Raw genomic sequence first — 57,671 nt, forward strand, 5'->3', positions numbered from 1 at the left:
TTCCGGCGCGACCGGCGTAACTGGCGCTACGGGGCCGACTGGGCCAACCGGGCCTTCCGGCGCGACCGGCGTAACTGGCGCTACGGGGCCGACTGGACCAACTGGACCTTCCGGCGCCACAGGTGCCACGGGTGCGACCGGACCTACCGGAACAACTGTCACAGCTAATAACATGAGCACCCTTAATACGACTGGATCCACCATTGCCGTTGTACTGGCTGGTACACCGGTTCCCCTTCCCAACGAACAGGTTTTAAATACCTTTACTGCCAATGCCGCAAATACTACCTTTACCGTACCCGCAACAGGAAACTACCTTATATCCTATTCAGTTAAAACCACAGCCTCCCTATTGCTCTCTTCACGGATTCTGCGTAATGGTACAGCCCTGCCGGGAAGTACTGTTGCACCAGCAGTTGCTGTAAGCGGCTTTGCAAACTCACAGGTTGCAAACCTGAATGCAGGGGATACCTTACAGCTACAATTATTCGGACTTTTGGGTGCAGCTGTTTTACAGGGCGGTACGGGTGCAAGCCTTGTCGTTGTCCAATTGTCATAGTATGGAAAACAAAAGCAACGGTCGCAAGTGAAAAATCATTCCTTCGCTTTTTATGATAGTTTCAAATTCCAATAAAATATAAAGGTAACTGAGGAACCGAAAAGATTTTTTCTTTTTCGTTTCTGAATGGAAGACGCCGTCCTTGTCCTCTACTTGGGCGGCGTTTGTCCTGGAATGATTGTTGCCAGATTTCCTACATATCCCTTTCAAAAAGAGCCAAACTGAACCAGGTTCTTTGAAACGTCAAAGTCCCATCAAACTTTGAATTGATCATTATAATAATTCTTATGGAATTTTCCGAGCTCACGATAAGCAATTGTAAGCATCTAGTACCCTTTCAATTTGTGTGTTATGTTGTCTTGGCAAATGACAGAGAAACGCCAAAAGAGCAGTTGCAACACCTCCTTGCACTTTTCAACAGTATCCAAAAAAACAAAAAGCCTAGCAGATGCTAGGCTTTCGATCGATCTATTTCAAGGCAAAGCGTGAAATAGGAAGAAATCAAATTTTATTGGTAATTGAGAGGAAATAGGATCTTGATCAATGCACGTTCTGCAGCTCGGCGGCAATCGGCTCCAAAATAAAGCCTGCGCCCCGCTCCATCAAACAGCTCAAAGGACTTTTCCTGATTGACAACCCGAAAATGCAATTGCTCCATGGCCTCACGAAGGGCCAACTCCCATTCCATACGATCGCTAATAGAGTTCTCGGAGATTTCATCCGCGAGCCAATCGAACTCAATCGGCTCAAATCCATCCCGCAGAAAAGCATTCCACACTGCGATTCTCTGCGCAAAGCTCAGAGATAACAGGCAATCGCTGTGGGTGGCATCCGGGTCTGCTCCTACATAACAGAATAGTCCTCGAGCATTTGGATCTAAAATCAGATCTTGGGCTCTCAGGAAGTCGACATCCGTCCAAGCCATTGCTGCAATATCCGTATGCCAATTCATCGCTGTCAAAAGATGGCACAAACTTTTTGTTGTCTCTTCCTCTGGGCACTCAATTTGGAAACAAAGTGTCACTAGGCTATCTGTACTTCTTCCCGAAATACTCTGTTGTATAAATTGAACAGAACCATCCTCCACTTCGGTCGATAGCCGAACCGTTTCCTGATTTTTAGCCGTTCCAAAGACACAGACTGGCCAAGCTCGATGAATTGCGGCCATATTCAAACCAAATGACTCCCAAAAATCCTCGATGTAAAATACAACGTTTTGATAAAGCACATAGATGGTTTTTCCTTGCAGGGAACCGTGGACCACAGGAACCTCTCCCAGCCAACTATTCACACTGCTGAACAAGGAGAGAAGTTCCTGACCCGGTGTATTTCCTTGGGGAACTCTTGGAAGCGATATTTGTATACGGGATGCCTCTTGATATGGGTGCAGCAAGATCAATCACCTCAACCGTCTCAATTATTCCGCATCCACAGTCAACAGTCCCATGGCCTGGGCAATGTCGAGATTTACCTTCAAAACATTCACGGTGTTCTCTCCAAAGATGCCCAATACCTTTCCACTTGTGTGGTTTGCGATGATTTCACGAATCTGCTCTTCACTTAAGCCGGAGGCTTCAACAATTCTCGGAATCTGAATCTCGGCTGATTCCGGCGAGATATGCGGGTCCAAGCCAGAACCAGAAGCCGTTAGAAGATCGGTCGGAATGTCTTCGCGCTTCACATCCGGATTCTTTTCCAAGAATGTTGCGATGTCTGCCTCCACTCTTTCTGCCAAAGCCGGATTGGAAGGAGCATAGTTGTTTGAACCAGAACCAATTCCGGGGAACTCTGTTCCATCATTATAGTATTGATTCCCATCTTCGTCCTCTACATACACATTGTAGTGATATGCCGAAGGACGGCTCCACAAATAATAATCCTGGGTAAACTCTTGCCCAACATTTTCAGCGCCAACTGCCTGACCATTGACTGTGATCATGCTACCGCCCGCCTGATGTGGGAAGAATACCGAAGAAAGACCGGACAGAACCACCGGGAACAAAAATCCGCAAAGCAGTAACAGGACGATCGTCACAAGAACAGCCTGCTTGGTACCGTGTAGAAAATCTTTTACAGAGTCTTTCATATCGTAACGTCCTCCTTACAGTCCAATGAGGGTAAGCAGCGGATGGATGAGCATATCGATAATCTTGATGCCAATGAACGGAGTAATCACACCGCCTACGCCGTAGATCATCATATTTCTTGCCAACAGCTTTCCAGATGACATCGGGCGGTATTTGACACCCTTCATGGCAAGAGGAATGAGGCAAGGAATAATGATTGCGTTAAAAATCAAAGCCGACAAAATTGCACTGTAGGGTGTTGCCAGATCCATGATATTCAGGACATTCATTTGCGGGATGGCAAGCATGAACATTGCCGGGATAATTGCAAAATATTTTGCAATGTCGTTTGCAATAGAGAAGGTCGTCAGGCTACCGCGGGTAATCAAGAGCTGCTTGCCAATTTCGACAACCTCGAGGATCTTCGTCGGGTCAGAGTCCAAATCGACCATGTTTGCCGCTTCCTTTGCAGCAGTTGTACCACTGTTCATTGCCAGGCCCACATTTGCCTGTGCCAGAGCCGGGGCATCGTTCGTACCGTCACCGGTCATAGCCACAATCTTGCCCTCTGCCTGTTCCTTCTTAATCACATCGATCTTATCTTCTGGCTTGCACTCTGCAATAAAACCATCTACGCCAGCCTCTTTTGCAATGGTGGCTGCTGTCAATGGGTTATCGCCCGTACACATAATGGTCTTAATACCAATGGCACGCAGGCGTTCAAAACGCTCTACCATACCGGGCTTTACAGTATCCTTGAGGTAGATCACGCCCAGGATACGATCATTTTCACACACCGTCAAAGGCGTACCGCCCAAACTGGAAATCTTGTTGACCTGCTCATGAAGATCTGCCGGGATTTTGCCCCCTTGGGCTTTTACATACTCTTCAATCGCTTCTGCCGCACCTTTGCGGATCTTTGTTCCATTCGGAAGATCCACACCGCTCATACGGGTCTGTGCCGTAAATTCGATGAAATTAGAGCCCTCTGTCTCTGTACTGTTGTCCCCCATCCGGCGGGCAAGTTCCAGAGTCGATTTTCCTTCCGGCGTTGTGTCATGCAAGCTGGTCAAAGCTGCACAACGAACCAGATCGCTGCGGTTGGCGCCGCCCACCGGGAAGAAGTCAGCAGCCAGACGGTTGCCATAGGTGATCGTACCAGTCTTATCCAGAATCATCGTGTCTACGTCGCCGCAGGCTTCAACTGCCTTACCGGACATAGCGATGACGTTGAAACGAGTCACACGGTCCATACCAGCGATGCCAATGGCGGACAGCAGACCGCCGATGGTGGTCGGAATCAAGCAAACAGCCAAGGCAATCAGTGTAGAGGTCTGCAACTGTACCCCGGAGTAGATGCCGATCGGATACAACGTGACAATTACGATCATGAAAATAATGGTCAGGGAAACCAACAAGGTATTCAATGCAATCTCGTTCGGCGTTTTCTTACGAGAAGCGCCTTCTACAAGTGCAATCATACGATCCAGGAAGCTGTTGCCTGGTTCCGAAGTGATGCGGATTTTCAGCCAGTCTGAAACAATGGTCGTACCACCTGTAACCGAGCAGAAGTCGCCGCCGGATTCACGTACCACAGGAGCGGATTCGCCAGTAATTGCAGACTCATCTACAGAAGCAATTCCCTCGATGACCTCGCCATCGCCGGGGATAATTTCTCCTGCGGAGACCATAACGATATCGCCCTTTTTCAGTTCATTGGAAAGAACGATCTGTTCCGAACCGTCCTCTTTTAACAGGCGAGCCTGTGTTTCTTTCTGGGTTTTCTTCAAGCTAGCTGCCTGCGCCTTACCACGGCCTTCCGCCACAGACTCTGCAAAGTTTGCAAACAGAACCGTGATGAAGAGAATGATTGAAACAATGATATTATAAGTACGCAGATTACTTGCCGCCTGATCGCCAAACAGGCTCGGAAAAATGGAAAGGATCAATGTAATAAAGAAGCCGACTTCTACGACGAACATCACAGGATTCTTCATCATATAGCGCGGATTCAGTTTTACAAAGGAACCAATCACAGCCTGACGCACAATTTCGGGTGTAATCAGCTTTTGATTATGTTTTTTACTCATTTCAGTAGTTCCTCCTTACGCCCAGAGGGTGAGATGTTCCGCAATCGGGCCGAGAGCCAGTACCGGGAAGAAGGTCAATGCAGCGAAAATGTAAACCACCGCAACAAGGATCACAGCAAACGAAAGAGTATCGGTGTGTAATGTACCGACCGATTCATTGACAAAACGCTTCTTCATCAGAGAACCGGCAATCGCCAACTGAATCACAATGGACAGATAACGGCCAAAGAACATGGCAAGTCCAGCGGTGATATTCCAGAATGCAGTGTTATCTGCCAAGCCTTCAAAACCGGAACCATTGTTTGCCGCAGAGGATGCGTATTCATACAGCACCTGAGACAAACCGTGGAAGCTAGGATTGGTAAGCCCCTCCAAGCCGGCAGGTGTTCCAACGGCAATTGCAGAGAACATGAGGATTAGGAACGGGTGGATGATGATGCACAGTGCTGTGAGCTTCATCTCACGCCCTTCGATCTTTTTACCGAGGTATTCTGGTGTACGTCCAATCATCAAGCCGCAGATAAACACAGCGAGGATGGCGTACATAATCATATTCATCAGGCCGACGCCTTTGCCGCCAAACACGACGTTCAACATCATGTGGAGCAGAGGGATCATACCACCCAACGGAGTCAAGGTATCATGCATGTTGTTGACTGTACCAGTTGTAAAGGAAGTCGTTGTTGTCGTAAACATTGCAGATTGTGCAATACCAAACCGAACTTCCTTACCTTCCATGCTACCCATGGACTGGCTTAAGCCGACATCCGCAAGCGCCGGGTTTCCCTGTGTTTCTGCCCAGAAGCAAACACTCAAACCAATCAGGAAGATAATGCCCATCGCAGCAAAGATGGTTCTTCCTTCGCGGCCATACATCCATACGGTAAAGCTCTTGCGGGACTTTCCTTTTTGAGCTTCCAAAGCCTCTCCATTTTCCTGTGCCAGCACACGCTTGCGGTCTCTGACCATCTTGCCAAAGGTGATAACGCATGCGCCCGGCAACAACATCATGGAGTAAAGTTCGATCAAGTTGGAGATGATCGTCGGGTTCTCAATTGGGGTGGTCGAGTTTGCACCGATGAATCCACCACCATTTGTACCAAGGTGTTTAATGATTTCCAGAGCGGCAACCGGTCCCATTGCGATGACCTGCTTCGCTCCTTCAATGGTATCTACCACTACATTGCCGCTGAAGTTCTGCGGAACACCCTGCCAGACCAACAGAAGGCCGCCAACAATTGAAAACGGAAGCAACACACGGGTGGTAATGCGAACAAGGTCCACAAAGAAATTGCCGACATTGTCCTTGGTCTTTCCTGCAAGGCCGCGGATAAACGCGATACAAGCAGCATAACCGGTTGCAGCCGAAACGAACATCATAAATGTGATGACCAACATCTGAGAGAGATAGGAAAGCCCCGACTCACCCGAATAGTGTTGGAGGTTGGTGTTCGTCATAAAGCTGATGATCGTATTGAACGAAAGGGTTTCTTCCATGTTCCCGATTCCATTCGGGTTGAAAAAGCCAATGCTCTGAATTCGTAAGATAATATACCCAATCAGAACCATCACTGCGTTCGTCCCGAGCAGAGCGATCGCATAGACTTTCCAATTCATGCCTTTTTGCGGATTGATTCCGCTGACCTTGTAGATTGCACCGTCAATGCGGTTAAATACAGGATCAGCAAATGTATGTTTTCCGGCCGCAATGTGGTAAACATAAATACCCACCGGAATGACGATTATCAAATAAATGAGAATCGTCAATGCGAGCTGCAGCATAATGATGTCCTCCTGTAAGCTTTAGAATTTTTCCGGGTGTACCAATGCATAGACCAGATAGACACCCATTAGCAACACAATAGCTCCAAGTATTATCATAATACTTCCTCCTTCATTCGAGCGTATCTACCTGTTTATGACACCAATGGATTAATAGGCCGACTAGTCCAAAGCTAACAGCTAGTATCGCCAACATTGCTAAATCAAGCATTCTCAATTTCCCCCTTTTTTCATCTCTTTTACGGACTTCATTTTAGCAGATTTCCTGTGAATATGCTCTTAACGTTTTGTATTTGATGTTAAGAATCCATTAAGAAAATGAAAACATGTACATAAAAAATCTTCTGTTTGGAGAAACAGAAGATCTTTTTTACTATTGCCGGATCATTCGATACCCGACGCCGATATGAGTCTGAATATATTTCGGAGCCGAAGGGTTCTTTTCGACCTTTTTGCGAAGCGTCGCCATGAACACCCGCAGAGACGGAACATCTGACGCCAATGTATTCCCCCAAACTTCTTGAAGGATATAATTGTGCGTAAGCACCTTGCCAGTGTTATGCGCCAACAGGCACAACAATTTGTATTCAATGGGAGTCAAATGAATTTCTGCATCGTTCATATAGACACAGCCCGCAGTAAAATCAATTTTCAGGTCTCCATTGATATACACACTATTTTCCTCTTCGGTTTTTGTCCGTTCTGCATGGCTACGGCGCAGCGCGGCCCGAAGCCGCGCAAGGAATTCGTCAATGCTAAATGGCTTTGTGAGGTAGTCATCCGCCCCAGCATCCAGGGCCTCCACCTTGTCCTGATCCTCTGTGCGTGCACTCACCACAATAATCGGAATACTGCTCCAACTGCGAATCTTCTCTATGATGCTCACACCATCCATATCTGGAAGCCCCAAGTCTAAAATTACTACATCCGGTTTGTAGGAGAGTACCTCCATCAGTGCCCCAGACCCATTCTGTGCAGTATGGTACTGGTACTCCTGCGTTTCTAATGTGGTACGTATCAAATTATTGATTGCAGGATCATCCTCAACCACCAAAATTTTCGGTTTATACATTGTGCATCTCCACCTCTTCCAAGGGTAATGTAAAGGTAAACACTGCGCCATGCGGCATATTGTCTCGAACAGAAATCGTTCCCCCATGCGCAGTGACAATTGAACGGCATAAATTCAGGCCCAATCCCAGGCCACGCCGGCTGTCCGATTTTCCCTGGCTTGCCGTGTAGAACATATCAAACAGATGAACCTTTGCTTTATCTGAGATACCCGGCCCATCGTCCGAAATGCTAACGGCCACCATGGATTCCTGCTTTTCTGCCCGCAGCACAATGTGCGAGCCAACCGGCGTATATTTGATCGCATTGTTTACGATATTGATAATCACCTGTATTATGAGACGTACATCCATCTTAGCCATAAGCAGATCGTCGGGAAGCTCCACTGAAATCTGATGATCTTTTGCTTGACGGTCGAGGTGAGAGAGCGCTTCTCGGAAAACATCATCCAAAAGTTCAGCGTTCATTTGCAGATGCATGGTACCATTTTCAATGCGGGTGATCGAGAGCAAGTTCTCCGTAAGATTCACTAACCACATGGAATCGTCGTAAATGGAGCGGTAAAGCTCCTGTTTTTTCTCTTCCTCCAGGACGATGCTTTTTTCCATGAGAACACCGGCATTTCCACTGATGCTGGTCAAAGGAGTTCGCAGATCATGCGAAATTGCCCGGAGTAAATTCGAGCGCAAACGTTCCTGCTGTGTTTCCATCTCGATGGTCTGCTTTTCCTCTCGGAAACGTCTGCGCTCCAAGATTAACCCACATTCGTTCAAAATGGCGATAATAAGATTCTTTTCAAACATTTCTAACGTTGGATAATACTTGGAAGGAATCCCTACCACGCCCATGACGCCTTGAATACCACGAACTGCCAGATAGAGGTTTTGCGCTTGCGACAGGGTTGAGGTCGTCGCGCCAGCACGTTTATTGTTCTTAACTACCCAATCGGCAACCGCGCGTTCCTCCGCAGTCATAGAAGTCATAAGCTCCTTTGCTTGTTCAATCGGCGTCACTTCAAATTGCAGTGCATCTTCCCCTTTGTTCAGCGCGTATAAAATAGGGCGTTCCAACAGGATACTTAACTGTTGTGCTGCCAATTTGATAATCTCCTGCTCATCCTTCCCCTGCTGCAACTTTTGGCTACAACTCATCAGTAGTTCGGTATAATACGCTTTTTGTGCGGACTGCCTAGCCTGCTTTTTGACACGAGTGGCCAAGGTGCTAGAAATGACGCTGGCAATTAGCATAATAAGAAATGTGATCGGATAATCCGGGTCTGTCGCTTGTAAGGTAAAGCGCGGTATTGTAAAAAAGTAGTTGAACGCAACCACACTCAGCAAAGAGGCCAATGCTCCATAAAAATGCCCGCGTGTCCAGATCGCAGTGATAAGGACGCCCAATAGGTAAATAATAATGATGTTGGCATCCCGTAAACCTGCAGCAAAAAACGCAAAACTGATTCCTGTAGCCAATACGACAACCATCAGGGTTTTTAAAAGATCCTTCCAACTGAACCAAGGTTCCGTACTGCGATGAAAAGACAATTTTCGTTTATAGATCGACTGGGTATCCGGAATAATATAAATATCGATGTTGCCACCTGCCAAATTTGTTAGCTTGTCGGCCAGGCTGCTTCCACGAAGTAAAAAGGCGCGGGGACGGCTGGTGCGCCCTAAAACAATTTTGGTAACACCGCTTACTTTGGCATATTCTGCTATTTGAACCGCCGGATCGTCTCCGTAAACGGTTGCAATTTGCGCTCCCATCTGTTCTGCAAGACGAAGATTGTCACGCAACCGTTTCAAGTTGTCGCCCTTTAGTTCCTTTGTTTCTGGAGTCTCTACAAATAATGCAGTAAAACCACTGTGAAATGCCTCAGCCATACGAGCAGCAGTTCGAATCACCTTTGCATTCGAAGGAGCACTGGAAAGGCAGATCAAAATATGTTCTCCTGCTCTTGCTGCTGCTTCATTGCCCGTCTTTTGGGCTGTTCGATTCAAACGATCCGCCGTGCGGCGAAGGGCAATTTCGCGCAACGCCGTCAAATTTTCTTCAGTAAAAAAATTATTGAGTGCGCGCTGCGCCTGCCCTTCCCGATAGACCTTTCCTGCCTGCAAGCGAACGATCAAATCGGCTGGTTCGATGTCCACCAATTTGACTTGATCGGCCGAATCAAAAATACGGTCTGGGATACGCTCTGCCACAGCAATTCCCGTAATAGAAGCAACCAGGTCATTTAGGGACTCCAAATGCTGAACATTGACGGTTGTATAAACGTCAATCCCCGCCCGCAAAAGTTCCTCCACGTCCTGATAACGCTTGGCATGCCGGCATCCTGCTGCGTTACTATGAGCTAACTCATCGACTAAAATCAACTGAGGCTTCCGCACCAGAGCGGCATCCAAATCGAATTCTTTTAAAGCAACGCCCTTATAAACGATCTCTTTACATGGGATCTGCTCTAAGCCATCCAACAAAGCCAGCGTATCCGGCCTTATGTGGCGCTCTACATATCCCACCACTACATCCTTTCCCTCTTTTTTTGCCTTGCGTGCTTCTTTTAACATCGCATAGGTCTTTCCTACGCCGGCCGCATAGCCAAAAAAGATTTTCAATCTTCCACGCTTCTTCCGATCCTCTTGCGCGTGAATTGTACGTAAAAACTGTTGTGGATTCCGGCGTTGTTCTTCCATTTACATCACCTTATTTCAGATCCTAATGTTCCATATTACGATCTTATCATAGCACACATCGCCTTTTCATGGCGTAAAGAACGGCGTATGGACATTAAGGTTCTATTAAGATGGAAAAAGCAGCCTCCTCTCTACGACGGCTATTTCCCTGTTTGCTGCAAAAAAGCCACTCGCAAAATGCGAGTGGCTTTTACATAATTAAAAATGGTTATTAAGATTTATATTTTAACGATAATCGTCCGTCTCTTTCTATGAGAAAGTGGGATCTAAAATCGTATTTGGCATAAATATACGGAGCAACAGGAGCAACCGGCCCAACCGGTACAGCGGCAACTATTAATGTTGGCTCCGTAACTACCGGCAATTTCAGAACAAATGTTTCAGTAACCAACTCTGTAACCCTCGAAAATGCTGTATTTGATTTTGTAATCCCACGTGGAGAATCTGGAATGCGTGGGACTCCGGACGTCCTCGCCACTGTCGATAACACCAACCAAACTACTACAGCTGGGAGTGCCTTTACGTTCAATGCGACTCCACTTGTCACCGGCAATGCCATTACGCGTACAGCAGGTTCTACAGATGTGGGGGCAATCAACCCGGTATCTATCAAGCGTCATTCCATTCCACAGTTTCTTGCCAACGCAGGGGATTCATTCCAGCGTCTGTTGCAGTCCATTTGTTCCAAGGAGGCGCGCCGGTTGCAGGCGCGATTGCCAGCCACACCTTTACTACCTCCAGAGAGGTCTCCACGATTTCCTTCAATGTACCATCCCGGGTGACGAATGCTCCAACAACCATACAGATGGTTCCTGAGAATGCCGGCTTCACTTTTACTGACAGCGCCTTAACAGTTGTTCGTTTGGGTGACACACCGTAACCGCAAGAACCCCAACAGGGTGCCTCTCATGATAATACTTGTCTGTCATCTCCCAGAAATTACCATTGCAGAGCGGTCTATAAGACGGTTATAATGAGAGTGCCCTTTCTCTTTGCGGGCATAGCCGTTCCAGCTAAACCAGCTGGGGCGGCTACTTTTTTGTCCTTTATTTCGCAATCGATGGAAAAAAACAGAACAACAATTGCGATATTTCTCCATTTATTCACAGTTCGTCCATGATTCTTAACGTAGGTTTCGCACTTCATTCAAACGCCGTACACAATCAACCCGTATACTATAGACATTGAAAAAAGCTGTTACAGTCTATGGAAAAGGACGGAATACCGGCCCATAGACTCGGCAGACCAATTGCTATTCCTCTTCTGAAATCCGTCATATGCGCGACAGGTGACTGGAATTTCTCAGAGGTTTCTATATAGTAGGATTCAAAACCATTTTACTTCATGCCCTCCTTTCTTTTAAGCGCGGCCGATTGGCCGCGCTTTTTCTGCTTTATTCACGTATTACGATTGTTGATTCTCCTGCGGACAAGTAAGCGGGAAAGCGCCTGGGCATTAAATGGAAGCAACGGGTATAAATACCCCCTGCCCGATATCGTTTTGCTACAAATCAAAATGAGCAGCATCAAAAGTAAACCTGCAATATATCCCCAAATGTTGAACAGCGCAGTCAATACCAAAATCACTACGCGAAACAGCTTAAAGGCATACCCCAGTTCAAAGCTCGGTTGGGTAAAGTTTGCAATTGCAACAAATGCCATAAAGAGTACAACCTCTGGCACAAACCACTTGGCCTGTACTGCAAAATCTCCCAATATGAGCGCCCCCACAACGCTGAAAGAATTGCTCAACACACTGGGGGTATTCAGTGACGCCAGTTTTAACCCGTCAATAATGAATTCAATCAACAACAGTTGTGCGAGAATCGGCACCTGATTGGGCTCCTCAATTTGAATAAATTCCAACCAAGATGGAATCCACTGTGGATTTATCATCAATAAATACCACGTCGGTGTCAGAATTAAAGTCAATAGGAATACCAACATCCGTACCGTTCGTAAATACGTCCCGATTAATGGCGGAAAATAATAGTCGTTGGTATCCTGTACAAAGTCAAAAATCGAGGTTGGCAGAATCATTACCGAGGGAGAATTATCTACCAGAATTGCAATACTTCCCTCCAATACACTTGCTGCCACTGCATCGGGACGTTCCGAATAGCGGACCTTTGGAAATGGATTATACCATTTCGGCTTGATTAAGCATTCTGCCAAACTCTCCTGGTTCATTGTCAACGCATGGATTCGAACCTTCTCCAGCTTCTTACGCACCACATCCAGCATTTTCGGTTCGACAGCGCTTGCCATGTAGCAAACAACAATATCAGTTTTTGATTTTGCGCCAAGCTGCAAAATCTCCATTGTCAGATCTGGGTCTCGGATCCGGCGGCGAATCAGAGCGGTATTATGGACCAACGTCTCTACAAAACCATCCCGAGAGCCCCGTAAAACGCGGTCGTCGTCGGGTTCGCTCACCCCTCTCGTTGGATACGTTCGAGCGTCAATCATCATCGCCCGGTCAAACCCCTGTACCAAAAGGCAAATTGTCCCGGAGAGTACTCCTGTTGCTATTTTGTCGCATTGATCTTCACAATCAACCTCTACATACGGGATAAACGTATCCGCGAAATCCTGTGTTGTTTGAATATCCTTTAAATCCTCTGGTTTCAAGGACATAAGATATTCCATCAATTTTTCTAGAATATCATCTTTGGCAAAGCCATCGATAAAATAGAGCACAGCTTTTTTATCTGCTATACGAATTTCTCTTCCAATCAGGTCAAAGCTCTCCGACAGCCGGAGCCGGTCATCCAGAACGGCCCGATTCTCCTCATAGATAGAGGAAAGAGTCTCCTTTTTCAATTATCCCGCCTCCCGATTTTTTGATCGGTATAGTATGCGGAAAAAGGAAAAATTTATGTATCATTCCTACGATGTGGCCATTTTTTCCCCACAAATTCCACTATAAATTATCCATATAATTCATACTGCTATCTTTTCAACTTTTATTGACAATATTCTTGAAAACACGTATACTGATTTTAACGAATCGAAAAAGGAGTGTTGCTATATGTCGTCCAATCCGCTTTTGTTGCTGGATAACAATACCATGATGACGGTTGTCAACCACGGTACGTTTAAATGTACCGATGTTACCTTTGACGAAGCTAAGGCAATCATTGAATTGCATCCGCAGGAAGATATTGTAAAATGCTTCTCAAATTTAGATATTGAAGAGATTATCTTTGATTATTTAGGAATCAAGAAGCGTGACTTTGCCTATAAACGCATTCGGGATATGCATCTTGGGCAGGAAGGCATCGTATTCAAGCTCTATGCGACGCCTTCTGAAACACAGCCCATCATTCGAACAGATAAAGGCAATGAAGCAAAAAAGATTCAGAATATTTATGTGTACTGTCAACTGATTTCAAAAGTAGAATAAACACATTCGAATGGCCCTCGGCGGACCTTGCTGGTCCTACGAGGGCATTTTCGTTCTTTGGAGAATCACTTTGCAAAGGAGTTTATTATGCAGATGCCTCATCCAATCGATCCACGCCTTTTGGCACCTTGCGGCATGAACTGCCTTATTTGTTATAAGCACTGTGGTGTACCGGCTCAAAAAGCTTGCACGGGCTGTCTAGTTTCGGACAACAAGAAACCGGCACACTGTCGTAGTTGCCGAATACGCTCATGTATCGCGCAGAAAGAGCTGCGTATATGCAGTTCCTGTCCTTCGTTTCCATGCAAATGGCTCAAGACAAAAGATAAAACTTATCAAACACATTATGGTATCAGTCTGATTGCAAATGGACGAGCTGCGGCAAGTCTCGGCTTGGAAGCCTTTCTCTTAGAGGAGGAAAAGCGCTGGATATGTCCTCAATGTGGGGGGAGCTTTTCTCTACATGATGGAGTCTGTAGCGACTGTCATCTCCCGTTCAAACCTTCTTCGTTATAAAAACCATTCCGGTTCTCGACGCTGTGCACATTTCTTTTCAAACCCTTTGCTCGCTACAGACAACATAAGATGTGGGAAACTTCTGGCGTTTTGTGGACAAGCAGTCATACACGCTGTACAGGAAATGCAAAGGGAGCGATCGGTCTTTCTCGGATTGGCGCTATCGATTGCATGTACTGGACAGATTCGTACACAAACTCCACAAGTGGTACATCTTGTTGTATTCGCCGAAGGTTTGATTGGGACACTTAAAATCTCTCGATATGGTCGATTTCCCTTGATTTGTATCGGTTTCCAAGTATCCTGGCGAGCTTTTAATCGCTCTGCACAAAGTGCTGAAAATTGGTCAATTTTTTCAAAGTCCGCTGCATCCGGCCGCCCTGCCGCAACCTTTGTAAAGATGGAATGCTGAGCAACGAATGCTGCTGCACCGATTGTGCAGAATCCCTGTTGTTCCAAAAGATCTTGCAATTCCAACAGCGCGTCATCATAGTCACGATTTCCATAAACGGCAACTGCAATCGCTGGCGTATGCGATCCCTGTAAGGATTTGATTTGTGTAAGACATGGTGTAGGAACCCGTCCTGAAAAGACTGGAATTCCGATAACCAATACGTCATCCGGCCGGATCACATCAGGCTGTCTTTCCGGCGTTCGTAAAAGATCCCAAACCTTTACGCCACTGTCATAACTTCCACTTAGGTTTGTCGCTATCCGTTCCATCACTTTCTCTGTGGTTCCAGATGGACTAAAAAATACACACCATATTTTTCCCATCATTTCTACTTCCTTTCCTAAACCTACCGGCTCTTTTTTATCTGTGTAAAACTGAAAAGCATCCATCTGTTCTTTCCTATCGCACACATATAAATCTACTTTTGCTGTAAAAATCCAAAGTACTTTCGGATTTCTCTCACTATTCTTTCCACAGGGTTCTCTCCTCTGAAAGAACGATATATGAGAAAAAACCGCCCTGTTTTGCGCAGGGCGGTTTTTATAGAGGAAGAATTTATGAAAAAGAAACTTGCAAACTTTTTAAATCCCTTACCGGATTGATTGTAGTATACGATATGAATGTGAACGTTTTCTGAAGAAAGATAGAATTTTCTGAGAAAAAGGAGTCCTGGATCTCCATTTCTATTCCTCCAGGGGAGCGATACTATCTGCGATTTTCAGTACATCGTCTTTTGCCAAGTCGGGGTCGCGGACATATAACCAAAACATAGCGTTGTCAATTTGTCCGTATAGCATTTTTGTATCTTCTTTCTGAATATACAGAGCATCACGGCCATTCAGTTCGACCGTTTCTGTATGAGAACCCTCTGTATCAATGCTCGATCCCCCGTCAAAAGATTGCGTGTATCGGATCGTTCTGCTTCCAGAGCCTTTGTATCCAATTTGCACTAAGCGCGTCTGTTCCCTCACACGCGGTCCGTCTTTTAATTCATAGCCTTCCGGTATATAGCTTGGTGCATATGCTACAAAAGGTTCATCCTCTTGCGATTCTTCAGTTGGTCCATATTGGAGTTCCGTATGTGTTGGGAACATCTGCGAAATAACCTTAAAGAACCATTCACGCGCCGCACTTACTGTCATAATCGTTGTTCCCGCAGCAATCAACAGAGCGAGGAAGAATACAGCGGCGCGCTTTGCATAACGCACAAGACTACGCATCCACGGTGCGCGGCGTTCATCACGGATCAGGTGAACAATTTTTCTGTCAAAACGCTTCGAAATCTGGTACTGATTTTGTAGTTCTTTGTCCGATGGCAAATGATCTAGCTCCTCACGTGCAAGGTCCATCAAAGCACGTTCTAAAAGCTCGTCGCTTAAACCAGTCATATAACCTCCTTTTCCTCCAGCGCCTTAGCCAGTTTTTTCTTTCCTCTTTGTAAAATCTTCTTTACATAATCAACGGAAAAACCCGTAATGCTGGAAATTTGATCGAGCGACAATTTCTGTATATGCCGCAAAGTCATAACATCTCGATATGTCTGTGGTAAAGAACGAAGCGTCTCCAAGAGCTGTTCATACGCTTCTTTCTCCTCTAACTGAACACCCGGTCTGCGATCTTCCGGTTCCTCTGTCTCGGGAACCTCTTCCCAAGGAATTGCCGCCCCCTCTCTTTTTCCTGTTCGTAATAGGTCGATACAAGTGCTTCTAATAACTATAACGATAAAATGTTTCGTTTGGGGACAATTTATTTCTCCTATTTTCGAAAAATTTTTAATAATGCGGATAAAAGCTTCTTGAACCGCATCTTCTATGGCAGATTCCTTGTGAAAATAATCCCTGGCCACATAAAACATCAGCTGTTTGTATTGATGGTACAGTTCTTCAAATTTTCGTTGGTCTTCCTCCGAATCAATTAGCAACAACAGCGTCGCAAGCATAAAATCCCCCTCCCATTGGTTCCTCTTTTCTTGCACTAATTATACCATAATCTCCTTGAAAAAAGACAAATTTCTACATTCTTCCTCTATAAAGCCCTTAAAAAGAGTATAAAAAGGCATCCGGACTCAGAAAAAGAGTCCGGATGCCTTTTAAAACAATCAGAACGAACGCCTATCCAATACTTTCTTGAGGTATTGCCCCGTGTAAGAGCTTTCAATCTTTGCGACTTCCTCCGGTGTTCCTGTGGCAACAATGGTTCCTCCATTGTCTCCTCCTTCAGGCCCCAAATCGATAATGTGATCCGCAGTCTTAATAAGATCAAGATTGTGTTCAATCACAACAACCGTATTTCCAGCATCCACCAATTTTTGCAGTACATCAATCAGTTTGTGAACATCTGCAATGTGAAGGCCGGTAGTCGGTTCGTCCAGGATATAAATCGTCCGTCCGGTGGAACGCCTGCTCAGTTCTGTTGCCAGCTTGACGCGCTGTGCTTCACCACCCGACAGCGTTGTTGCCGGTTGACCGATTTTGATGTACCCCAAGCCAACGTCTTGCAACGTTTGGAGTTTTCGTGCAATCCGAGGAAGACTGGAGAAAAATTCCAAGCCTTCTTCCACCGTCATCTCCAATACATCGTAAATACTTTTGCCCTTATACTTAATCTCCAAAGTCTCACGGTTATAACGTTTCCCTTTGCATACGTCACAGGGAACATATACATCCGGCAGAAAATGCATTTCAATCTTAATAATACCATCGCCCTGGCATGCTTCGCAACGGCCGCCTTTGACATTAAACGAAAAACGGCCGGACGTGAAGCCGCGCAGTTTGGCATCCTGCGTCGACGCATAAAGCTCCCTTATATCGGTGAATACCCCCGTATAGGTCGCCGGATTAGAGCGCGGTGTACGTCCAATCGGAGCCTGATTGATCTCTATAACCTTGTCCAGCGCCTCTATCCCCTTAATCTGCTTAAAGACACCCGGACGGCACTTCGCGCCGTTCAAATTAGAAGCCAAATACTTATATAAAATCTCATTGATTAAAGAGGACTTGCCGGACCCGGATACCCCTGTCACACAAACAAATTTTCCCAAGGGAATATCTACGGTTACATTCTTTAGGTTATTTTGAGCCGCCCCTACAATTCGCAGTTTTTTTCCATTTCCTTTCCGGCGAACCTCTGGGACCTCCACCCGTTTCTGACCGCTGAGGTATTGCCCTGTTATGGATTGAGAGCAATGTACGATTTCGGAAGGCTTTCCGCTAAAAATCACTTGNAATGCTCGATCCCCCGTCAAAAGATTGCGTGTATCGGATCGTTCTGCTTCCAGAGCCTTTGTATCCAATTTGCACTAAGCGCGTCTGTTCCCTCACACGCGGTCCGTCTTTTAATTCATAGCCTTCCGGTATATAGCTTGGTGCATATGCTACAAAAGGTTCATCCTCTTGCGATTCTTCAGTTGGTCCATATTGGAGTTCCGTATGTGTTGGGAACATCTGCGAAATAACCTTAAAGAACCATTCACGCGCTGCACTTACTGTCATAATCGTTGTTCCCGCAGCAATCAACAGAGCGAGGAAGAATACAGCGGCGCGCTTTGCATAACGCACAAGACTACGCATCCACGGTGCGCGGCGTTCATCACGGATCAGGTGAACAATTTTTCTGTCAAAACGCTTCGAAATCTGGTACTGATTTTGTAGTTCTTTGTCCGATGGCAAATGATCTAGCTCCTCACGTGCAAGGTCCATCAAAGCACGTTCTAAAAGCTCGTCGCTTAAACCAGTCATATAACCTCCTTTTCCTCCAGCGCCTTAGCCAGTTTTTTCTTTCCTCTTTGTAAAATCTTCTTTACATAATCAACGGAAAAACCCGTAATGCTGGAAATTTGATCGAGCGACAATTTCTGTATATGCCGCAAAGTCATAACATCTCGATATGTCTGTGGTAAAGAACGAAGCGTCTCCAAGAGCTGTTCATACGCTTCTTTCTCCTCTAACTGAACACCCGGTCTGCGATCTTCCGGTTCCTCTGTCTCGGGAACCTCTTCCCAAGGAATTGCCGCCCCCTCTCTTTTTCCTGTTCGTAATAGGTCGATACAAGTGCTTCTAATAACTATAACGATAAAATGTTTCGTTTGGGGACAATTTATTTCTCCTATTTTCGAAAAATTTTTAATAATGCGGATAAAAGCTTCTTGAACCGCATCTTCTATGGCAGATTCCTTGTGAAAATAATCCCTGGCCACATAAAACATCAGCTGTTTGTATTGATGGTACAGTTCTTCAAATTTTCGTTGGTCTTCCTCCGAATCAATTAGCAACAACAGCGTCGCAAGCATAAAATCCCCCTCCCATTGGTTCCTCTTTTCTTGCACTAATTATACCATAATCTCCTTGAAAAAAGACAAATTTCTACATTCTTCCTCTATAAAGCCCTTAAAAAGAGTATAAAAAGGCATCCGGACTCAGAAAAAGAGTCCGGATGCCTTTTAAAACAATCAGAACGAACGCCTATCCAATACTTTCTTGAGGTATTGCCCCGTGTAAGAGCTTTCAATCTTTGCGACTTCCTCCGGTGTTCCTGTGGCAACAATGGTTCCTCCATTGTCTCCTCCTTCAGGCCCCAAATCGATAATGTGATCCGCAGTCTTAATAAGATCAAGATTGTGTTCAATCACAACAACCGTATTTCCAGCATCCACCAATTTTTGCAGTACATCAATCAGTTTGTGAACATCTGCAATGTGAAGGCCGGTAGTCGGTTCGTCCAGGATATAAATCGTCCGTCCGGTGGAACGCCTGCTCAGTTCTGTTGCCAGCTTGACGCGCTGTGCTTCACCACCCGACAGCGTTGTTGCCGGTTGACCGATTTTGATGTACCCCAAGCCAACGTCTTGCAACGTTTGGAGTTTTCGTGCAATCCGAGGAAGACTGGAGAAAAATTCCAAGCCTTCTTCCACCGTCATCTCCAATACATCGTAAATACTTTTGCCCTTATACTTAATCTCCAAAGTCTCACGGTTATAACGTTTCCCTTTGCATACGTCACAGGGAACATATACATCCGGCAGAAAATGCATTTCAATCTTAATAATACCATCGCCCTGGCATGCTTCGCAACGGCCGCCTTTGACATTAAACGAAAAACGGCCGGACGTGAAGCCGCGCAGTTTGGCATCCTGCGTCGACGCATAAAGCTCCCTTATATCGGTGAATACCCCCGTATAGGTCGCCGGATTAGAGCGCGGTGTACGTCCAATCGGAGCCTGATTGATCTCTATAACCTTGTCCAGCGCCTCTATCCCCTTAATCTGCTTAAAGACACCCGGACGGCACTTCGCGCCGTTCAAATTAGAAGCCAAATACTTATATAAAATCTCATTGATTAAAGAGGACTTGCCGGACCCGGATACCCCTGTCACACAAACAAATTTTCCCAAGGGAATATCTACGGTTACATTCTTTAGGTTATTTTGAGCCGCCCCTACAATTCGCAGTTTTTTTCCATTTCCTTTCCGGCGAACCTCTGGGACCTCCACCCGTTTCTGACCGCTGAGGTATTGCCCTGTTATGGATTGAGAGCAATGTACGATTTCGGAAGGCTTTCCGCTAAAAATCACTTGGCCTCCATGAATGCCCGCGCCCGGCCCAATATCCACAATGTGGTCCGCAGCACGCATGGTATCCTCGTCATGCTCTACGACAATGACGGTGTTGCCAAGGTCGCGCAGATGTTTCAATGTTCCCAAAAGCTTATCGTTATCGCGCTGATGCAAGCCGATGCTCGGCTCGTCCAGGATATATAGAACCCCTGTCAGTGAAGACCCAATCTGTGTTGCCAGACGGATACGCTGGCTTTCACCGCCTGAAAGTGTCCCCGAAGAGCGGGACAACGTTAAATACTCCAATCCGACACTCTGTAAGAAACCAAGCCGGCTTTTGATTTCCTTGAGAATCGCAGCAGCAATCATACTGTCGCGCGGACTGAGCTCCAAATGATTGATGAAATCCAATGCCTGTGAAACCGACTTCTCGCAAAAATCTGCGATATTTACGCCGCCCACTGTGACCGCCAGGCTCATGGGTGAAAGCCTTTTTCCATTACATGCGTCACAGGGAATCGCGCTCATATACGCCTCTATTTCTTCTTTGATCCAGCTGCTCTGCGTCTCACGAAAACGGCGCTCCAAATTGTTGATAATCCCTTCAAACTCAGTCATGTAACTGCCGCTTCCATATTCGTTCTTCCGCTCTACTTTAATTTTTTCACCTTTTGTACCATAGAGTAAAAGATCCACGATCTCTGGCGAGAGTTCCCGGATCGGGGTATCCAAGGAAAAATGGTAGTGTTTTGCCAATGCGTGCATGTACATGGCGGCAATGGTGCTGCCTTCCATTGCCCATCCACTGCCCTTGAGCCCGCCTTGGTTGATGGACAAGTCTTTATTCGGCAAGATCAGATCCGGGTCAATCTTCATAAAGACACCCAAGCCGGTACACTTCGGACATGCGCCGTAGGGATTATTAAACGAGAACATCCGCGGCGTCAGTTCTTCAATACTGGCGCCATGTTCCGGACAAGCATAGTTTTGGCTGAAGGTATAATCTTTTTCCGGCGTACTAATTACGACAATTCCACCAGCTAAAGAGGCCGCTGTTTCAATTGAATCCGCCAAACGAGAATGGATGTCCGGTTTGATGACCAAACGGTCAACGACAATTTCAATGGTATGCTTATTGTTTTTTTTCAGCTTGATGGTTTCAGAAAGGTCATAGATCATTCCATCCACGCGCACCCGAACAAAGCCGCCTCTGCGCGCGGCTTCGAATTCCTTGACATGTTCCCCTTTACGGGCACGCACCACCGGAGCAAGCACTTGAATTTTTGTACCTTCATCCATCCGGAGAACCTGATCGACAATCTGATCGACGGTCTGTTGTTGGATCTCCCTGCCACAGATCGGGCAATGAGGCACGCCAATCCGCGCATAGAGCAACCGCAAATAATCATAGATTTCGGTGACAGTGCCCACTGTTGAACGTGGGTTCTTTGAGGTAGTCTTCTGATCGATCGAAATCGCAGGAGAAAGCCCCTCAATGTAGTCCACATCTGGTTTTTCCATCTGGCCCAAAAACTGTCTTGCATAAGAGGATAACGACTCCACATACCGCCGCTGTCCTTCTGCATAGATGGTGTCAAACGCAAGGGAGGACTTTCCGGAACCGGAAAGTCCTGTAAATACGATCAGTTCATCGCGCGGAATTGCAATATCGATGTTCTTGAGATTATGCTCCCGAGCGCCTTTGATAAAGATATTCTTTGCTATCATAGCGGTTCCTTTCCAATTGCACTATTTTCCGGACTGCAGTGCTTTGATCTTATCACGCAAATAGGCAGCATGTTCGAATTCTAATAATTTTGCTGCCGCTTTCATTTCACGGGTCAACTGCTCAATTTGCTGTTTGCGCTCCTGTGCAGACAGATGTCTACCCTTTTTAGGCTTCGGATCATCCTTATGTGTGGAAATCTCCAACACCTCGCTGACCTTCTTAACAATCGTCTTCGGCACAATTCCATGTTCTTTATTGTACTCCATCTGAATGGTTCGGCGGCGCTCTGTCTCGCGAATCGCCATTTCCATGGAGGGGGTCACGGAATCTGCATACATGATTACCTGGCCTTTCGCATTTCGTGCCGCACGGCCAATGGTCTGAATGAGAGAACGCTCGGAACGCAAAAAGCCTTCTTTGTCTGCATCCAAAATCGCTACAAGCGACACCTCCGGAATGTCAAGCCCTTCGCGCAACAGGTTGATGCCAACCAAAACATCGTATTCTCCCAGACGCAAATCTCGGATGATCTCCATTCGCTCTACTGTATCGATGTCGTGATGCATATAGCGAACACGAACCCCCGCATTTTCCAAATAAGCAGATAAGTCCTCCGCCATCTTTTTTGTCAGAGTTGTAATCAGCACACGCTCTTTGTTGGCTGTACGCAGATTGATCTCTGAAATCAGATCATCAATTTGTCCATCCGTCGGTTTCACGATGATCTCCGGGTCGACAAGGCCCGTCGGACGAATCACCTGCTCGACAATCTGTGCGGACTTTTCCTTTTCAAAATCGCCCGGTGTAGCACTAACAAAAATTGCTTGGTTCACATGGGCGTAAAACTCGTCAAAATTCAGGGGACGGTTGTCATAGGCAGAAGGTAAACGGAATCCAAAATCGATCAAGGATTGCTTCCTTGCCCGGTCTCCAGCGTACATAGAGCGCACCTGCGGCAATGTGACATGGGATTCATCCACAAAAAGAAGAAAATCTTCGGGGAAGTAATCCAACAGAGTACACGGCTGGCTTCCTGGCGCACGCCCGGACAACACACGGGAATAGTTCTCAATCCCTTTACAGAAGCCGATCTCGGAAAGCATTTCCATATCATACTGGGTACGCTCTCGGATACGCTGGGCTTCAATCAGTTTTCCATCCGCTTCAAAAAGCTTTACCCGCTGCTCCATCTCCGCTTCAATTTCTTTGATCGCGCGCTGCATTTTTTCCCGCGGCACAATGTAGTGCGACGCAGGATAGATTGCGACATGCTTAAGTTCCGCTTTAAATTCCCCCGTTAACGCGTTGATCTCACTAATCCGGTCGATTTCATCCCCAAAAAATTCCACACGAATGACCGTATCGTTCGATTGTGCTGGGAAAATCTCCACGACATCCCCCCGCACACGAAACTTGTTGCGAATGAAATTGATGTCGTTGCGCTCATATTGGATCTCCACCAACTTGCGAAGAAGGTCATCCCGGCTCTTTTGCATTCCCGGCCGAAGAGAAATCACCATTGTACGGTAATCGATTGGGTCGCCTAAGCTATAAATGCAGGATACACTGGCCACAATGATGACATCTCTGCGCTCTGAAAGAGCGGATGTTGCAGAATGACGCAACTTGTCAATCTCATCATTGATCGCCGAATCCTTTTCAATATAAGTATCCGTTGTTGCGATATACGCTTCCGGTTGATAATAGTCGTAATAGGAGACAAAATATTCAACCGCATTCTCCGGAAAAAACTCTCGGAACTCCGAACATAGCTGCGCGGCAAGCGTCTTGTTATGTGCCAGCACTAGCGTAGGCCGATTGACCCGTTCAATTACATTGGCCATTGTAAAGGTCTTCCCGGAACCGGTTACACCCAGCAGAGTCTGTTCCTTGTCCCCTTGCAGAAGTCCCTCCACCAATTGGTCAATCGCCTTCGGCTGATCGCCCGTCGGCTGATATTTCGAAACCAATTTAAAATCCATATTTCAGCTCCTATTTGGTATTGGCGCTGTGTTCTTCCGGTCCCGCGCTATCCGCAGCCCGAAGCGAAACACGCGGCTGTCTTTCGTCTGTGAAAATATGGGGCATAAGTCCGCTTTCTTTTAGGGAAGTGAAATTTCTTCCCGCCACAATAATATGGTCGATCAATAGAACATCGATATCCCGCAACGCATCAAAAATGCGCGAAGTAATACTGAGATCCTGGGGACTCGGCAGAGCGCTCCCACTCGGATGATTATGTGACAACACAGCATAGACAGCCTGATACCGTGCCGCCAGTCCAACGATCTTTTGCACATAAATGTTCGCGGTCACTGCAGTTCCTTCACTGACAATATCACAGTACAAGATTCGGTTTGAGCTGTCCAACAGCATCAAAACGACTACTTCACGGGACAAGCCTACATACTGCTTCATCAGATAACGCGCCATCTCCCGATAATCGTACATACGGGCACGGTTGGACTCCCGATCCATCTCATAACAGCGGAATGCCTGTGGCAACATCTTGAAAAATGCTGCGGCAACCGGTCCCATTCCCGGGACGTCGAGCAGTTCTTCATAAGGCGCATCCAGCACACCCGAAAAAGAGCCGAATCGCCGGATTAATTCGTGGGCTAAGGGATTGGTATCTCCCCGCGTTTTACAAGCAAAGAGCAAAAATTCAACCTTTTCATGAGGGGCAAAAGCGTCAAAGCCCGACTTGAGAAACCGTTTCCGCATCCGGTCTCGATGCCCGTCGTGGATATTCCCGGCACCTTTCTGAGATCCTCTTTTCCGCTGCTTCTCTGCTTCCATATATTGCCCTCTTTTCTGCCTCTCATTCGAACGTTCCTAGGTACTGCCCCATAAAAGCCCGTGGCTATCCATTGTAAACAGGCGCGGACCGCCGATGCAAAAAGTGCCTTTCGGATTCCTTATCGGTTATAAGCCAGTTCGTTCATCCCGCCGGCTGTGTAAGCCATTAAACTTTCCGGCTACCAGGCTTGACCGGCTCTCCGGCTCCTGCCTTACACAAGGGGCAGTCCTGCGGCTCCCAAGATTCCACTTCCATAGAAATCACCGACTTAAACGGCACTCCAAAGTCGATCTTTCCGCCGGTGCGGTCCACAATCGATCCCACACCAACGACGACACCGCCAGCCTCTTTCACCAGGTCGATCACTTCGCGCACAGAACCGCCAGTGGTCACAACGTCTTCTACAATCAGCACCTTCATCCCCGGGGTTACGACAAAACCGCGGCGCAATGTCATTTTGCCCTCTTCGTCGCGCTCCGTAAAGAAATTTTCACACTTCAGGGGACGGCTCACTTCATAAGCCATTTGGACCGCTCCCATGGCCGGACCGATCACGACCTCAACCCCATCGTTCTGATACTGCTCGGCCAATGCACCACAGAGCTCTTCACTGTATTTTGTATTACGAAAAATTTTTGCACACTGCAAATACTTATTGCTGTGGCGACCAGAAGTCAGGCGGAAATGGCCCTCCAGCAAAACACCGGCTTCTTTCAAAATCTCCAAAACTCTTTCCTGTGTAAGCATAGCAACTTCTCCTTTTCCTGATGAATAGAAATTATGTTCTTATTATATACCAAAAAACCGATTTTGGGAAGTATTTTATCCATTCCTGTTGGAAAAAAGAGAAATCACACAAATCTATTGACAAAGCTGGTTCCGTGTTATATTGTATATATAGTACATATACAATATAACATGGAAGAAGGGATTGGGTGGACATCCATATCAGCAATTCCAGCGGCATTCCCATCTACGAACAACTGGTCACACAGATCAAAAATTTAATTTTGAACGGCGTATTGCAGGATGGAGAAGCTCTTCCCTCCATGCGCCTGCTTGCAAAGGAGCTGCGTATCAGTGTAATTACAACCAAGCGTGCTTACGAAGAGCTGGAACGTGAGGGATTTCTGTACACGGTGGTAGGGAAAGGAAGTTTTGTCGCTGTTAAAAATGCGGAACTCTTCCGAGAGCAGCAGCGCCGTATTGTGGAGGATTCCCTCGGGAAAGCTGTCGAATCCGCCAAAACATATGGTATTACCTTGGAAGAGCTACAAGAATCGCTTTCGATCTTATATGGAGAGGACTGAACCGGATCTATGGAAAAAGTATGTTTAGAGATTCAAAATCTGACAAAGCGTTACGACAACAGCTCGTTTTGTCTGGACCATTTAAATCTTCAACTTCCATATGGAAGTGTCATGGGGTTAATCGGAGAAAATGGAGCTGGAAAAACAACAGCAATCAAGTTAATTCTCAATTTGATCCGCCGGGATGAGGGAAGTGTAAAGCTTTTTGGCCTGGATAACATTCGTGATGAGGAAGCCATAAAGCAACAAATTGGCGTGGTCTTTGATGAAAATCATTTTCATGAGATTTTTACTCCAACGGATATTGCAAAAATCATGCGAAATCTCTATCAGAAATGGGACGACAATCTGTTTCAGCAGTATCTCAGACAGTTCCAGCTGCCTGTAAACAAACCGGTCAAAACCTATTCCCGTGGAATGAAAGTCAAGCTGTCGATCGCTGCGGCACTGGCCCACCATCCCAAACTGCTCCTATTAGATGAGCCGACCAGCGGTCTTGACCCCATTGTGCGCGACGAAATTCTATCCATTTTTTTCGATTTCATCCAAGATGAAGAACACACCATTCTCATGTCTTCCCACATAACAGGCGATTTGGAAAAAATCGCGGACTATATCACCTTTTTACACAGGGGAACCCTGATATTTAGCGGAATTAAGGACGATCTTTTGGACCGCCATGGAATCGTAAAATGTACTTCTAAGGATCTTCAACATATTGATCCCAAGTGGATCGTCAAGCGGCGTGTAGGGCCCTTTGGTTGTGAAGCATTGGTCAACAACAAAGCAATGATTCACCGGTTATATCCGGAACTCTTGATCGACAACGCCACCCTGGAAGAAATCATGTTATTCTATGTGAAGGGAGAAGAAAAATGACTGGGTTGATCTGCAAGGACTTGGTCCTTATTAAAAGAAGTATGGGTTCAACCATTTTAATCTTAGCCTTTCTTGTGGTTCTCTTCAGCACCATGATGGGGATTGCCGCCGGCATGGCAATGATTCCCATCGTATTTGCGATGATGATCCTCAGCACCTTTATCCTAGATGACTCTGCAAAATGGGACGCCTTCGCTTTGAGCACTCCCATGGCCAAGCGGCGAATGGTGCTATCAAAGTATTGCACCTCTATGGTTTTAATCCTGATGGGGGCCACCTTCTCAGTCATTGTCGCTGGAATTGCGCTGATGTTACGGGGGAACGTTTGGTCCCTGGAGGTTACCTTTACCTTGTTGGCCTCGGTTGGAGCTGCTTGTTGTATGAATGCCTTCCTATTGCCTTTGGCATATCGATTCGGCGCGGAACGGGCCCGTGTCGTTTTAATGATTTTAATTTTTGTACCAATCTGCTTTGCAGCTCTCATGAAAGAACAATTCCCTACTGTTTCGATGAGCGACACAGAGGTCGGCCTTATCTTTGTAAATCTCTCCATCCTGGGAATCCTACTTTTCTTTCCATCCTATTTTATTTCCAAGGCAATCTACATGCGTAAAGAATTCTAAAATTATGGACTCTATTCCAGCATAAATGGTTTTAAATCGGAACAACCGGTAAGGTTACTCGTGTCAATCGTAACCTTACCGGTTGTTCGCTTTGTACCTATTTTTCCTAGCCTGTTTCTATTCAAAATTTCCCATAAGCCCTTGCTTTTTTAAAGGCCCCAAGCATACTGTCACAGAATCAATCGTCCTCAATCCCACCAAAAGTACCAAGCGCGGGACTGACGCAAGCTGTCCGCCAACATTCCGACGGTTGCATCCGGCGGTCCTTGATCTACCACATCTGGACAAAAGGCATACTGTTCTTGCGCCAACTCCATGGCCCGTTCTTTCGGAACCGGAGCTGGAACGGTAAGTTCCAAGGCATCGTGTGTAATCACTGCTGGTCTTGCTCCATACTGTTCAAACCAATATTTTGTAACTGCCATCAATTCCGGCGTATCTGGACACTCATTCCATCCACCAAAGGGAAGGTAAGCAAATACTTCCCACGGATTCTTTACCGGGATTTCAGCCAAAAGCAGCGGCAATGTCTGTTCCGCAGGATAGTCCCAATAGCCTAAAAATTCATCATTTCCCTCTCCGTTCGCCATTTCCCCGAGAATCTCTCCGCTCCAGTCCAAGTCATCGTCCTGCGCCTCTTCTTTGCGCTCCTGCAGCATGCGCTCCAGTACGGCCTTTCCATCCAACATCGAGTCTGTAAGTGCGGTCTGTCGGTACTTTGCCACCTCTTCCTTATCAAAAACATCGTCTGCTCCATCACAATCCCCCTCAGAATTTAGGAGCAAACACTCCCACAGGGTGTCATCTACGGCCACCAACATGGGCACAAAACCTTCTTGCTGGCCACGCTTACAAGCATCCTGATATGCAAGTTCGATGGGGGTGTCACTCTTCATGGGCGGTAAATACAAACAAGGACAATGCAAATAATCCATCATCTCTTCCGCAAGAGACGGAAGGGTCGATTCCCTTTTCCTTGTTTTAGCGGATTCCAACTGCCATTCTTCCCAGCGATGCTCGATGACTTTGGAAATTGCCTGGTAATAGTCCTCGTTAAAAGGGACAAACAGATAAGCCTCATCCTGAAATCCGTTCGAATGATAACGCTTCTCTCCAAAATATTCCATCGCATAAGAATCAATATCCGATGGGAAATACGGTTTACTGCCATCGCCATAATAATGCCGTGCAAACGCACAGCCTATCTCATCAAAGTAGGGGTACAGCAACCGGCCGTGGAGCTCATCACGCACAAATTCTCGCAAATCTATGTCCCAGGGACTCTTTTGGATTTTCTCCACTACAGCAGAATACCGGTGCAAAAATTCCTTGCTCATTCGGCTGTGTTCGATACACCAACGCAGATAAATTGCCAAATGGTTATAGGCTGTTCGTTCATCCACCTGTAATTGCTTCTCCCGAATACTTTCCAAGTGCCAAGCTGCATCATCCATCATTTGTTCCAGAATCTCCTCATCGGGATTTACAAACATTCGGGCGTTCAGTATCTACCAAAAAGCTGATTCCCTCCATCTTGTCAAGCAGTGCGTCTGCATCGTGCGATGTTTTATATTCCATCTCTTCTGCATAAAGTGGAATCACTTGATAAAAATGGACAGCATCCCCATTGGGAAGTACCGCTTTCTCCGCTCCATCCTCCACATTTTGAGGATCAATCAGTATAACGCCTTGTAATTCCGTATTCGCCGCATATGGTTCTTGATTATCCACAGTATGTCCCCAGCCTAACCACGTATCATAGGTCATCGGTAAACGAGCCAATTGCTTTAACAGCCGGATCGGCCAATACCAGCATTCATCCTCTTCCCCCAGCCTCCAATCTTTTGGCAAACAAATCGCCAATTCCGCACGCTCTAGATGGCTGGCGGAGAGCTCTTCTGGTATCTTCATCCGGTGAGCGCCCATTCCCATGGTTACCAAGGTGTAATAGTCCCGCGTATCTTTGGGAGGCACAATACAGATGTCCACATGGATGTCCGGTGAAACCAGCTCATGGAACACATTGTCGAACTCTCCAAAGTATCTTTCGATATGCTGTTCCACCGCAGACATCTCATCTCCGGTATAAAGCTCCGGTTCTCCACCCTCCTCCGAGGACCAGAAAGCCCCCTCCTTTTCCGTTCCGTCCGGGTTCAGGAAGATCTGGAAGTACTGTCCATTATCGGTTATTTGATAGAGCAGGCCGATGTGGTAGTCCAACCCCACCAGCACGGTGTCTAACTTTGCTGCTCTGCCGTCCGGGTGGTTCCGTTCCAGCCACCGACCATCCTGAAGCCAGCCCTTCAGCTGTTCCAGCCAATCCGTATACAGCTTGGACATCCCGGCCTCGTTCATCTGGAACATGAGGTCAAAGGTATGACCACTCACCGCATAGGGAAACTGGGTGAAAGGTGCATTAGGAGTGTACTGTTCCGGTTTCGGGCCAAAGATATTCCAAAAACGCTCCAGCCCTTCTTCATTCACTGTAATACAGGAGATGGAGCGCTGTTTATCATCGGCGTCCTCGTCCAATCCCTGTTGGAGGATTTGGTCCGCATCGGGATTGATCCAGTGGTACTCCATCTGTTCCAGTGGTGCTCCGTCCTCGATCTCTTTTTTCAAGGTCAGGAACTCATAATCACCGGGTTCCAGTGCAAGGCCGTGGGCCACTGCCTCTAAAGCACCTGCTTTATCACCAAAATGCGCCCGCAACTTTCCCACTTGCAGCCAGATCCATGGGTAGTCCGGCTCTTCCCGGATACCCCGCTCCGCGTAGTCCAACGCTTCTTCCAACTGACTGCAGTACATCAGGGCTACCGAGTAGCGGTAGTACCACATGGCACAGCCCTTTGCGTTTTTCTCCGAATCCTTCATCCATTGGGCTGCCTTGTAGTAGTACCGGTACACATCCAGATTATTGCAGGCGAAGGAGTACCATAGGGCGATTTGGAGATCCTGCTGGGCCTGCCTTTGGGTAAATTTCTTCTCCTGCACGCCCTGCTCGATAAAGTTGTCCAGCCATTGGAGCATTTTCCCAAAATAGCCCGATATACCTTCGTCAAAGGACCTCAGCGTTTCAATATCCTCCGCCGACAGCAGGGAACCGGTCTCCGGGTCTACTTCCGGTTCTCCCTCCTGTTCCCACAGGCGGACCGCCCCCACATCCCGGCGGAACACATGGAAGCCGCCCCAGGTCAGTTCGGTGCCGGCAAAAAATTCCTTGGCCGCGTCCAGCACAGCAGGCAGATCCCAGGCGATGAAGTCCAGATACCCGTAATACAGACCAGTGGCCCCGCCCAGAAAGGTGACCGCATCATCTCCGGCATGTTCCTGAATGGCTTCTTGTAGGGTATCCCGGAACTGCAAGATCTGCTCTGCCCGCTTTTCTCCTTTAAAACCAGCCAGGGGGTAACACAAGAAGCCTGCTACGATGCCGTCCCTTTGGTAGTCATCCATGGTGCTGCTCTCGGCGCTCATGTACTCGTTAATGAGAACCGGTAACCGAGCGGAACCAGTGTAGATGTCCAGCCGCCAGTCGGCATCCGGGTCCTCTACCGGCTTCAGCTCATAGCCAATATAGCTATTGTCCAGGTATTCCTGGGCATCGTCCCAAAGGGTGTATTCCATATCCCGGAGGGTTTTAGGTAGAGAGGACAGCAGGACGGACGCCCCCTCTTGGGGCTGCTCCACAACCTCTAAGTCGTTGATGAGCGCAATGGAGGACACCTCTCCCAAAACCTGATCGGTGAGCGTGTAGACCAGCCACCATGCTTTTTCTGCATCATCCTTCATAAGAGGCTGCAGCTTTTCGCAGTACAGGGTCAGGGAGATCCGGTCCTCCTTCTTCTCTATCCAGACCTGCACATCCTCCGGCCGTATCTCTGTTTCTCCCGCCCGGAGATAGAATCCCTCAGACGTTTGGCGCCCCACTAGGATGTTCCAGTGCTCCAGCACAGATGCCGGTGCATGACGCTGGAAGTAAGTGAGGGGGAACAGTCCAGCCCTGTGTCCCTCGGCAGTGAGGATCAGTTCATACTTTTCCCCGTTGAAACCCAACTCAAAGGCAGGGGAAGAGAAAGCCATCTCCAGCGCATCGCTGCACTTTGCCATCAGCTCCTCGCCCCGCTCCCGCATTTCGTCGGTGTCCATTATATGGCGCAGCTCTGCTTCAATCCCAGCAAAAGCAGCCCAAGCTTCCTCCGTCCTCTGCCGGAAGTCCTTCTCAAACTGGGGCAGGGCCAGCCGGCGGCGGCAATCGTCGATGAATGTCTGGGTGTCCTCGTCGCCGGGACGAGCCGCCAGCGCCTGTTCAAAATACCGCAGCGCAGGACCCTCCTGGTCTAAATAGTAATAGGCATAGCCCATGCGGAAATTCCAGCAGTGGTCGCCCTCGAAATATTCTTCGTGGCGTTCCAGCAGATCAATAGACTTCTGGAACAGCTCCCGATCCCCCGGTTCTGCCAAATTGCTATATGCCCTGGCCAGCTCACTGTCCATTTCGGGCGTACGCTCCCCGGCAGGGATGTCCTCCAACGCGTCGATGATTTTCTGAAATTCATCGTTTTCATTCCACCTCTGGCATTGTTCCAGCAAACTCATAGATGATACCTCCTTTATCTATTGTGGTTGTTCTATCATATCGTTTTTCACGGAGTGTTTCCGCACTCCTTTGTTATCGTCAATGTTGTTTATTCATAAGGTTCACACCTCTGTATTCCAGTCGCACAGCATTTGATTTTGTGCCACCCGGAGCAGCTCATCCCGCACCTCCATCAGCACAAAGTTCAGAAGGTTTTGTCTCCGACACTTCTGCGGGCCCCGGGCCTCCGGTGAACTGGCCGATAGTCGAATGCCTCAGATTTATTGTAAGGGTTGGCCTCTACCAGCACACTGTGCCCGATTGAGGGCAGGAACTCCCGAGGCGAACGTTTCTGGCTGAATTCACACCAGTTTCCGTTGAGTACGACGGAGTATTTGAACCTTATATCACACCGCCTGGTCAAAGCCCCCATTTTGCAGCTCAGGGTTTTGATCTACTTGGGGGCGCTACATTTGAGGCTTTGCCCCCGGATTCCCTGATCGCCAAACAATTCCGCTTTGTCGGCCATCATGTACTGCTCCATGCAGAGATAGGCGTCAACTTCGACATAGAAGTCCACCATTCACCACTTGCTGAGGGAACTCTTTATCATGCTGCCGTCCTGAGAGAACTGATGGCCCCAGAACAGGCACTGCTCCTACTTTCGCTCGGCGGCAAACTTCTGTTGAAAGCACTGTCTGGTGTACTCAGGTTAGCCCTACAGTTGCCCAACATCCACACAGAACTCTCCATATCCAGTGCCTTGTCGGTGTCCTCATTGTCCCACCATCCCTTCCAGGGTCCCGGCTCTGGGAACAGTATGCGGTATTCCGCCCGTTCTTCCTGCATGAGAGGGTATCCAGACAATCGCTGAGCCGAACTACGGAATCCTCCCCATAGCCCATGCGCCAGCCGATGGAGCATCGCTCGATCTACCGGTGCGCCAGCCAGGGGAAGGCATGGCGTCCTTATTTTGTAATGCTATGGTACTTTGTCCTTGCTTGTCAGATTTGGCGCAGTTCTTTCTTAATATCCAGCAGCGCGCCTTTCAGGGAAATGATCTGCGCCAGTTCTGTTTCGGTCAGGTTTTTCAGAAAGATGCCGTATTCGTCCGAATGTCCGCCCACAAACTCCATTTTAGGTCTTCCGATTTGCTGGGGTCCGTGATCCACAGCCAGGGCTCTCCCATCGCCCAAAACCGTGTAAGGGTAAGAACTTGGCCGTTGTAAATTACTTTCTATTCCATCCTCATCTCTCCTGCATTTTCTTCAGCAACTTCACAATCCGCTTTCGGTTCTTTGAGGTTTTCATGAAGGTCGGGAGGTGATCAGCCTGAGTTTTCCTTGGGATGCTGAACGGTTTTTCTCTCAAATCGGCGCTGAGATAGCCGATCAGATAGGCAAGATGTTCTCGGTTGAGTGCCCAGACCGGTTTCCCCTGAAAGGAGGTCAGGAACCACAGCTCCAGACCGAAATAGGGTTCCTTCCCGTCCTTGATCTCAGCGATATAGGCGTATGCTTCCGCTGTTTTATGTACTTTGCCCGGCATCATGGTCCCACAGTGGGGGCAGGCCACATGGAGCACCGGAAAGTGCTGCTTTGCCTCATCTTTTATATCCATCCGGTAATACCGGCCGCAGTTCCTGCATTGGTTATGGACATCATAGCGGTAAATCGTCCGCTCGCGGGTTTCCTGATGGCCGCAGTTGTAGCAGCGGAAATAGGCATAGTCCTTATCCGCAGTTACAATCCCAGGACCGTGACATTTGGAGCATTTCACCTGAATGCCGGTGGTGAGGGCGCTGTAGGCACTATGAGTAAAATAAGGCTCATCGACCATTCGGCGCATACACCCATACACTCCCTTTCATCAATCCTGCTATTTTATAATCCTACCCGCTGCCAGCCGTCCAGACGCATCTGCACTGTATCGATCTTCCAGTCGTTGTCCGTCCGCTTCATCAAAAAGCGGCGCTCAAAGCCTGTATCTTCCTCTCTGGTGTAGATGTAAAGTTTATTCCGGGTGATCTGTTCTGCATCAACAAATTTCTCTCTGCTGTAAGTCCCATGTAGGCTATATGAGAGGCTTAGAGGACGGTAACCCGGACGGGGCTTTTCACTCACATAGGTTTTCCAGATCACCAGTAAGTGGGGCATGACCTGGTCATCCTCAAACTCGGCTTGCTCTGCATATTGTTCCCATACAGTCATTTTCTCAAAGAAAGCAGACAGGACTCTGCGGCATTCCTTCGCCGCCTGCTCGTCTAGAACGGTGGGCCTTTTGGCCTTCTCCCGCTGTATCTGGGAGAAATATTCCATCTGTTCCCTGGTAAATTGCTCATGGACGATGGGTTCGATCCGGCTGTTGCTGGCAATAGCCAGCAGACCTTCATAGGTAATTGCAGTGTAGTCGATCTGGATGTGGGTGAGCTTGGGGATGGAGGCCGCCTGGAGAAGGCCGTCATCATCCAGCCCGGTGTGGTTCAGGGCCAGGAGGTCGATCTTGCAATCCCGCAGGGCGGACAGGCCGCTGCCATTGATGGCGGTATTGCCGTCCAGCAGCAGGTAACGCAACTTGGGCATGGTGGCAAAGATGGGAAAACAAGCATCGGTGAGCGCCCCATTCTCCACGCTGAAGTTAACTATATTCTTGAGCCCCACAAGTGGGGCAAGCAACTCATCCGTCACCGGGTATCCCTTCACATGAAAGCCCACCAGGGTATATCTGGCCAAGCGCTCCATGATCTCCATGGTCAGTTCCGGGATCTCAAATTGTTTCTCCCCGTTCAGGATCAGGATACCCTTTTCCCAGTCCGCTGTCCGTGCCCGTTTCGGCCATTCTGTCATTGCTGTACCTCCTTTACCAATCCCTCTCCCGGATAGCCTCCTCTATATCGATCGGGATGCCGAACCGCTCCAGAATATAAGCCACTGTTTCCCCGATGCAGTCCCGGGCCACGGTCTCGATTTCGCTGTCGTTCTCGTCGAACTCATCCTGCAAGTCGTTGATGGCGCAGACCACTTCGTCCAACTTTTCCTGCACGGCCTCGGTATCCGTCTCGCCATTCTCCAATAGGTCGATGACCTTTTGAAGCTCGTTTTTTACCTTGTCCACCAAAAAATCGGGGAAATATTCGTCCTCGTACATCTCATCCAGAAGCTGGTAATTAGAATCAAATGCTTTCATTTTGTTTATTCCTCTCCATCACGCATCATAACTCTCTGCAATATCAATAAAATGGATATACACTCCGCAGACCTCGCCTTGGGCATCATAGCCGAAATATACCGGGTAGACTCCATCGCCCCAGCCGGAGGCAAAAATGGGGAGGCCGCAGTCTGTTTCCGGCACTGTCCAGTTGAGCCAGTCGCCGCCCGCGCTCTGGTACTTGGGATGTGTTTTAGCGTTCTCCTCCAGCAAGTCACAGAACAAATCATTGTAGGGGTCGATGTCCTCATCCTCATCTAGACGTTTGGCCCAGTAGGCTTTGAAGGCTTCCTGCGTCCGGATGTCCGCAATACAGCCCATACCGGCGTCCACACCGAAGCCGAAAAAATCACCGTCCTCCAGTTTCCCATCCAGATCTTCATTGCCCACCATGCCCAGCTCGTACTGGATCGGCTTTTGGCCGCTAACCACTACCTTGACGCAGGCATAACGGTCTCCGTACTTCTCGCTTGGGACCACGCAGATCTGTAACGGGTAGTTCCCGGCGGGAATGGTCTGGAGATAGGGCCTGGCGTCCTCCAGTTCCACCAGCGGGTCGCACGCAAAGACCATCCCCGTAGGGAAGCGGACTGTGCCCATTTCCAGCACATCCACCATCCTATTCCCAATGACCTTTTCTGTGAAATAGGCATCCAGGTCGATCTTGCAGGACAATCTGTCCTTGATTGCTTCATATTGTTTCAACCATTCTGTTGTTGGCATCTCGTTTTCTCCTTTCTGCTCCGAACCGTTTTCCAACGCCACCCGGATGATGGGCCGGAAGAAGTCATAGTCATTGTTAAGTTCCTCGTCCTCCCGCACCTCCGGCTTGGCGTGAGGGGAACAGGGCAGATATCCCAACAGTGGCCCCATGCCGCCACAGATATTACATCCGCCGTCCCCGCCACAGGTGGTTAAAGCGTCAGCCTCCACCACCTCCCTCATATAGGGGTCGTAACCGATGGACAGGCCAAAGAAGTTGGGTTCTTCCATGTCATAGGGGCCGTCACCGCCCTGTTCTTCAAAATGGTGGATGTGCATAGCGCCGTCCAACCCATCACCCCAAGGGAACAGGGTGCGGCATCCGCCGCCGCAGAGGTAAGCCCACTCATCCACTGTAGGCAGGGAGAAATCCTGCTGCCGAAGCCACTCCCGCAGGCGGGAATAGGTCACCGAATGGGAGAGCCATGCCTGCCACATATCCTCTTTCCGTTCAAAGCGGGCGTGACCCACCAGCGCAAGACTGTCCCGACCGGTGGCGGCAAATTCTCGAAAGGATTCCAGCCACTCCGGGCGAAGCCGTGGATCATCCAGATTCACCGGTTCCCAGCCGATCTCCTCCAATTCTCTGCCCACCAGCATGGGGCCGATGGCTGCCTGCCGCACCGGGGCCATTCCCTTTCGGAAAAAGTGCTCCGGGGAACCGTCATATTCGATCTCTTGGAAAATGTAGTTCAGTTCCTCCTGCCCCTCTCGATTTAGCCCCACAGCAAACTGTTCCCAGCCCAGGGTGACGGTATCGCCGGGGACGAAGATGAACTCCCGGCCATCCCGTTCAAAAACACCGGTAGTGCAACACTGACCCCAGCGGTCAAAGAGTTCCAGGCGTAAAAATTTTAAGTCATATCGCTCTGCCAGCCGTTCCATCAGCGTCCGTTTTTCCTCTTGAGAGAGCTGATCGAACTGGGGACGGAGTAGCGGGTGTCCTGCACCGGATCTGTCATCACATCTCTCCTGTGGCGATTCTGACTCCTCTCCCGGCAAAAAGAAGGGCAGATCTGGGTACACCTCCCGGTACTCCTGCCAGGGTTCCATCTTGTGGGGCTTATTCGCTGTCCGCAAAAACCCCCAGAAGTCGGTGGGGTAGTGGAACACTGGCCCTACTCGATCACGCCGGGTAACAATGACTACGGTACCGTCGGTGAGCATTCCGATGTGCTGCATTTTTTCGCCGCCGAACATTCCCGGACGAATGCGGAGTACCTCCCGCGTGGTCATGTTGATGAGCTGGGCAAAGTCATCGGATAGGATTTCCCCGTTCCCCTGTACCAATAGCCAGTCCTCGGTAAACCAGCGCAGCTTCAGATCCTCGCCCATTCCAGGCAAGGCGGCAATACGGCAGCGCCCGGTGTCCATATCCAGTTCCAGCAGACATTCCTCGATCCGCCCTTTGCCGCTGACCCCGTGGATCATATAGATACATCCCGTGCCGGGGACGGGGACTGCTTCTGAAAGATGGTCGTATCCGTCCAGACGGAAAGGATGCTCTGTCACCTGACCATTCTCCCAACGGTAAACGGTTCCTTTATACCACTGGTTGGAGAAGTACACCCGGCCCAGACCATCCGCTACAATACCACAGTGGTACTTGCCGCTCCAATCGTCCTTGGGCAGCCTCCAGTTCTGTACGTCCTTCCGGGTGCCCCGATCGGTCAGTTCGATCCGGGTGGCATTATGGGGGTCCCCCACCCAGAGGGAATTTCCGATCCACCGGAGAGACCTGGGCGGGCCGTCATAGGCAATGGGAGATGGTTCAAACCAGTTCAGGTTGGCCGGATTTTTCCCCACCAAAGCCCGTCCAATGTCACTGCCGCCGCTCCTGGCCGCGCCGTAGACGCCCAACTCCGGGGAATAGGAGAGACTGCACAGAGTTGGCAGGCTTCTGGCCCGGGTCACCTGGGGCGGGCGGCGGCGAAGGTCGGCTATGCAGCCGTTCAGCCAGTTCTCTCTATTTTGCGGTTTCCACACTCCAGCTGCAAAGTCCCCCGCCAGGGAGTTGAAGAAATAGTCATATTCGTCTTCCAGGATGTATTCCTCACAGGGCATGACCGCGCCGGGGTCCTGCTCCTTGGCATGGTCCCCCCACTTGCGCCGGGGCTGCTTCATCAGTCGGCAATACTGTCCCCTCTGTTTGCAAAACACCTCAAACTCCTCCCGCTCTGCTTCGGGGATCAAGACAAAGAGGTAAATGTCCTCCCCGTCCAGGTCATAGAGCGCCCAGCCGAAGGTGGAGAGCTCCTGCCCCAGAGCGGCTACGCCCTGTTCGTGGGAGAGCTTCATATATTGGACGCCAACCGTTTCAAACCGCTCATCCAGCAGCGCCGGGATTTTCACTCCCCATTTTTCACGAAGCTCCGCCAGGGTGTCCTGTACGGCTCCGTCATATTTCAGAATATCCAGCGCATCCGCTGTGATCTGCGCGAAGTCTGACATTGTTTGGCCTCCTTATACAAATTGTCCTTCTATTTCTTCCGCTTCTGACAAATAATCTACATGCACAGGGATATCTCCCAAAAAACGCAATAATATGCCCCAACGGTCCTCCTGCGGGAAAGAGACAAGCCTGAAAGTGCAGGCTCCATTCTATTCCATCATAAAATAGCTATTGAAAGTTCCTCCATTTAGGATGGAGCGTACTGCAATCCAAGTTCCTCAGAGTTCTTTACAACTGGTACTCGAATCTCATTTTCCGCTTTTGAAAGATATTCTCGTCAGTATCAAATGATAGAACGAATAAAACCCAAATTCACTGACGAAAGTTCTTATGTATTCAAAATAATTAAAATCCAATCTCTGTGTCTGCAATCATTTCAGACCAGCCGTGGATGGAATCCGGACCTTCCTGAGGGATCAGTGTCCCTCATTCCAAGTGTGAATTCACCAAAAGGTGTCCCATACCCCTTTACAGATTCACCGCAAGGCCCTGATGTTTACTACAATCAGCATTACACCCAGCAGGAAAGAATTCGCCCACCGTCCGCCTCTTACTTCCTCTCTCAAAGCATCGAACAAGGGTCAATAGGTTTCGCAGATGACTTCGGGGTTTGGCTTTCATTGCTCGTTAAGGGCCACCAGGCAGATAGATCTCCCCTACATCATTTCTTAGGGCCAATGCCCCGTACTTCCCGTCCTTGTCCAACATCACATCGGTGAAAAGGCAGATCGAGAAGCCTTCCGCGGGCAGTTCTTTCTGTAAGACCTCATCGGCCCCCGGTTTAACTTGTCCAGCTAGTCAACTAGCCTCTGCCAGAAGTCCAGAGACAGCACCTTGTCTTCTCTGCAGCCATGACAGTGGAAAATGGCCCTCCAGTTTCTGTGATGCGTCGTAAAATTGACGCCGTACTCTGTCCGCCTTCCACAATAGCAATAATTCTTCTCTTATCCCCTGTGATGTCCTTTCCCTGCACACTACTGCTATTTGCTTTCTTGGTCATTGATAGCCATTGCATCTTTGATCTGTTGTGCTACGGTGTCGATGTAGAGAAAAATGCCGTCTCGGTCGCAATGATACAGATTGGAATAACTCTCACTCTCATTGGGTTGGATGGGATTTGGCTCTACTACCTCGGTGGCCTCTAACAGACCGCATCCCAGCTTCCTCGCTACCGTCAGTGCCTTTTTCAAAACCGCAAGCTGTCCACAGCTCCACAGCGATTCCAAATCCGCGTGGACCTGCGGGTTTTCCTCCATGTTCCGGAGAAGTTGCGCCACCTGCTCTGAGGACAGGTATACCCCGGAGCAATAATTCTCCACAATCCGGTTTTCTGCCGGATTTGGGAAGGAGTAAGGAGTGAGTTGTTCCCAGGGAGTAAAGTACCGCCCATATTCCGGTTTCTGCTCTGCCAGGAAAGAAAAGGCACTCCCCCTGGTATAGTAGTAGGTGCGAAAAAAGCCCTGAATCACAGCAAGATAAAACCCATGGCTCTTGTCGAACAATTCATCCTCTCCGGTATCAGCGCCCACCCGCAGTGTATCGAAATACTTTTGGGCATAGAACGGCTCCATACCGTACCTATTGGCCAGTTTCAGAACCTTTTCTTCCTGACCCAACTTGACCCAATTCAGTGGCGTAAAGTACCACTCGTCCATTTCACTTTGAGAAATAGGATGAAAACTCACGTCATAACCCATAAAAATCCCCTTTCGCCTAAACACACATCATTTCTTATTTGCGATGGGTTGAAAAATCTCTGTATACCTCTCCTTCCATTTCTCCGGGGCCGTCTTAATGACCTTACTGCCGCCGTTCTCCGCAGCCTTCCCCCAGATGGCCCAAAGCACCCCTTGCCAGAGATAGTCCCATGCTTTTTTATCCCGTTTTTCTTTCGCTGGCAGATAATCCTCCAGATGAGCTTTGGCATCCAACAGGGCGTCCAGGCTCTCCTCATTGGCGATCAGGGCGCGAAACTCCTTAGCGGGTTTCAGCTCCTGCATGGATTGGACACCGTGGAACAGCACTGGCATTGACCGAGCGGTAAAGCAGTACTTTTTAAACAGCGCATGAAGAAATTTCTCCTGCAAAGAGGAGTGTTCATCATCACACAGGTCGAGATAGTCGCACACCAGCGGCCACCACGCAGGCCCCTCCAACCCCAAGGCGAACACGGCAAAGGTTCCCGGCATGGCGCATTGCTCATCGGACAGATTGTTATACCACTCAAATTCCCTCATGGCCAGCCGCGCATACCGCTCTATGCTTGTGTGCAATTCTGGGTACTGCACTGCTCGGGCAAATAGCTGGTTGATCCCCTTCTTGGGAAGCCCCTGAATGGGTAGGTAAATCTTCTCTGGTCCCCGGAATTCCACCGAATAACTGCGGGGGAACTCTGTCTGTTCCAGCACCTCACACAGATAGTCCAGCGCCTCCCCATAGCACTCCAGCGTGTTGTCCTTGGCGGTGATGCGGATGGTGGCGAAGGCGTCGTTGGCCGAAGCGGTGAGATGCTCCGTTTTGCGGCGCTGGATGTCTTTGGGCAGCTTGCCGGTCCCATTGTTTTTCAGTTTCTTCACCATATCAGGGCGGAGCTGTGACACAAGGCTAAAATAGTGTTCCGTTGTCACGCTTTCATAGCTGGCCCCATATACGGTGCAGCAAACCGCCACATAACAGGTGAAACGGAGCAAAGATTCATCCACCTCCTCTTGTCGCAACTCCGGGGAAACCACGCAGGACGGATAGGCCATAAAAAAATCCTCTTTTTCTCCAACTATAAAGTATCGCCCCTGCACCTGCGTTTCAATGTACTGTGTCAAGTGGTAGCAGATTTGCTGCCAGCCCACCAGCCGACGCAGAGCATCGCAGAAGGTGACGGCTTCCTTATAAGGAAATCCCTTCAGTGGCAACCGGAAAAGAAAGCGGTCCAGGATCTGGCTAGGGAGAAACGGGGTTCCGCCCTTGCTCCGCACTACCACCGGATAGTCGGAATGGTTTTCACGGGCAGTCCCATCCAGAATGTCCTGAATACACTGGTCCGCGTGCTCCAATACCTCGAGATCGGTGTCCGGCTTATGGATCAAATAATAACGGCCATTTACGCCATCACGCTTTGGCAAACTCATAACTCGATCACCTCTCAGGTCTGCTGGTGCTGCATAGATACGATGTGGCAGTCCGGACAGAATTCGATATAGAGTGTTCCCTCTGCACCGTCAAACACTGTATCCCACTGGATCTGAGCCAGATACTTCATGGGCTTTCTGCAGCGGGGGCAAGTAACATACTCCCAGTCCTGCACCCAGTTGGCGAAACCGCCCACTGTATTTACATCTTCACAGGCGGCGCCGTAGAACAAGGGAACGTCTGTCTTGCCCAACACGAACGGATTTCCAGTGAGTTTCTGATAGTCCTCAGGCTGGATATAGCATTTCATCTTATCCCCTCCGTCAAAGAGTTCTGAAGGGAAAACCTCCACGCCGCCGTCCGGGGTAAAGCGGTTGAACGCGGGTCCCTTCAGAAATCCCACGCAGTTGGGGCAACAGGTGGCAGTCATGATACCGTCCAGGCCCAGAAACTTTAGTCGCTCATCCTGGCCATCCAGCACCAGCATATCTACCATCCAACCGCCGCAGTGAGGGCAGGTATCCTCCCGCAACCGGCCGATGCGGACGGGAGACTCCTCACCAGGCGTTCCCTTGACCATGGGGTAACAGGTATCGAAGTTGAGCTGCGTCCGGCGGCCCTCCTTGTCAAAGGTCCAGCCGCCGCACTGGGCGTAGACAGACGGGCCCACATAGAGTTTTCTCTGCCACGGTCTTGGATTTTGCTCCAGTTCCAACAGGGTTTCCAGCGCTCTGTCATCCCCCTGTATGGCCAGACACATCATGAGATTGCCCGCCTCGCCGGGGTCCTTGGTTTCCCGTATTGTGGCGATCAACCCATCCCGCACATCCCCCGGAGCGTGGTAGTAGAGCTCACAGGGATAGAATACTTTTTCGGCCAAAGCTTCCCGCTGGATCTCCGGCGTGATGGCATCTCGATAACCGAGCAGATGCCAGAAGTCTGTGAACTCTGGGTCCTCCATATCCGCTAGCCGTTGGATATTCCGGATTAGACCGTCCTGCTTTTCTTTAATCTGTTCCGATGCCCAGGACAGTACCGCTTTCCGCTCCTGCTCAGACTTACATTTCCAGCACAACCCTTCATAGCCCAGGGGCGTCCCACAGATAGGGCAAGTGTATTTCAAACTCATGCACTTTGGCTCCTTTCAGAAAATAGAAAAACTCCCCGCGGCACACTGTCAATTAGACAGGCTGGCGCAGGGCGTGAAAAGGCCGCACAGAACCAGTGGCCGGTTATCGGGAACCGGCCTAGCTCAGCGGTTGCAAGTATCTGATTGTTTTGTGCCCTTCCAGGGAATCGCCGTTTATTTCTGTACATTTTCTTTCACTCTATCCATTGTTTCTTTCGTCCTCTGCATCTCATCCAGTAGAGCGTTGATCTGAAACTCCACCATATCCTCTGCTGCCTCTGGAAACAGAAAAGGGATCGTATTAGGAATCGCCTTGTAAATCATCATCATGGATAGGGCCAGATTGCCGAACAGCCGTGGATCAATGCTTCCCATGGGAAAGCCGAAAATCACCAGCAGACTGCAAAACAATTTGATCTGGTCCTCGCGGAAGGTTTGGAAATTTTCCTGGGAGAGACAGCGGTAAACCTCCTGTTCTTCCTCAATGGATAACACGGCGATGCCTCTTTTCTCACCGTAAACGCAAGTCTCCAAAAAGGTCCTGACGCCCTCCCGCCAACTGAGCGAGGAATCATCCATCAGCTGTTGGGCATATCGCAACAGCTTTGGCTGCTGATACCGAAGTGCCTGTAGTACCAGTTCTTCTTTGGAGGAAAAGAAGGTGTAGAAAAAGGTCTTGGATATACCCACTTTCCTACACAGGATATCAATACTGCTGTGAATCAGCCCCCGGTCCACAATGCACTGGATCACGGTGGTCAGCAGGGCTTCCCGTACCTGTTCTCGCTCCTGCTCAGAATAGGCTTTTCGTGCCATATTCTTATATCCCCCTAGTAAAATAAAGAATAAAATTATAAATTAGTATTTATATGATAACTGAGTGAAGAAAAATATACAACTACTTTCTTGAAAAATTTTTATAAATTTTTAAACACAATGTACGATACAGAGGAAGGATTGGTACTTGGATTTATGGGTTTAGAACACTTACCGCCTTATGAGGTAGTTTTTCAATATCTATGCATATTTAGAAATTACACCGTTCCAAGGGTTTGATACTTTATTAGATTTGCAGCATATTGTAGCAAGCAATGCGAGTTTCCATGGTTATTAGCTGAATTTGCCTATACAGGCAAGTAAGTCAGATTATTATCAAGACCATTATGACATGCATTTGCCTATACCTAATAGACAAATGCGGCTAACCAATATACACACTCGCATTGCCTGCCATCTGCTTGTTGAGGGCAGCGTTCCCCCTCTCCCTTTTGAACACAGAATTCCAATCGTATGGCTGCAAATTCTGCGAACGCTTTTGTTAGTCCGTACCCATGCCCCGTTTCAAGGCATAGAGTGTTGTGAATTGCGACACTCCTATGTTTATGTGGTATGCCCTAAAACAGGGCTCCCCTCGGAAGATGGGGGACAAAATACCACTCCAGTTTTTTCTTTCCACGACCGTTGCGAGCGTTGCGTTTTACTCGATTACTTCAAACGCGAGTGCTTCTACCGCCACGTAGGTCAATCGGATACGCCGTCCGGCGCGTTTGGTTTTGTTTTCGAACTTCACCGGATATTCTTCCAGCAGGTGGCTGGCATTCACATTCAGGTGTTTGGTGGGCCGGTTCATTGCCATGTACAGATGCAGGGTCTCGGATAGCTCGGTGGAACTTCCTTCCCATTCCCGGTTTTCAGCGGACACGATCTTCGACACAACTTCCAGGACCGGGGCCGGGGGCTGCTTCCAAAGCTCATTTTCTACATGATCAAAGCTCCAAAATAGGCTCTCTTGATCCTTACTCAAATACAACCATCGATTCGACTGGTCTCTACCTACCACCTCCAGTGTAGCCTTGCTATCTATCCGCTTCTCCTTCTACATGAGGAGTACACCATCCGCACATCCAAGCAGTCCTGTCGTGCCGGAAATCATCTCGAAGCTGTCTCCTGCATGCTGCTTTCTGGTGTGGCGGACGATCAGGACACAGACGCCATACCGCAAATTGTTTCAGCTTACTAATCACCTCATAGTCACTGGAATAGCTGTAACTGTCGCTCACCGTCTCTCGGACTTTTTGCAGAGTGTCCACGATAATGAGCTTGGTGTCACTATGTTCCCGGACAAACTTTTCCATCTGTTCATCCAGGCCGCTGCCGGCCATTCTGACGCTGGTGGCGAAAAGGAGGGAACGGGCCCCCTTCACCCCGAATATCCGAAACATCTGGCGCTACAAACGGCTCTCATCATCCTCCAACGCAAGGTAGAGCACCGTCCCCTGGTGGACCTTATAGCTCCACAGATTTTGTCCGGTACTGACATGGTGTGCCATCTGCGCTACCAGGAAGGACTTGCCAATTTTGAGCGTTCCAGCAAGGATGTATGCTCCCGTGTAGAGCAGGTTTTCAATCATTGTGGATGGCTTGGAACACATTACCTATCAACTCGTCCAGTGTCACAGTGTGGAGGTAGGCCGGGTCACTTATGCGGTGTATTTTGCAGTAAAGTTCCTCCAAATCATCTTCCAGAGAATTACTTTTTCCCTCTAGGCCTGGTATAGTAGTCTTGGAAATTTGAAAGATTGACTGTCCATCATCTGCGCCATGGGCGGCCATTTTTTCATCGGTCATAGGCAAAGTCCTCCTGCATTCCGTTTAGAATGGTTGCAATCATCTGTATGGTGTCCAGCAGCTCGTCATTCACACCCTGTCCGGCCTCAATCCGGCACAGCTCGTTCAGCACTACGGCCAGCTGATCCCGCAGCACCTTGTAAACCCTGGGATTGCCCTGCACCACCACATTCCGCCACAGCAGCCGATGGATGATGTAGTCCCGCTAGGTAAGCTGGTAAGTTTGACCGCCATTTCGATCTGTGCATCCTTCTCTAGGGAGACCCGGAAAGCCACGGTCTTGTTTCTCCAATGGTTGTGCTTGTCCAAATTCTTTGCTAAAATTTTACTTGCTCCATTCCACGTTCAATTTGTTTGCCATTTCTGCTACGCTTTTTATAACGACAAGCATAGATGGGAGCTGGATGTATGGCGATTGGCAAAGGAATCCTCTTTTTCCGTCTCCTGCGGGAAATGACACAGAAATATCTTGGTACGGCGCTGGGCTTCTCGGAGAAGTCCGCTGATGTGCGCCTAGCACAGCATGAAACAGGATCAAGAGTCCCTAAGGCGGATCTTACCGCAGCTATGGCTCAGGTACTGGACATGTCACCCCACATGCACTCTCTGTCCTGAACATAGACTCCTATGTGGGTCTCATGTACACCCCCACCCTGGAGAACAACTACGGTCTGAAGGTCACGGAGCAGGACGATGAGCTTTCCTTGCAGGCGGACTCCCGCAAAAACAAGGACGCTGCCCGGCCTCACGAAATGCTCTGGGCCTGGCGAGAACAGGCGGCCAAATTGGAAGCCGGGGATATCTCCCAGGAGAAGTACGACCGCTAGCGTTACCACTACCCGGAGTGCAATAGCCCCCAGATCCACGCCAAAGTGCCGCCGGAGGGACTTTTCTGACCTTCTCACTTGTAGGCCACGGGAGAGGCTGTTTGTTGCGCAAAATAAAAAATTCAGATAAACGAGAGTAAAATAAAAAAGGTCTAACTGATCAGCAAAAATCAGTTAGACTTTTTCTCTATGAGCAAAATACAAGGATTTTGAGGCTACTCGCAAACAACCCGATTTTTCTTTTCAAACTCAATAAATCGGGATTTGGCGAGTGCGATCAAATGGGGAATCTGTAAATCAGAAAGTCAGTGTTTTCAAGGGCTTGCGGGCTCTCATATCCACTTTTTCTTATTCCCACTCCGCTACTGAAATCTTATCCATACTGTATTCAGCAGCTTTGTATTATTTTTATTCTATATGCTGTATCTATTTTACGCTTTATTTTCGTGGTAAAGTGGTATAAGCGTCGTTTCAGCATCGCATCGAAAGAAAGGCGGTGAAGAATATGTCAGAATCCAGAGAAGAAATGCTGCACTCCACAGCGAAGGCTCGCGAACAGGTAATGATTGACCGGCTGTTAGAGTCTTTTTACAAGCACAAAGATGAAATCCTAAAGGCAACACAGGAGAAAAAGGATTAACCCCTAAATATCACATCGTTATGGTATGCCAATGCCTCTTTATTGGGATAAAACCTTTCAGGCAAAATAATTGTCTCACCTTCAAGGTCAATGAGCCATCGCTTTGTAAAGCTGTCCTCCTGCTCTCGCACCTGCGTTGACACATGGATTTTATAATCTGGCGTTACCGTAATTAGCCCACCGTCAAACGCTTTATCATAAAAGGTATTGAGCAGCAGTCCATTTGTGGGGTCGGTTCTCTCTGAGGTCGTGCGGCAACTCCGGAACGGTTTGATATGACTTGCAACAAGCATGGCCGGCAAGGTCATGCCGGAGATACAGCAGGCGTTTTCATAAGACGCAAAAACAGATGCTCGGAAGAAGTGACGCTCTCGGCTCACTCTGTTTTTATCTGTTAGCGAGGATAGGGGCTTTGCGCCATTTATTGGGTTTGCGTCGAATAATGCGAGCCCGGTTAAAGATTCGGCTTGTACGCTGAGCGTGCCCCAATCATTTTTGAATTCGTCGAAAATCAATCGGTCCGCTTTCGCAGCATGAGTTGCGCCCTTGACCTTTGAATTAGGGTCAATAGCCGCAAAGTTTTTCATACGCATAACAAGAGAGCTGACAGAGTGGGAAAATCCATCAGCGACCTGCTGTATCAACTTATTTGAGGGGCGCATATCGTTCAGCGGTGTTATACAGTATAGCGCATAGGCAACGATAATGTCCTCTCGGCTCCATGTTACACGTTCGCCCATAGTTCAAAGTCTCCGAATTATAATGCCATTATAAACCTAATAGTTCTTTCTTTTTTGCATCAAACTCGGAATCTGTGATTGCTCCCATATCCAGCAACTCTTTATACTTTCTTATTTCATCCGCTGGTGATACGCCACTTGAAATCGATGAATGGTTTTTGCTGAGAATATAATTCACAAATGCACTAAAATCATCGGGTTCAGCTGCAATTTTAAGGTCAACTGTTTGACCGCCACCGAGAACCAGAGACAACTCTCCTTTTAGATAGGTAGCGCTCGTAATAGACGAGTAGTTATAGACATCAGCGAAGTACAGCGTACCAAGTTTACGCCGGCCAAGGATAACTGCCTCATTGGTACACAGGGCACAGTTATTTGTATCTGCAGAAAGGTTAGAACAGAGAATACTATTTACTTCATCTTCGTTCTTGATGACTTTATAACGCATAGCAGTTTTGAGTATCTTTTGAGCCTTTTTATCAAAAGCGGCATGATTTGCGTAATACATCGTTACACCTCGATTCTATAAATTCTATGTTGTAATTATACCGTGTAGGGCGATTTGTGTCAATTATTAGAGCCACCCGTGTCAAGCTATTTCCAGCCTTCCTTGATAATGACATACCATGTATGCGTACTATAATTTTAATTGGAGGAAGCATACATGACAGCAGAAACTATCAAGCAACTGCGTGAAGCACGAGGTTGGACACAGGCGGAATTAGCAAGAAGGCTGAACATTTCAAGAAATGGCGTTAATACATGGGAGCAGGGACTGTCCATGCCGTCCCCGCACTTTCTGGTTGAGCTTGCCAAAATATTTTCCGTTTCCACCGACTTCCTGCTTGGCGTCGAATCACTACATACTATCAATGTTTCGGACCTTTCCGCAAAAGATGTGGCAATGCTGACAGACCTTGCGGACCGACTGAGAAGTGTTTAGGAGAGTGCTGCTGTCGTGGTAGCGCTCTCCTATTTCTATGAAAGAGGTGGAACCTATGAAAAAGCGTTTAACAGCAATACTACTTGCCCTTGTCCTAATGATGGGGCTTACAACATTTGCCGCCGCTGAGGAAGGCATTCCAACCGCTGCGACATTCGATGAACTCGTTGCCGCTATGGAAAATGGCGCTACTACTGTCGAGATTACGGGTACAATTAGTGTAACCGGCAATCTGGGGAACAATGATGTTACTATCACATTGACCCGGTCAGCGGACTTTGCGGACGGTGCTTTGCTTCAAATCGAGCAAGGGGAAATCAAGAACTTAATAGTCAGTGGTGCGGACATAGATACCGAAAGCCCATTAGCCATAATCAGCGGAAGTTGCCTTATTTCAAATACTGCATTCACAAATTGTACTGATAGCGCCGTTGTAATAACAACCGGAACGGCAATGTTTGAAAACTGCTCCTTTGAGGACAATTCAGGTACTCATATTACCAATGACGCAGAAGCAGTCTTTACTAAATGCAGTTTCTCTGATGGACAGTCGAAAGACAACGGTGGTGCCATTAGAAATACAAAAACTCTGCAATTACAGAACTGCACCTTTGCCCAAAACGGTACAAGTGTTGATTCTGAACTATGCGGCGGTGCCATATATAATGCAGGACAAATGTATGCCTACAAATGCACTTTTACCGATAATACTTCAGGACAGGGCGGTGCTCTTTATAATGTTGGCAGTTCCGAACTTATAGAGTGCACTTTCACAAATAATTCTGCAAATATCGGCGGTGGAATATATAGTACCGGCACTATGCGAACAATCGACACCCTTATATATCAAAACACCTCTATTGAGGCGGCCGCAGATATTTTTGCGTCAAATCCGATTACTGTTTCGTATAACGAGGAGTATGCGTTTCCTGAATCGACGAGCGGTTGGCATAGCGACAGCTCCGATAGCCGTAAAGGTAAAAAACTCTTTGATACCTCCTTTGAGGGAGTCGGAAGCCTTGTGTTTCTAATGGAGTCGGACTTGCCCGCCAAGGAACCAGACCCGCCCGCTGTTGACCCAACGCCAACTCCTACGCCCGAACCTGAACCGGAGCGCCCGACCGTTCGCCCTTCGTCCTCTGGCGGTCATCATACTACTGCCGTGAATAAGCCGATTAAGCCAACTCTTGATAAGGCCAAAACTTTATATTTGAGTGGCTATTGCGACGCCGTTCCAAATGAGAATATTACCCGCCGACAGGTCGCACATATTCTCTATAACCTTATGAGCGCGGAGAGTCAGAAACATTATGCCAGCAACGAGAACATATTTATTGATGTCAAAGACGATACGGCGATTGCAGCATTAGCAAAGGCAAAAATCGTTTTGGGGTATGACGAGCATTACCGCCCTGACGCATACTTGACACGTGGAGAACTGTGCGCCATACTCAGCCGATTCTCCGATTTGAAAAGCGGGGCAAGTTCATTCCAAAATATCGAGCACCATTGGGCAAGGGACTATGTAAATATCTGCGTTTCAAACGGGTGGATTGCTGACGGAACAGAGATTGACCTAAACAGCTATATTACAGTAAAGGTTGCCGCTAACATTATTGAAAAAATGCTATAAATGCGAAAACCGGTCTGCTATGCAGGCCGGTTTTCTTGCTGTGGGACTCCACGGTCTCCCGTATCACACAATAACCAACTCCGAGGGTAAAACCTAAGGGCCTACTATATAAAACCCGATACGGTCAATTATGGGCTTGCGCCGATTTCTCGGATTTCACAGACATAAATCTCAATTAAGCTGCTGTCGGCGCAACTTAGGGTTATCGATTCCGGGTCCGGCTCGTTATCCTGTTCACTGGTCCAGTCAATCCATACGCCGGTTACTTTGATACCGTCTTTACATATTACGGTTACCTGCCTATCAAGCAACCCCACATACTTCGCCATATCCATGGTGCTGCTTTCGTCAATGACATCAAACAATTCTGGCGGGAAAAGGTGGGTTTCATCAGGCTCGGTCATAATGCGATAAAAGTCTCCCTCGATTGAAAGGACTTCCCGAACTGCCCCCATCGGTAAATCTTCAAGGCTGACACCGATATATTTTACTTTCACCTTTTCACCCCCTACCGGAATTATTATATCGAACCGCTGCTAACTTGTAAATGCGATTGCAGCAGTAGCAGCGGTTCTCCCCATTTTGCTGCTGCAACCCGCTGCATGAAAAAGCCTTTGTTATCAAGCCTTCCAACGCATTTGCAGCGGTTGCAGCGCTTTTTATAGTGTTTTATAAATCGCAAGAAATCAAAGAATATAATACCCCAGTTGGGTATCATATTCCTTATTTTATAAAATGTTTAACCTATGTGAAAATCCGCTGAAACCGCTGCGCCCAGCCTCCGCTTTATGCGGGGGTTCGTTTTTGAAAATACATTTTTTGATAAATTCTTGCAAAGATTTGCTCATTATCTACCTATCTTTGCCGCCGGGTGACACTCTTTTGTCTTTTATGAGTAAAACCTTGCCAATCGCCGCTTCTTTATGTCCTGTAAGCCACTAAAGTTCACATTTACAGTACAATATATACGCGATATAATACAGATAACCACAATATATAGTGTATTTGAAAGTGAGGTTGACCATATGCAGTATGACGGACTACTGACGATAGCGACAGGGAGCTCTCGTCGGTGTACGAATTGGAAAAACAAAAGAATACTGTGGTCCGACCTTGCCGCTAAGCTCTCCAATGTCACGAGGACACAGGAAACGCAAGCAGAGTATGAGCGGATGCCGAAAGATGAGCGGGACCGAATTAAAGATGTCGGCGGCTTTGTAGGCGGTAGCTTAAGAACAAACCGCAGAAAAGCGGATTCCGTATGTGAGCGGCAACTAATCACACTCGACCTTGACAATGTTCCGCAAGATACGGACCCTTGGCCTACTGTTACTCTTGCCCTCGGCTGTGCTGCAGTTCTTTACAGCACACACAGTCATACGCCGCGGAGTCCTAGACTGCGCCTTGTGCTACCGTTGTCTCGACCTGTATCGCCTGATGAATATGGGGCAATTGCCCGCAAAATTGCAGAGGACATCGGGATTGATATGTGCGACGATACGACTTATCAGCCGCACAGATTGATGTATTGGGCCAGTGCCGCAACGGATGCGGAGTTTCGCTATGAAGTTGAGGACGCTCCTTGGCTTGACGCGGACGAACAGCTTTCTCGCTATGCCGATTGGCACGACCCCACACAATGGCCCGTGTCAAGCCGCAAGGCGAACGAACCCCGCCGACTGGCTGACAGGCAGAGCGACCCTACTGAAAAGGGCGGCATTGTCGGAGCATTTTGTAAAGTGTTTTCGATAGACGATGCGATTGACGAATTTTTACCTGATAAGTACAGCAAATGCAGCGACGGACGCTATACCTACCTTGGCGGCTCTACATCAGGCGGTCTGGTTGTCTACGATAACGGTAAATTCGCATTCAGCCACCACAGCACAGACCCGACTTGCGGCAAGCTCTGTAATGCTTTTGACCTTGTTCGCATTCACCTATTCGGTGACGAGGACGAAAACACAGCCCCCAACACCCCGGCAACAAAGCTCCCTTCCTATAAAAGTATGTGCGATAAGGCTCTGTCTGTTCCCGCCGTGCAGCAGGAACTAAAGGCAGAGCAGTTAAGCTCAGTAGTCGCAGTTTTTGATGACGCAGAGAATACAGAATGGGTGCAGGCGCTTGAAATCAACCCGAGAACCGGAAAGCCTGCGGCAACTGTAGATAATGTGTTCCTAATTCTGACACACGACCCACGCTTAAAAGGCCGGTACTACTATGACGAGTTCAGAGCTCGGCCTATTGTGTGCGGCGCCCTTCCTTGGGACACTTCTTCCCATAGGGTATCTGCTTCATGGCTTGATACCGATGACGCAGGATTGCGATGGTTACTGGAACGCGATTATAAAATCGACAGCGCCCCGAAGGTGCGAGATGCCGTAGACCTTGCCATTGACAGCAATAAAATTCACCCTGTCCGTGATTATCTACGCTCCCTTGAGTGGGACGGTCAACCGCGTGCGGAAATGCTGTTCATTGACTACCTCGGTGCAGAGGATTCCAGATATACCCGCGCCGTTACACGGAAGGCCCTTATTGGCGCTGTGGCACGAATCCTCCGCCCCGGCTGCAAGCATGACCACATGCTCGTTCTTGTTGGACCGCAGGGGTGCCGTAAATCCACCACTTTGGCAAAACTCGGTAAACAGTGGTTTTCTGATTCGCTCTATACCATGACCGGCAAGGACGCTTACGAGCAGTTACAAGGAAACTGGATTATAGAGCTTGCGGAAATGGCGGCAACCCGCAAAGCTGAAATTGAACAAATTAAGCAGTTCGTTTCAAAACAGGAAGATACATACCGTGCGGCCTATGCTCGACGGACGCAATCACACCCTCGGCAATGTGCGTTCTTCGGTACAACAAATGACGATGAGTTCTTACGAGACCCCACAGGCGCCCGTCGTTTCTGGCCCGTAACCGTTACGAAAGCGGGTTGCGTTAATGGGGACAAGCTGACACCCGAAATCGTGGACCAAATCTGGGCTGAGGTCGTTACCTATTATGACAACGGGGAAACATGGTATCTCGACAACGAGGTTGAAGAAATCGCCAGAAAGGTTCAGTCGGAGCATACGGAGACAAACGGCAAACTTGGTCTGATTGAGAACTTTATTGAAACGCTACTGCCTGCTGGTTGGGATACTTGGGACCTTGACAGGCGGCTTATGTTCTGGAGCGGCGGATTTGGTCCAGAGCAGAAAGGCACAATGCGTCGGACCCGCGTATGTGCGCTTGAAATCTGGCAGGAGCTTTTCAAAGGCGACCCGAAAAACTACACCACACAGCACGCAAGAGAGATTACCGGACTGCTGAAAAGTCTCCCCGAATGGAGTATGACAACAGCTACAAATTGCGGCGCTCTTTACGGCAGACAGCGCGGATTTATAAGGAAAGAGAGGTAACACCATGAGAATCGACAGAATTAAACTGATTGTCCTAATGGCCGAGCGTGATATGACGATTGGCCGCTTGGCGGAGTTGAGCCGACTTTCGGTCTCCACAATCTGCCAAGTTAAGGCAGGAAAGTCCTGCACACCGAAAACAGGTGCGGCAATCGCCGCAGCCTTGGGCGTTCCAGCAGGCGAAATTGAATCGAGGTGAGGGAATGTCCGATGTTGTTCGTGTGGACGAGGTAATGACCCGCCTCGACTGTTCAATGGGGAAAGCCTATAAAATCATCAAGACACTCAATGACGAGTTAAAACGAAAAGGCTATATCACGGTAGCCGGTCGTGTTCCCCGCTCCTACTTTGAGCAAAAGTGTCTGTTGGAAAGGAAGTGAGAAAATGCAGCGAGTAACCTACTATGACAGTACACTAAAGCAATATGTTTTGGTTGGAAATGAACACGATACGCTAACTGCGCTCGGCAAGTTAGAGGATTCCCTTGAAAAACTGGAACCCAAAACCTTTGGGGAGTTTATGACAAGATTTCGGCAGCGGCGCGGTGTATCTCAAACGTCATTTGCGGCAGCTCTCCATATCAGCCGTGATACTGTTAAAGCGATTGAAGCAGACAAAAATACTCCGTCTTATGAAACCCTGCTTGCGATTACAGATGTGTATAATATTCCCCTTGATACTTTGCGGTTTGCTTTTCGGCGTTATGCCTTCCACCTCAAAGACGAGGCAATCGACTACATGATAGACCGGCAGGACAGCCAGCTTATTGAACCGACTATGTACCGCAATATTGGCGCACTGCTGCAATGTGAACGCCGGTTTATATCAAAATCCCGCAAGCAGCTATCTGATATGAGCGGAATCTCCACTCCCATGATTGCTAAATATGAATCCGGCGAGGTTGATATTGCATGGCCGGTATTGCGGCAATTCGGTATGTGCGTGGATTCTGAGCGTTTACTGGAAGTATGCCAAAAGCTGAAAAATCGTGCAGAAAGAAGGAGAATGATGATATGACCGTTCGAGAAATATATAGACTCCGCCATCAAAAGGCGGTCGGATTCAATAGAGCACGTAGCCGTGTAATTGAGCAGCTTGTAGCACAGCGCGGCGAATGTACTGATACCGCAATCTTTGCGGCACTCCGTGACGAACTGGCTCGCATTACAGCAGATGAAGCACAGATGAACGCTGAAATGAACACATTACTGCGTGCGTCTTTGGCTGATATGGGAATTGACACGCAGTTTGCCGAAGGAGTATTTCTCCACCCGAAGGCGCGCATTTATGATTGTTGTGAGGGTATCGGGTGGTTTGTATCAAAAAGTCTTGATTCTCCGCAAGAGGTCAAAGCACAACAGAATGTTTTAAGAAAGGCAGGTATTGAAAATGACATTTGAAGAACTGAGGGCTGAGGCACAGAAGGCTTATAAGGAAGTTCTGGCGGCTGACGAGGAGCGGAAAAACGATAAAACGATTGCTCGTTTGTCCGAACTTTATGTTGAATCCTATGTCAACGAAAAGCGACGTGAGCGTGACGCTGCTTTTAGGGAATATGTAATTTCCCGCGTAGAGGAACTTAGAGAACTCGTTTCCTCAGTGATTACCGAAAAGCGAAATGGGCTTGACAAAATGCTTTCTACTCCACCGACGAGTGAACAGCTTAGTTTGCTGACTGCGCTTCAGGTGAGGGGCGAGGATATTAGCGAGGGAGAATTACGCAACCTCGCCGACCAATTCATGCCAAATTACCAAGCGGTAAAAGCCTTGCAGACTATCAGCAAGAAAAATGGTGTGCATTTTGCCTTACCTGAAAAATGCGATTACGAAGCATTGCAGGCAGCACTCAACTGGACAGAGAATTACCTGTCGGAGCGGCTTTGCGGTTTGCGTAATTTTACCGCGCCGCGAAATCTGCATGCCTTTGACCGTTTGTTTTTCGGTGAGGGCTGGCGTGACCCTCACTATGATTCCCATGCGGTCAATCTATTTGATTAAATACCATGATAACAGAAAAAGAAGCCCGCAATATGCTCAATAGCTACAAATTACTCTCCTTGAGGGCAGACCTGCGGTATGAGAAAATCAGTTTTTATAAAAAGTACAATGCGGCGGGCGAGTATTGCGAGGTACTCGCCCGCCAAGCAAAAGAATTACTTGCTGCGCGAGATAACATCAACGCGGTGGTTGATTCTCTTGCCGAGCCATATAGGACTGTCCTGTACTTGCGTTTCATTGAGGGGCATACCGTTGAGAAAACGGCAGAAATAATGTTTTACTCCTATCGTTGGTTAATGAGATTGCAAGCTACGGCAATTCAAGAGTTCAGAAAGGCGGTGAACAAATGACCGAGAAACAGGAACGATTTATTGACGAATACATCATAGACTTCAACGCTACACGGGCGGCTATTGCTGCGGGGTATTCCTCAAAACGTGCGAATTCGCAGGGGGTTCACCTGCTCTCTATTCCTGAGATTCAGGCAGAAGTAAGGCGGCGCAAGGCGGAAATCTCTGCGGGACTACGAATTTCCGCCGAACGAGTACTGTGGGAAATGGCGGCACTTGGATTTTCCAACATTTTTGATTATGTTGAAGTCATAGACGGGGAACTTCGCCTAAAAGAACTTCCACCCGAAAAGCAAGGTGCCGTTTCCAGTATCAAGATTACAAAGAACGGCACGGAAGTCAAGCTACACGATAAATTGAAAGCGTTGGAATTCCTCGCCAAATATACAGGGCTAACAGACCATAAAGCAAATACAGAGACGCAAAATAATCTTTTTGAAATGATTGACGCTTGTGGTAAAAGCGCAAATTTTGATGATATTCCAGAACTCAATGGAGATTGGCAACCATAAACAAGCCTACGGTCTCCCACATCAAGTTTTCTTTCTTTTGGAGTATAAACCTACTCTGTAAAAACGGAGCTGATATAGGACGCCGTAGGTACTCCAAATTCAGGGGCTCGCGAATCTTACTATTTGCGATAATATAGATAAAAAGGCAAAACAGGAGGCAAATGTTATGCCAGTATATAAGGACAAGGACCGCGGAACGTGGTATTGCTGTTTCTACTATACCGATTGGCAAGGGGAACAGCAGCGTAAAACAAAGAGAGGTTTTACTAAACAGAAAGACGCCAAAGAATGGGAACGCGCTTTTCTTGACAAATTGCAGGAAAATCCGCAAATGACAATGGCAAGCCTAATTTCTCTGTATAATACAGATATGGCAAGCCGACTCAGGGTGTCAACCATGAACAACAAGGAGCACCTAATAAGGACAAAGATTTTGCCTTATTTCGGCAAAATGAAAATCAGCGACATTAAAGCAACAACGGTTCGACAATGGCAAAATCAGCTCATGGGTGACGAGTACGCCGAAACATACCTAAAAGCAATCAATAATCAGCTTTGCGCGATTTTTAACTACGCCGTTAAGTATTATGGTCTAAAAGAAAATCCTTGTCATAAGGCGGGAAGCATAGGACGCAAGAACGCAAAGGAAATGCAGTTTTGGACAAAAGACGAATACATTAGATTTGCCGCAGCAATCGAGGACAAACCACAAATGCACTCAGCGTTTCAAGTCCTTTACTGGTGCGGCATACGGGAAGGCGAACTCTTAGCCTTGACCAAAGATGATATTGACTTTGAGGGAAACACCATAACTATCAATAAATCCTATCAGCGAATTGGCAAGAAAGATATTATTACGGAGCCCAAAACTCCGAAAAGCAATCGGATTATCGCTTTGCCGAATTTTCTTTGCGAAGAACTTAAAGAGTATATCTCACACATCTATGATAATGGGCGCATTTTCCCATTAACCAAGCATGCCCTATACAGGGAAATGATTCGAGGTAGCAGCCAGAGCGGAGTTAAAAAGATTAGAGTGCATGACCTCAGACATAGCCACGCCTCATTACTTATCGAACTCGGCTTTTCGCCACTCTTGATAGCCGAACGACTCGGCCATGAGAACATAGAAACGACCCTCAATACCTACTCCCATCTATACCCGCACAAGCAAGGAGAACTTGCTCAAACGCTGGACTCCCTGCTAAAA

54 protein-coding genes and 3 pseudogenes (1 of these 57 cut by a window edge) are annotated in these 57,671 nt (G+C 48.2%); 19 read left to right on the forward strand and 38 right to left on the reverse strand.

Translation table 11 applies throughout. From position 1 onward, the window contains the following. The coding region (locus B9Y59_RS09205) for a BclA C-terminal domain-containing protein (protein ID WP_442856153.1) at nt 1-559 on the forward strand (559 nt) is incomplete at its 5' end. Between the two features lie 508 nt (nt 560-1,067). On the opposite strand, the gene B9Y59_RS09210 is transcribed toward B9Y59_RS09205, so the two are convergent. From B9Y59_RS09210 to B9Y59_RS09250, 9 genes are all read right to left on the reverse strand, one after another. Further along, nucleotides 1,068-1,952 (reverse strand): hypothetical protein, encoded by an 885-nt coding sequence (locus B9Y59_RS09210; RefSeq protein ID WP_143255280.1) that lies wholly within the window; start codon nt 1,950-1,952, stop codon nt 1,068-1,070. A 24-nt stretch (nt 1,953-1,976) separates the two neighbouring features. After that, on the reverse strand, nt 1,977-2,645 hold the full coding sequence (gene kdpC / locus B9Y59_RS09215) for a potassium-transporting ATPase subunit KdpC (protein ID WP_054324311.1): 669 nt from the start codon (nt 2,643-2,645) through the stop codon (nt 1,977-1,979). Between the two features lie 15 nt (nt 2,646-2,660). After that, entirely contained in the window at nt 2,661-4,715 is a 2,055-nt protein-coding gene (gene kdpB / locus B9Y59_RS09220; protein ID WP_054324310.1) for a potassium-transporting ATPase subunit KdpB, read from the reverse strand. Between the two features lie 15 nt (nt 4,716-4,730). Beyond that, nucleotides 4,731-6,497 (reverse strand): potassium-transporting ATPase subunit KdpA, encoded by a 1,767-nt coding sequence (locus B9Y59_RS09225; protein ID WP_085533073.1) that lies wholly within the window; start codon nt 6,495-6,497, stop codon nt 4,731-4,733. 21 nt (nt 6,498-6,518) lie between these two features. Then, entirely contained in the window at nt 6,519-6,596 is a 78-nt protein-coding gene (gene kdpF / locus B9Y59_RS16780; protein ID WP_082402225.1) for a K(+)-transporting ATPase subunit F, read from the reverse strand. Between the two features lie 274 nt (nt 6,597-6,870). Beyond that, nucleotides 6,871-7,569, reverse strand: a complete 699-nt coding sequence (locus B9Y59_RS09235) for a response regulator (protein ID WP_054324309.1) — start codon at nt 7,567-7,569, stop codon at nt 6,871-6,873. Then, nucleotides 7,562-10,261, reverse strand: coding sequence for a sensor histidine kinase (locus tag B9Y59_RS09240; protein ID WP_054324308.1), 2,700 nt, complete (start codon nt 10,259-10,261; stop codon nt 7,562-7,564). The genes B9Y59_RS09235 and B9Y59_RS09240 overlap by 8 nt, the downstream gene beginning before the upstream one ends. A 609-nt stretch (nt 10,262-10,870) precedes the next feature. Further along, nucleotides 10,871-11,062 (reverse strand): hypothetical protein, encoded by a 192-nt coding sequence (locus tag B9Y59_RS09245; RefSeq protein ID WP_054324307.1) that lies wholly within the window; start codon nt 11,060-11,062, stop codon nt 10,871-10,873. A 596-nt stretch (nt 11,063-11,658) separates the two neighbouring features. Next, nucleotides 11,659-13,083 (reverse strand): spore germination protein, encoded by a 1,425-nt coding sequence (locus tag B9Y59_RS09250; protein WP_085533075.1) that lies wholly within the window; start codon nt 13,081-13,083, stop codon nt 11,659-11,661. Nucleotides 13,084-13,291: 208 nt separating this feature from the next. Between B9Y59_RS09250 and B9Y59_RS09255 the strand changes: the two genes are divergently transcribed. Together B9Y59_RS09255 and B9Y59_RS09260 are read left to right on the forward strand one after the other, a co-directional pair. Then, on the forward strand, nt 13,292-13,666 hold the full coding sequence (locus B9Y59_RS09255) for a hypothetical protein (protein WP_054324305.1): 375 nt from the start codon (nt 13,292-13,294) through the stop codon (nt 13,664-13,666). A 93-nt stretch (nt 13,667-13,759) separates the two neighbouring features. Further along, complete coding sequence (locus B9Y59_RS09260) at nt 13,760-14,182, forward strand: DUF3795 domain-containing protein (RefSeq protein WP_256366525.1); 423 nt, start codon at nt 13,760-13,762, stop codon at nt 14,180-14,182. On the opposite strand, the gene B9Y59_RS09265 is transcribed toward B9Y59_RS09260, so the two are convergent. The 9 genes and pseudogenes from B9Y59_RS09265 to pyrE all read right to left on the reverse strand — a co-directional run bounded on the left by B9Y59_RS09265 (nt 14,177) and on the right by pyrE (nt 25,463). Then, nucleotides 14,177-15,025 carry a 4Fe-4S binding protein gene (locus tag B9Y59_RS09265; protein WP_085533079.1) on the reverse strand — a complete coding sequence of 283 codons (849 nt, stop codon included), beginning with the start codon at nt 15,023-15,025 and terminating at the stop codon, nt 14,177-14,179. The two genes, B9Y59_RS09260 and B9Y59_RS09265, sit on opposite strands and share 6 nt — an antisense overlap. A gap of 294 nt (nt 15,026-15,319) precedes the next feature. Next, nucleotides 15,320-16,024 carry a DUF4367 domain-containing protein gene (locus tag B9Y59_RS09270; protein WP_054324303.1) on the reverse strand — a complete coding sequence of 235 codons (705 nt, stop codon included), beginning with the start codon at nt 16,022-16,024 and terminating at the stop codon, nt 15,320-15,322. Then, on the reverse strand, nt 16,021-16,575 hold the full coding sequence (locus B9Y59_RS09275) for an RNA polymerase sigma factor (RefSeq protein WP_054324302.1): 555 nt from the start codon (nt 16,573-16,575) through the stop codon (nt 16,021-16,023). The genes B9Y59_RS09270 and B9Y59_RS09275 overlap by 4 nt, the downstream gene beginning before the upstream one ends. 159 nt (nt 16,576-16,734) lie before the next feature. Next, nucleotides 16,735-17,820 (reverse strand): annotated as a pseudogene (locus B9Y59_RS09280) (ATP-binding cassette domain-containing protein); the annotation flags it as partial. A gap of 549 nt (nt 17,821-18,369) precedes the next feature. After that, nucleotides 18,370-18,924, reverse strand: a complete 555-nt coding sequence (locus B9Y59_RS09290) for an RNA polymerase sigma factor (protein WP_054324302.1) — start codon at nt 18,922-18,924, stop codon at nt 18,370-18,372. 159 nt (nt 18,925-19,083) lie between these two features. After that, nucleotides 19,084-21,915, reverse strand: coding sequence for an excinuclease ABC subunit UvrA (uvrA, locus tag B9Y59_RS09295; protein ID WP_085533084.1), 2,832 nt, complete (start codon nt 21,913-21,915; stop codon nt 19,084-19,086). A gap of 21 nt (nt 21,916-21,936) precedes the next feature. Further along, complete coding sequence (uvrB, locus tag B9Y59_RS09300) at nt 21,937-23,898, reverse strand: excinuclease ABC subunit UvrB (RefSeq protein ID WP_085533086.1); 1,962 nt, start codon at nt 23,896-23,898, stop codon at nt 21,937-21,939. Between the two features lie 10 nt (nt 23,899-23,908). Continuing rightward, a complete protein-coding gene (locus B9Y59_RS09305; protein WP_085533088.1) occupies nt 23,909-24,715 on the reverse strand; it encodes a JAB domain-containing protein in 807 nt (268 codons plus the stop codon). A 166-nt stretch (nt 24,716-24,881) separates the two neighbouring features. Continuing rightward, nucleotides 24,882-25,463, reverse strand: coding sequence for an orotate phosphoribosyltransferase (gene pyrE / locus B9Y59_RS09310; protein WP_054324299.1), 582 nt, complete (start codon nt 25,461-25,463; stop codon nt 24,882-24,884). Nucleotides 25,464-25,651: 188 nt separating this feature from the next. Between pyrE and B9Y59_RS09315 the strand changes: the two genes are divergently transcribed. The 3 genes from B9Y59_RS09315 to B9Y59_RS09325 are packed head-to-tail and all read left to right on the forward strand — an operon-like array spanning nt 25,652 to nt 27,528. After that, a complete protein-coding gene (locus tag B9Y59_RS09315; RefSeq protein ID WP_085533091.1) occupies nt 25,652-26,026 on the forward strand; it encodes a GntR family transcriptional regulator in 375 nt (124 codons plus the stop codon). Nucleotides 26,027-26,035: 9 nt separating this feature from the next. Next, a complete protein-coding gene (locus B9Y59_RS09320) occupies nt 26,036-26,905 on the forward strand; it encodes an ABC transporter ATP-binding protein (protein WP_085533093.1) in 870 nt (289 codons plus the stop codon). After that, the gene (locus tag B9Y59_RS09325) at nt 26,902-27,528 is read left to right on the forward strand and encodes an ABC-2 transporter permease (RefSeq protein ID WP_085533095.1); all 627 of its coding nucleotides are present in this window, start codon (nt 26,902-26,904) and stop codon (nt 27,526-27,528) included. The genes B9Y59_RS09320 and B9Y59_RS09325 overlap by 4 nt, the downstream gene beginning before the upstream one ends. Nucleotides 27,529-27,716: 188 nt before the next feature. Here the strand turns inward: B9Y59_RS09325 and B9Y59_RS16200 are convergent, their stop codons facing one another. The 17 genes and pseudogenes from B9Y59_RS16200 to B9Y59_RS09395 form a co-directional block, all read right to left on the reverse strand. Continuing rightward, the gene (locus B9Y59_RS16200) at nt 27,717-28,985 is read right to left on the reverse strand and encodes a DUF4253 domain-containing protein (RefSeq protein WP_242967281.1); all 1,269 of its coding nucleotides are present in this window, start codon (nt 28,983-28,985) and stop codon (nt 27,717-27,719) included. Nucleotides 28,986-29,001: 16 nt separating this feature from the next. Then, nucleotides 29,002-32,127 (reverse strand): suppressor of fused domain protein, encoded by a 3,126-nt coding sequence (locus B9Y59_RS09330; RefSeq protein ID WP_242967282.1) that lies wholly within the window; start codon nt 32,125-32,127, stop codon nt 29,002-29,004. Between the two features lie 434 nt (nt 32,128-32,561). Then, nucleotides 32,562-32,690, reverse strand: coding sequence for an NADAR family protein (locus B9Y59_RS16420; protein WP_256366517.1), 129 nt, complete (start codon nt 32,688-32,690; stop codon nt 32,562-32,564). 421 nt (nt 32,691-33,111) lie between these two features. Beyond that, nucleotides 33,112-33,243, reverse strand: coding sequence for a hypothetical protein (locus tag B9Y59_RS09340; protein WP_442856154.1), 132 nt, complete (start codon nt 33,241-33,243; stop codon nt 33,112-33,114). A gap of 112 nt (nt 33,244-33,355) precedes the next feature. Further along, the gene (locus tag B9Y59_RS09345) at nt 33,356-33,955 is read right to left on the reverse strand and encodes a hypothetical protein (RefSeq protein ID WP_085533097.1); all 600 of its coding nucleotides are present in this window, start codon (nt 33,953-33,955) and stop codon (nt 33,356-33,358) included. A gap of 35 nt (nt 33,956-33,990) precedes the next feature. Further along, nucleotides 33,991-34,953 carry an NTF2 fold immunity protein gene (locus B9Y59_RS09350; protein WP_085533099.1) on the reverse strand — a complete coding sequence of 321 codons (963 nt, stop codon included), beginning with the start codon at nt 34,951-34,953 and terminating at the stop codon, nt 33,991-33,993. A gap of 13 nt (nt 34,954-34,966) precedes the next feature. Then, the gene (locus B9Y59_RS09355; RefSeq protein WP_085533101.1) at nt 34,967-35,293 is read right to left on the reverse strand and encodes a DUF5713 family protein; all 327 of its coding nucleotides are present in this window, start codon (nt 35,291-35,293) and stop codon (nt 34,967-34,969) included. Nucleotides 35,294-35,311: 18 nt separating this feature from the next. After that, the gene (locus B9Y59_RS16785; RefSeq protein WP_242967283.1) at nt 35,312-38,527 is read right to left on the reverse strand and encodes a DUF4241 domain-containing protein; all 3,216 of its coding nucleotides are present in this window, start codon (nt 38,525-38,527) and stop codon (nt 35,312-35,314) included. 981 nt (nt 38,528-39,508) lie between these two features. Then, entirely contained in the window at nt 39,509-40,225 is a 717-nt protein-coding gene (locus tag B9Y59_RS09370) for a hypothetical protein (RefSeq protein ID WP_085533105.1), read from the reverse strand. Between the two features lie 27 nt (nt 40,226-40,252). Then, nucleotides 40,253-41,653: a DUF6138 family protein gene (locus tag B9Y59_RS09375; RefSeq protein ID WP_085533107.1), complete on the reverse strand. Its 1,401-nt coding sequence runs from the start codon at nt 41,651-41,653 to the stop codon at nt 40,253-40,255. Between the two features lie 14 nt (nt 41,654-41,667). Continuing rightward, complete coding sequence (locus tag B9Y59_RS09380) at nt 41,668-42,783, reverse strand: hypothetical protein (protein ID WP_054324291.1); 1,116 nt, start codon at nt 42,781-42,783, stop codon at nt 41,668-41,670. 174 nt (nt 42,784-42,957) lie between these two features. Continuing rightward, the gene (locus tag B9Y59_RS09385; protein WP_085533109.1) at nt 42,958-43,599 is read right to left on the reverse strand and encodes a TetR/AcrR family transcriptional regulator; all 642 of its coding nucleotides are present in this window, start codon (nt 43,597-43,599) and stop codon (nt 42,958-42,960) included. A 661-nt stretch (nt 43,600-44,260) separates the two neighbouring features. Next, nucleotides 44,261-44,587 carry a hypothetical protein gene (locus B9Y59_RS16595; RefSeq protein WP_330395901.1) on the reverse strand — a complete coding sequence of 109 codons (327 nt, stop codon included), beginning with the start codon at nt 44,585-44,587 and terminating at the stop codon, nt 44,261-44,263. Nucleotides 44,588-44,639: 52 nt separating this feature from the next. Then, nucleotides 44,640-44,918, reverse strand: coding sequence for a hypothetical protein (locus tag B9Y59_RS16600; RefSeq protein WP_330395902.1), 279 nt, complete (start codon nt 44,916-44,918; stop codon nt 44,640-44,642). A 93-nt stretch (nt 44,919-45,011) separates the two neighbouring features. Continuing rightward, the gene (locus B9Y59_RS16605; protein WP_330395903.1) at nt 45,012-45,194 is read right to left on the reverse strand and encodes an AAA family ATPase; all 183 of its coding nucleotides are present in this window, start codon (nt 45,192-45,194) and stop codon (nt 45,012-45,014) included. Further along, nucleotides 45,187-45,411 (reverse strand): hypothetical protein, encoded by a 225-nt coding sequence (locus B9Y59_RS16610; protein WP_330395904.1) that lies wholly within the window; start codon nt 45,409-45,411, stop codon nt 45,187-45,189. The genes B9Y59_RS16605 and B9Y59_RS16610 overlap by 8 nt, the downstream gene beginning before the upstream one ends. Beyond that, nucleotides 45,401-45,735, reverse strand: a pseudogene (locus B9Y59_RS09395) (plasmid mobilization protein). Before B9Y59_RS09395 ends, B9Y59_RS16610 begins: the two are co-directional and overlap by 11 nt. A gap of 84 nt (nt 45,736-45,819) precedes the next feature. Between B9Y59_RS09395 and B9Y59_RS09400 the strand changes: the two are divergent. Continuing rightward, nucleotides 45,820-46,307: pseudogene (locus tag B9Y59_RS09400) on the forward strand (helix-turn-helix domain-containing protein). A gap of 436 nt (nt 46,308-46,743) precedes the next feature. Beyond that, nucleotides 46,744-46,878 (forward strand): hypothetical protein, encoded by a 135-nt coding sequence (locus tag B9Y59_RS16425; protein ID WP_256366518.1) that lies wholly within the window; start codon nt 46,744-46,746, stop codon nt 46,876-46,878. Here B9Y59_RS16425 and B9Y59_RS09405 read toward each other — a convergent pair. Continuing rightward, nucleotides 46,875-47,618 (reverse strand): HNH endonuclease, encoded by a 744-nt coding sequence (locus B9Y59_RS09405; RefSeq protein WP_066865008.1) that lies wholly within the window; start codon nt 47,616-47,618, stop codon nt 46,875-46,877. The two genes, B9Y59_RS16425 and B9Y59_RS09405, sit on opposite strands and share 4 nt — an antisense overlap. 28 nt (nt 47,619-47,646) lie before the next feature. After that, nucleotides 47,647-48,126, reverse strand: coding sequence for an SHOCT domain-containing protein (locus B9Y59_RS16790; RefSeq protein WP_066865005.1), 480 nt, complete (start codon nt 48,124-48,126; stop codon nt 47,647-47,649). A 156-nt stretch (nt 48,127-48,282) separates the two neighbouring features. Between B9Y59_RS16790 and B9Y59_RS09415 the strand changes: the two genes are divergently transcribed. Further along, on the forward strand, nt 48,283-48,561 hold the full coding sequence (locus tag B9Y59_RS09415; RefSeq protein ID WP_066865002.1) for a helix-turn-helix domain-containing protein: 279 nt from the start codon (nt 48,283-48,285) through the stop codon (nt 48,559-48,561). A gap of 55 nt (nt 48,562-48,616) precedes the next feature. Further along, complete coding sequence (locus B9Y59_RS09420) at nt 48,617-50,194, forward strand: right-handed parallel beta-helix repeat-containing protein (protein ID WP_066864999.1); 1,578 nt, start codon at nt 48,617-48,619, stop codon at nt 50,192-50,194. Nucleotides 50,195-50,322: 128 nt separating this feature from the next. Here the strand turns inward: B9Y59_RS09420 and B9Y59_RS09425 are convergent, their stop codons facing one another. Beyond that, nucleotides 50,323-50,691, reverse strand: a complete 369-nt coding sequence (locus B9Y59_RS09425; RefSeq protein ID WP_066864996.1) for a hypothetical protein — start codon at nt 50,689-50,691, stop codon at nt 50,323-50,325. A gap of 528 nt (nt 50,692-51,219) precedes the next feature. Between B9Y59_RS09425 and B9Y59_RS09430 the strand changes: the two genes are divergently transcribed. From B9Y59_RS09430 to B9Y59_RS09470, 9 genes are all read left to right on the forward strand, one after another. Beyond that, nucleotides 51,220-53,601, forward strand: coding sequence for a virulence-associated E family protein (locus B9Y59_RS09430; RefSeq protein ID WP_066864993.1), 2,382 nt, complete (start codon nt 51,220-51,222; stop codon nt 53,599-53,601). 4 nt (nt 53,602-53,605) lie between these two features. Continuing rightward, the gene (locus tag B9Y59_RS09435) at nt 53,606-53,800 is read left to right on the forward strand and encodes a helix-turn-helix domain-containing protein (protein ID WP_066864991.1); all 195 of its coding nucleotides are present in this window, start codon (nt 53,606-53,608) and stop codon (nt 53,798-53,800) included. 4 nt (nt 53,801-53,804) lie between these two features. Further along, nucleotides 53,805-53,981 (forward strand): transcriptional regulator, encoded by a 177-nt coding sequence (locus B9Y59_RS09440; protein ID WP_074039132.1) that lies wholly within the window; start codon nt 53,805-53,807, stop codon nt 53,979-53,981. 4 nt (nt 53,982-53,985) lie between these two features. Continuing rightward, a complete protein-coding gene (locus tag B9Y59_RS09445; RefSeq protein ID WP_066864988.1) occupies nt 53,986-54,618 on the forward strand; it encodes a helix-turn-helix domain-containing protein in 633 nt (210 codons plus the stop codon). Continuing rightward, entirely contained in the window at nt 54,615-55,001 is a 387-nt protein-coding gene (locus B9Y59_RS09450) for a hypothetical protein (protein ID WP_066864986.1), read from the forward strand. Before B9Y59_RS09445 ends, B9Y59_RS09450 begins: the two co-directional genes overlap by 4 nt. Then, complete coding sequence (locus B9Y59_RS09455) at nt 54,991-55,599, forward strand: hypothetical protein (RefSeq protein ID WP_066864983.1); 609 nt, start codon at nt 54,991-54,993, stop codon at nt 55,597-55,599. Before B9Y59_RS09450 ends, B9Y59_RS09455 begins: the two co-directional genes overlap by 11 nt. Nucleotides 55,600-55,604: 5 nt before the next feature. Beyond that, nucleotides 55,605-55,949, forward strand: coding sequence for a hypothetical protein (locus B9Y59_RS09460; RefSeq protein ID WP_143255281.1), 345 nt, complete (start codon nt 55,605-55,607; stop codon nt 55,947-55,949). Next, complete coding sequence (locus B9Y59_RS09465; protein ID WP_066864977.1) at nt 55,946-56,461, forward strand: terminase small subunit; 516 nt, start codon at nt 55,946-55,948, stop codon at nt 56,459-56,461. Before B9Y59_RS09460 ends, B9Y59_RS09465 begins: the two co-directional genes overlap by 4 nt. 166 nt (nt 56,462-56,627) lie before the next feature. Next, nucleotides 56,628-57,671, forward strand: the 5' portion of a protein-coding gene (locus B9Y59_RS09470) for a site-specific integrase (RefSeq protein WP_066864974.1). 6 nt of this gene lie beyond the right edge of the window; 1,044 of the gene's 1,050 nt are visible here — the first part of the coding sequence; the start codon lies at nt 56,628-56,630; its stop codon lies off the right edge, out of view.

This window comes from Anaeromassilibacillus sp. Marseille-P3371 (genome assembly GCF_900169665.1).
In the GTDB taxonomy this organism is placed as follows: Bacteria; Bacillota; Clostridia; order Oscillospirales; family Acutalibacteraceae; genus Anaeromassilibacillus.

Coding starts and splice junctions, on each gene's coding strand:
- B9Y59_RS09445 (WP_066864988.1), top strand. CDS start 53,986: ATGCAGCGAGTAACCTACTATGACAGTACACTAAAGCAATATGTTTTG.
- B9Y59_RS16610 (WP_330395904.1), bottom strand. CDS start 45,411: ATGACCGATGAAAAAATGGCCGCCCATGGCGCAGATGATGGACAGTCA.
- B9Y59_RS09305 (WP_085533088.1), bottom strand. CDS start 24,715: ATGGAAGCAGAGAAGCAGCGGAAAAGAGGATCTCAGAAAGGTGCCGGG.
- B9Y59_RS09440 (WP_074039132.1), top strand. CDS start 53,805: ATGTCCGATGTTGTTCGTGTGGACGAGGTAATGACCCGCCTCGACTGT.
- B9Y59_RS16600 (WP_330395902.1), bottom strand. CDS start 44,918: ATGGAAAAGTTTGTCCGGGAACATAGTGACACCAAGCTCATTATCGTG.
- kdpF (WP_082402225.1), bottom strand. CDS start 6,596: ATGATAATACTTGGAGCTATTGTGTTGCTAATGGGTGTCTATCTGGTC.
- B9Y59_RS09270 (WP_054324303.1), bottom strand. CDS start 16,024: ATGACTGGTTTAAGCGACGAGCTTTTAGAACGTGCTTTGATGGACCTT.
- B9Y59_RS09245 (WP_054324307.1), bottom strand. CDS start 11,062: ATGGTTGTTGGAGCATTCGTCACCCGGGATGGTACATTGAAGGAAATC.
- B9Y59_RS09430 (WP_066864993.1), top strand. CDS start 51,220: ATGCAGTATGACGGACTACTGACGATAGCGACAGGGAGCTCTCGTCGG.
- B9Y59_RS09355 (WP_085533101.1), bottom strand. CDS start 35,293: ATGAAAGCATTTGATTCTAATTACCAGCTTCTGGATGAGATGTACGAG.
- B9Y59_RS09385 (WP_085533109.1), bottom strand. CDS start 43,599: ATGGCACGAAAAGCCTATTCTGAGCAGGAGCGAGAACAGGTACGGGAA.
- B9Y59_RS09455 (WP_066864983.1), top strand. CDS start 54,991: ATGACATTTGAAGAACTGAGGGCTGAGGCACAGAAGGCTTATAAGGAA.
- B9Y59_RS09450 (WP_066864986.1), top strand. CDS start 54,615: ATGACCGTTCGAGAAATATATAGACTCCGCCATCAAAAGGCGGTCGGA.
- B9Y59_RS09330 (WP_242967282.1), bottom strand. CDS start 32,127: ATGAGTTTGCTGGAACAATGCCAGAGGTGGAATGAAAACGATGAATTT.
- B9Y59_RS09325 (WP_085533095.1), top strand. CDS start 26,902: ATGACTGGGTTGATCTGCAAGGACTTGGTCCTTATTAAAAGAAGTATG.
- B9Y59_RS09290 (WP_054324302.1), bottom strand. CDS start 18,924: ATGCTTGCGACGCTGTTGTTGCTAATTGATTCGGAGGAAGACCAACGA.
- B9Y59_RS16785 (WP_242967283.1), bottom strand. CDS start 38,527: ATGTCAGACTTCGCGCAGATCACAGCGGATGCGCTGGATATTCTGAAA.
- B9Y59_RS09275 (WP_054324302.1), bottom strand. CDS start 16,575: ATGCTTGCGACGCTGTTGTTGCTAATTGATTCGGAGGAAGACCAACGA.
- B9Y59_RS16790 (WP_066865005.1), bottom strand. CDS start 48,126: ATGTATTACGCAAATCATGCCGCTTTTGATAAAAAGGCTCAAAAGATA.
- B9Y59_RS09340 (WP_442856154.1), bottom strand. CDS start 33,243: ATGGAGTTTGTGGGCGGACATTCGGACGAATACGGCATCTTTCTGAAA.
- kdpC (WP_054324311.1), bottom strand. CDS start 2,645: ATGAAAGACTCTGTAAAAGATTTTCTACACGGTACCAAGCAGGCTGTT.
- B9Y59_RS09375 (WP_085533107.1), bottom strand. CDS start 41,653: ATGAGTTTGCCAAAGCGTGATGGCGTAAATGGCCGTTATTATTTGATC.
- B9Y59_RS09345 (WP_085533097.1), bottom strand. CDS start 33,955: ATGCGCCGAATGGTCGATGAGCCTTATTTTACTCATAGTGCCTACAGC.
- B9Y59_RS09460 (WP_143255281.1), top strand. CDS start 55,605: ATGATAACAGAAAAAGAAGCCCGCAATATGCTCAATAGCTACAAATTA.
- B9Y59_RS16420 (WP_256366517.1), bottom strand. CDS start 32,690: ATGGTGGACTTCTATGTCGAAGTTGACGCCTATCTCTGCATGGAGCAG.
- B9Y59_RS09260 (WP_256366525.1), top strand. CDS start 13,760: ATGCCTCATCCAATCGATCCACGCCTTTTGGCACCTTGCGGCATGAAC.
- B9Y59_RS09350 (WP_085533099.1), bottom strand. CDS start 34,953: ATGACAGAATGGCCGAAACGGGCACGGACAGCGGACTGGGAAAAGGGT.
- B9Y59_RS09265 (WP_085533079.1), bottom strand. CDS start 15,025: ATGGATGCTTTTCAGTTTTACACAGATAAAAAAGAGCCGGTAGGTTTA.
- B9Y59_RS09380 (WP_054324291.1), bottom strand. CDS start 42,783: ATGAGTTTGAAATACACTTGCCCTATCTGTGGGACGCCCCTGGGCTAT.
- kdpB (WP_054324310.1), bottom strand. CDS start 4,715: ATGAGTAAAAAACATAATCAAAAGCTGATTACACCCGAAATTGTGCGT.
- B9Y59_RS09415 (WP_066865002.1), top strand. CDS start 48,283: ATGACAGCAGAAACTATCAAGCAACTGCGTGAAGCACGAGGTTGGACA.
- B9Y59_RS09235 (WP_054324309.1), bottom strand. CDS start 7,569: ATGTATAAACCGAAAATTTTGGTGGTTGAGGATGATCCTGCAATCAAT.
- B9Y59_RS09225 (WP_085533073.1), bottom strand. CDS start 6,497: ATGCTGCAGCTCGCATTGACGATTCTCATTTATTTGATAATCGTCATT.
- B9Y59_RS09435 (WP_066864991.1), top strand. CDS start 53,606: ATGAGAATCGACAGAATTAAACTGATTGTCCTAATGGCCGAGCGTGAT.
- B9Y59_RS09370 (WP_085533105.1), bottom strand. CDS start 40,225: ATGGGTTATGACGTGAGTTTTCATCCTATTTCTCAAAGTGAAATGGAC.
- B9Y59_RS09320 (WP_085533093.1), top strand. CDS start 26,036: ATGGAAAAAGTATGTTTAGAGATTCAAAATCTGACAAAGCGTTACGAC.
- B9Y59_RS09420 (WP_066864999.1), top strand. CDS start 48,617: ATGAAAAAGCGTTTAACAGCAATACTACTTGCCCTTGTCCTAATGATG.
- pyrE (WP_054324299.1), bottom strand. CDS start 25,463: ATGCTTACACAGGAAAGAGTTTTGGAGATTTTGAAAGAAGCCGGTGTT.
- B9Y59_RS16605 (WP_330395903.1), bottom strand. CDS start 45,194: ATGATTGAAAACCTGCTCTACACGGGAGCATACATCCTTGCTGGAACG.
- uvrB (WP_085533086.1), bottom strand. CDS start 23,898: ATGGATTTTAAATTGGTTTCGAAATATCAGCCGACGGGCGATCAGCCG.
- uvrA (WP_085533084.1), bottom strand. CDS start 21,915: ATGATAGCAAAGAATATCTTTATCAAAGGCGCTCGGGAGCATAATCTC.
- B9Y59_RS09255 (WP_054324305.1), top strand. CDS start 13,292: ATGTCGTCCAATCCGCTTTTGTTGCTGGATAACAATACCATGATGACG.
- B9Y59_RS16200 (WP_242967281.1), bottom strand. CDS start 28,985: ATGATGGATGATGCAGCTTGGCACTTGGAAAGTATTCGGGAGAAGCAA.
- B9Y59_RS09240 (WP_054324308.1), bottom strand. CDS start 10,261: ATGGAAGAACAACGCCGGAATCCACAACAGTTTTTACGTACAATTCAC.
- B9Y59_RS09405 (WP_066865008.1), bottom strand. CDS start 47,618: ATGGGCGAACGTGTAACATGGAGCCGAGAGGACATTATCGTTGCCTAT.
- B9Y59_RS16425 (WP_256366518.1), top strand. CDS start 46,744: ATGTCAGAATCCAGAGAAGAAATGCTGCACTCCACAGCGAAGGCTCGC.
- B9Y59_RS09465 (WP_066864977.1), top strand. CDS start 55,946: ATGACCGAGAAACAGGAACGATTTATTGACGAATACATCATAGACTTC.